This is a genomic window from Burkholderia sp. MSMB1072 (assembly GCF_001524725.1).
In the GTDB taxonomy this organism is placed as follows: domain Bacteria; phylum Pseudomonadota; class Gammaproteobacteria; order Burkholderiales; family Burkholderiaceae; genus Burkholderia.
The window spans coordinates 572965-629438 of sequence record NZ_LOYC01000009.1; the positions used below are offsets into that span (position 1 = coordinate 572965).

At 68.0% G+C, this 56474-nt stretch carries 55 protein-coding genes and 1 pseudogene (2 of these 56 only partly in view); 22 read left to right on the forward strand and 34 right to left on the reverse strand.

The window, feature by feature from the left end:
• Nucleotides 1-778: the final stretch of an ATP-binding domain-containing protein gene (locus tag WS89_RS04570; protein ID WP_059789643.1), read on the forward strand. Its footprint begins 890 nt before the window's first position; only the last 778 of its 1668 coding nucleotides appear in the window; its start codon lies beyond the left edge, outside the window; its stop codon occupies nt 776-778.
• A 48-nt stretch (nt 779-826) separates the two neighbouring features.
• On the opposite strand, the gene WS89_RS04575 is transcribed toward WS89_RS04570, so the two are convergent.
• Nucleotides 827-2386, reverse strand: a complete 1560-nt coding sequence (locus WS89_RS04575) for a methyl-accepting chemotaxis protein (protein ID WP_059789644.1) — start codon at nt 2384-2386, stop codon at nt 827-829.
• A gap of 229 nt (nt 2387-2615) precedes the next feature.
• On the opposite strand from WS89_RS04575, the gene WS89_RS04580 reads away from it, so the two are divergent.
• Nucleotides 2616-4130, forward strand: coding sequence for an MDR family MFS transporter (locus WS89_RS04580; protein ID WP_059789739.1), 1515 nt, complete (start codon nt 2616-2618; stop codon nt 4128-4130).
• A 58-nt stretch (nt 4131-4188) separates the two neighbouring features.
• Here WS89_RS04580 and WS89_RS04585 read toward each other — a convergent pair whose 3' ends face one another.
• A complete protein-coding gene (locus tag WS89_RS04585) occupies nt 4189-5187 on the reverse strand; it encodes a quinone oxidoreductase family protein (protein ID WP_059789645.1) in 999 nt (332 codons plus the stop codon).
• 131 nt (nt 5188-5318) lie between these two features.
• Between WS89_RS04585 and WS89_RS04590 the strand changes: the two genes are divergently transcribed.
• The 5 genes from WS89_RS04590 (at nt 5319) to WS89_RS04610 (ending at nt 8767) form a co-directional block, all read left to right on the forward strand.
• Entirely contained in the window at nt 5319-6191 is an 873-nt protein-coding gene (locus WS89_RS04590) for a LysR family transcriptional regulator (RefSeq protein WP_059500365.1), read from the forward strand.
• Nucleotides 6192-6271: 80 nt separating this feature from the next.
• Complete coding sequence (locus tag WS89_RS04595; RefSeq protein WP_059500261.1) at nt 6272-6832, forward strand: GNAT family N-acetyltransferase; 561 nt, start codon at nt 6272-6274, stop codon at nt 6830-6832.
• Between the two features lie 9 nt (nt 6833-6841).
• Nucleotides 6842-7681, forward strand: coding sequence for a MerR family transcriptional regulator (locus WS89_RS04600; RefSeq protein WP_059500260.1), 840 nt, complete (start codon nt 6842-6844; stop codon nt 7679-7681).
• 379 nt (nt 7682-8060) lie between these two features.
• Nucleotides 8061-8264, forward strand: a complete 204-nt coding sequence (locus WS89_RS04605) for a cold-shock protein (RefSeq protein ID WP_011549079.1) — start codon at nt 8061-8063, stop codon at nt 8262-8264.
• Nucleotides 8265-8542: 278 nt separating this feature from the next.
• On the forward strand, nt 8543-8767 hold the full coding sequence (locus WS89_RS04610; RefSeq protein WP_059500259.1) for a hypothetical protein: 225 nt from the start codon (nt 8543-8545) through the stop codon (nt 8765-8767).
• 213 nt (nt 8768-8980) lie between these two features.
• Here the strand turns inward: WS89_RS04610 and speB are convergent, their stop codons facing one another.
• Nucleotides 8981-9943 carry an agmatinase gene (gene speB, locus WS89_RS04615; RefSeq protein ID WP_059789646.1) on the reverse strand — a complete coding sequence of 321 codons (963 nt, stop codon included), beginning with the start codon at nt 9941-9943 and terminating at the stop codon, nt 8981-8983.
• Nucleotides 9944-10303: 360 nt separating this feature from the next.
• Between speB and WS89_RS04620 the strand changes: the two genes are divergently transcribed.
• From WS89_RS04620 to WS89_RS04640, 5 genes and pseudogenes are all read left to right on the forward strand, one after another.
• Nucleotides 10304-10975, forward strand: coding sequence for a lysoplasmalogenase (locus WS89_RS04620; RefSeq protein ID WP_059789740.1), 672 nt, complete (start codon nt 10304-10306; stop codon nt 10973-10975).
• Nucleotides 10976-11221: 246 nt separating this feature from the next.
• Entirely contained in the window at nt 11222-12805 is a 1584-nt protein-coding gene (locus WS89_RS04625; protein ID WP_059789647.1) for a flavin-containing monooxygenase, read from the forward strand.
• A 21-nt stretch (nt 12806-12826) separates the two neighbouring features.
• Nucleotides 12827-13753 carry an SDR family NAD(P)-dependent oxidoreductase gene (locus tag WS89_RS04630; RefSeq protein ID WP_059789648.1) on the forward strand — a complete coding sequence of 309 codons (927 nt, stop codon included), beginning with the start codon at nt 12827-12829 and terminating at the stop codon, nt 13751-13753.
• A complete protein-coding gene (locus WS89_RS04635) occupies nt 13750-14655 on the forward strand; it encodes a metal-dependent hydrolase (RefSeq protein WP_059500256.1) in 906 nt (301 codons plus the stop codon). The genes WS89_RS04630 and WS89_RS04635 overlap by 4 nt, the downstream gene beginning before the upstream one ends.
• A 4-nt stretch (nt 14656-14659) precedes the next feature.
• Nucleotides 14660-15573 (forward strand): annotated as a pseudogene (locus tag WS89_RS04640) (alpha/beta fold hydrolase).
• Here the strand turns inward: WS89_RS04640 and WS89_RS04645 are convergent.
• Complete coding sequence (locus WS89_RS04645; protein ID WP_059789649.1) at nt 15525-16088, reverse strand: putative glycolipid-binding domain-containing protein; 564 nt, start codon at nt 16086-16088, stop codon at nt 15525-15527. The pseudogene WS89_RS04640 and the gene WS89_RS04645 overlap by 49 nt on opposite strands.
• Before the next feature lie 123 nt (nt 16089-16211).
• On the opposite strand from WS89_RS04645, the gene WS89_RS04650 reads away from it, so the two are divergent.
• The 5 genes from WS89_RS04650 (at nt 16212) to WS89_RS04670 (ending at nt 23751) form a co-directional block, all read left to right on the forward strand.
• On the forward strand, nt 16212-17102 hold the full coding sequence (locus WS89_RS04650; protein ID WP_059789650.1) for an urea transporter: 891 nt from the start codon (nt 16212-16214) through the stop codon (nt 17100-17102).
• Nucleotides 17080-17853, forward strand: coding sequence for a class II aldolase/adducin family protein (locus WS89_RS04655; RefSeq protein ID WP_059500252.1), 774 nt, complete (start codon nt 17080-17082; stop codon nt 17851-17853). The genes WS89_RS04650 and WS89_RS04655 overlap by 23 nt, the downstream gene beginning before the upstream one ends.
• Nucleotides 17854-17918: 65 nt before the next feature.
• A complete protein-coding gene (locus tag WS89_RS04660; protein ID WP_059789651.1) occupies nt 17919-18107 on the forward strand; it encodes a 4-oxalocrotonate tautomerase in 189 nt (62 codons plus the stop codon).
• 430 nt (nt 18108-18537) lie between these two features.
• A complete protein-coding gene (locus tag WS89_RS04665; RefSeq protein WP_059500250.1) occupies nt 18538-18759 on the forward strand; it encodes a hypothetical protein in 222 nt (73 codons plus the stop codon).
• A 150-nt stretch (nt 18760-18909) separates the two neighbouring features.
• Complete coding sequence (locus WS89_RS04670; RefSeq protein ID WP_059500249.1) at nt 18910-23751, forward strand: NAD-glutamate dehydrogenase; 4842 nt, start codon at nt 18910-18912, stop codon at nt 23749-23751.
• 25 nt (nt 23752-23776) lie between these two features.
• Here the strand turns inward: WS89_RS04670 and WS89_RS04675 are convergent, their stop codons facing one another.
• From WS89_RS04675 to WS89_RS04700, 6 genes are all read right to left on the reverse strand, one after another.
• Nucleotides 23777-24637 (reverse strand): class I SAM-dependent methyltransferase, encoded by an 861-nt coding sequence (locus WS89_RS04675; RefSeq protein ID WP_059789741.1) that lies wholly within the window; start codon nt 24635-24637, stop codon nt 23777-23779.
• A 10-nt stretch (nt 24638-24647) separates the two neighbouring features.
• Nucleotides 24648-24998 (reverse strand): VOC family protein, encoded by a 351-nt coding sequence (locus WS89_RS04680; protein ID WP_059789652.1) that lies wholly within the window; start codon nt 24996-24998, stop codon nt 24648-24650.
• A 1-nt stretch (nt 24999) separates the two neighbouring features.
• Nucleotides 25000-25176, reverse strand: a complete 177-nt coding sequence (locus WS89_RS04685; RefSeq protein WP_059500247.1) for a ribbon-helix-helix domain-containing protein — start codon at nt 25174-25176, stop codon at nt 25000-25002.
• Between the two features lie 99 nt (nt 25177-25275).
• A complete protein-coding gene (locus tag WS89_RS04690; RefSeq protein ID WP_059789653.1) occupies nt 25276-26103 on the reverse strand; it encodes an arylamine N-acetyltransferase family protein in 828 nt (275 codons plus the stop codon).
• A 127-nt stretch (nt 26104-26230) separates the two neighbouring features.
• Entirely contained in the window at nt 26231-26917 is a 687-nt protein-coding gene (locus tag WS89_RS04695) for a hypothetical protein (protein WP_059500245.1), read from the reverse strand.
• Between the two features lie 344 nt (nt 26918-27261).
• The gene (locus WS89_RS04700; protein WP_059789654.1) at nt 27262-28746 is read right to left on the reverse strand and encodes an amidase; all 1485 of its coding nucleotides are present in this window, start codon (nt 28744-28746) and stop codon (nt 27262-27264) included.
• 342 nt (nt 28747-29088) lie between these two features.
• Here WS89_RS04700 and WS89_RS04705 point away from each other — a divergent pair, with 342 nt between their 5' ends.
• From WS89_RS04705 to WS89_RS04715, 3 genes are all read left to right on the forward strand, one after another.
• A complete protein-coding gene (locus tag WS89_RS04705; RefSeq protein WP_059789655.1) occupies nt 29089-29523 on the forward strand; it encodes a universal stress protein in 435 nt (144 codons plus the stop codon).
• Between the two features lie 477 nt (nt 29524-30000).
• Nucleotides 30001-30249 (forward strand): hypothetical protein, encoded by a 249-nt coding sequence (locus tag WS89_RS04710; RefSeq protein WP_059789656.1) that lies wholly within the window; start codon nt 30001-30003, stop codon nt 30247-30249.
• A gap of 126 nt (nt 30250-30375) precedes the next feature.
• On the forward strand, nt 30376-30849 hold the full coding sequence (locus WS89_RS04715) for a nuclear transport factor 2 family protein (protein ID WP_059789657.1): 474 nt from the start codon (nt 30376-30378) through the stop codon (nt 30847-30849).
• 22 nt (nt 30850-30871) lie between these two features.
• Here WS89_RS04715 and WS89_RS04720 read toward each other — a convergent pair whose 3' ends face one another.
• A complete protein-coding gene (locus WS89_RS04720; protein WP_257128118.1) occupies nt 30872-31669 on the reverse strand; it encodes a BPL-N domain-containing protein in 798 nt (265 codons plus the stop codon).
• 386 nt (nt 31670-32055) lie between these two features.
• Between WS89_RS04720 and acnB the strand changes: the two genes are divergently transcribed.
• Nucleotides 32056-34641, forward strand: a complete 2586-nt coding sequence (acnB, locus tag WS89_RS04725; protein ID WP_059500240.1) for a bifunctional aconitate hydratase 2/2-methylisocitrate dehydratase — start codon at nt 32056-32058, stop codon at nt 34639-34641.
• Between the two features lie 161 nt (nt 34642-34802).
• Here acnB and WS89_RS04730 read toward each other — a convergent pair whose 3' ends face one another.
• The 16 genes from WS89_RS04730 to WS89_RS04805 form a co-directional block, all read right to left on the reverse strand.
• A complete protein-coding gene (locus WS89_RS04730; RefSeq protein WP_059789659.1) occupies nt 34803-35216 on the reverse strand; it encodes a PPC domain-containing DNA-binding protein in 414 nt (137 codons plus the stop codon).
• 73 nt (nt 35217-35289) lie between these two features.
• Nucleotides 35290-35841 (reverse strand): GNAT family N-acetyltransferase, encoded by a 552-nt coding sequence (locus WS89_RS04735; RefSeq protein WP_059789660.1) that lies wholly within the window; start codon nt 35839-35841, stop codon nt 35290-35292.
• A 170-nt stretch (nt 35842-36011) separates the two neighbouring features.
• Nucleotides 36012-37412 carry an MFS transporter gene (locus tag WS89_RS04740; RefSeq protein WP_059500237.1) on the reverse strand — a complete coding sequence of 467 codons (1401 nt, stop codon included), beginning with the start codon at nt 37410-37412 and terminating at the stop codon, nt 36012-36014.
• 37 nt (nt 37413-37449) lie between these two features.
• Nucleotides 37450-38694, reverse strand: a complete 1245-nt coding sequence (locus WS89_RS04745; protein ID WP_059789742.1) for an NAD(P)/FAD-dependent oxidoreductase — start codon at nt 38692-38694, stop codon at nt 37450-37452.
• Entirely contained in the window at nt 38694-39653 is a 960-nt protein-coding gene (locus tag WS89_RS04750) for a VOC family protein (RefSeq protein WP_059789661.1), read from the reverse strand. The genes WS89_RS04745 and WS89_RS04750 overlap by 1 nt, the downstream gene beginning before the upstream one ends.
• 18 nt (nt 39654-39671) lie before the next feature.
• A complete protein-coding gene (locus WS89_RS04755) occupies nt 39672-41162 on the reverse strand; it encodes an aldehyde dehydrogenase (RefSeq protein ID WP_059789662.1) in 1491 nt (496 codons plus the stop codon).
• 72 nt (nt 41163-41234) lie between these two features.
• The gene (locus tag WS89_RS04760; RefSeq protein ID WP_059789663.1) at nt 41235-42062 is read right to left on the reverse strand and encodes an aspartate dehydrogenase; all 828 of its coding nucleotides are present in this window, start codon (nt 42060-42062) and stop codon (nt 41235-41237) included.
• Nucleotides 42055-43722, reverse strand: coding sequence for a thiamine pyrophosphate-binding protein (locus WS89_RS04765; protein WP_059789664.1), 1668 nt, complete (start codon nt 43720-43722; stop codon nt 42055-42057). Before WS89_RS04765 ends, WS89_RS04760 begins: the two co-directional genes overlap by 8 nt.
• Nucleotides 43715-44512, reverse strand: coding sequence for an SDR family oxidoreductase (locus tag WS89_RS04770; RefSeq protein ID WP_059789665.1), 798 nt, complete (start codon nt 44510-44512; stop codon nt 43715-43717). Before WS89_RS04770 ends, WS89_RS04765 begins: the two co-directional genes overlap by 8 nt.
• A complete protein-coding gene (locus WS89_RS04775) occupies nt 44509-45366 on the reverse strand; it encodes an IclR family transcriptional regulator (RefSeq protein WP_059500231.1) in 858 nt (285 codons plus the stop codon). The genes WS89_RS04770 and WS89_RS04775 overlap by 4 nt, the downstream gene beginning before the upstream one ends.
• A gap of 100 nt (nt 45367-45466) precedes the next feature.
• Entirely contained in the window at nt 45467-46363 is an 897-nt protein-coding gene (locus tag WS89_RS04780) for an alpha/beta fold hydrolase (protein ID WP_059789666.1), read from the reverse strand.
• Nucleotides 46364-46381: 18 nt separating this feature from the next.
• Nucleotides 46382-46909, reverse strand: a complete 528-nt coding sequence (locus WS89_RS04785; RefSeq protein WP_034204576.1) for a cupin domain-containing protein — start codon at nt 46907-46909, stop codon at nt 46382-46384.
• Between the two features lie 34 nt (nt 46910-46943).
• Nucleotides 46944-47714: an SDR family oxidoreductase gene (locus WS89_RS04790; protein WP_059789667.1), complete on the reverse strand. Its 771-nt coding sequence runs from the start codon at nt 47712-47714 to the stop codon at nt 46944-46946.
• Nucleotides 47707-48777, reverse strand: coding sequence for an aromatic ring-hydroxylating dioxygenase subunit alpha (locus tag WS89_RS04795; protein WP_059500228.1), 1071 nt, complete (start codon nt 48775-48777; stop codon nt 47707-47709). Before WS89_RS04795 ends, WS89_RS04790 begins: the two co-directional genes overlap by 8 nt.
• Before the next feature lie 54 nt (nt 48778-48831).
• Nucleotides 48832-49143: a recombinase-like helix-turn-helix domain-containing protein gene (locus WS89_RS04800; RefSeq protein ID WP_059500227.1), complete on the reverse strand. Its 312-nt coding sequence runs from the start codon at nt 49141-49143 to the stop codon at nt 48832-48834.
• Nucleotide 49144: 1 nt separating this feature from the next.
• On the reverse strand, nt 49145-49462 hold the full coding sequence (locus WS89_RS04805) for a non-heme iron oxygenase ferredoxin subunit (protein ID WP_006489883.1): 318 nt from the start codon (nt 49460-49462) through the stop codon (nt 49145-49147).
• Between the two features lie 435 nt (nt 49463-49897).
• On the opposite strand from WS89_RS04805, the gene WS89_RS04810 reads away from it, so the two are divergent.
• Nucleotides 49898-50977 (forward strand): porin, encoded by a 1080-nt coding sequence (locus WS89_RS04810; protein ID WP_059789668.1) that lies wholly within the window; start codon nt 49898-49900, stop codon nt 50975-50977.
• Between the two features lie 123 nt (nt 50978-51100).
• Here WS89_RS04810 and WS89_RS04815 read toward each other — a convergent pair whose 3' ends face one another.
• The 7 genes from WS89_RS04815 to WS89_RS04845 form a co-directional block, all read right to left on the reverse strand.
• Entirely contained in the window at nt 51101-51994 is an 894-nt protein-coding gene (locus WS89_RS04815; protein ID WP_027780959.1) for an IclR family transcriptional regulator, read from the reverse strand.
• 296 nt (nt 51995-52290) lie between these two features.
• The gene (gene tecA / locus WS89_RS04820; RefSeq protein WP_059500225.1) at nt 52291-52770 is read right to left on the reverse strand and encodes a type 6 secretion system effector deamidase TecA; all 480 of its coding nucleotides are present in this window, start codon (nt 52768-52770) and stop codon (nt 52291-52293) included.
• Nucleotides 52771-52869: 99 nt separating this feature from the next.
• Nucleotides 52870-53355: a hypothetical protein gene (locus WS89_RS04825; protein ID WP_059789669.1), complete on the reverse strand. Its 486-nt coding sequence runs from the start codon at nt 53353-53355 to the stop codon at nt 52870-52872.
• The gene (locus WS89_RS04830) at nt 53352-54794 is read right to left on the reverse strand and encodes a Do family serine endopeptidase (protein ID WP_059789743.1); all 1443 of its coding nucleotides are present in this window, start codon (nt 54792-54794) and stop codon (nt 53352-53354) included. The genes WS89_RS04825 and WS89_RS04830 overlap by 4 nt, the downstream gene beginning before the upstream one ends.
• 103 nt (nt 54795-54897) lie before the next feature.
• Nucleotides 54898-55260 carry a hypothetical protein gene (locus WS89_RS04835; protein ID WP_059789744.1) on the reverse strand — a complete coding sequence of 121 codons (363 nt, stop codon included), beginning with the start codon at nt 55258-55260 and terminating at the stop codon, nt 54898-54900.
• Nucleotides 55261-55300: 40 nt separating this feature from the next.
• Nucleotides 55301-56158 carry a hypothetical protein gene (locus tag WS89_RS04840; RefSeq protein WP_059789670.1) on the reverse strand — a complete coding sequence of 286 codons (858 nt, stop codon included), beginning with the start codon at nt 56156-56158 and terminating at the stop codon, nt 55301-55303.
• A gap of 8 nt (nt 56159-56166) precedes the next feature.
• Nucleotides 56167-56474 carry the end of a peptidylprolyl isomerase gene (locus WS89_RS04845; protein ID WP_059789671.1) on the reverse strand. 583 nt of this gene lie beyond the right edge of the window, so only the last 308 of its 891 coding nucleotides appear in the window; the start codon falls outside the window, past its right edge; it ends in the stop codon at nt 56167-56169.

The window sequence follows — 56474 nt, forward strand, 5'->3', positions numbered from 1 at the left end:
CGAATTCGAACGGCTCGAGGCGCGCTTCGCGCAAACGCCGATTCCCGAACGCTGGCGCTTCGACGTGCTGGTCGTCGACGAAGGGCAGGATTTCCACGCGCCGTGGGCGGCCGCGCTGGAGCGCCTGCTCGCGCCGGACGGCGCATGGTGGTGGCTGGAAGACCCGCTGCAGAACCTGTACATGCGCGAACCCGTCGCGCTGCCCGGCTGGGTCACGCTGAAGGCGCTCACGAATTACCGCAGCCCGCGCGACCTGCTCGAATTCGTGCGCGACGTCGTCGGCCGGGCCGAGCCGCTCGCGGCCGAACTGCGCTCGGGCAGCCCGTTCGACGGCTCCGATCCGTCGGTGTCGGCATACGGGGAAGATGGCGCGTCGGGCGACGCGTTGGCCCAAGCCTGCATCGACGCGACCAAGCGTGCGATCACGCAGGCATTGTCGCTCGGCTTTCGCAAGCAGGACATCGCGGTGCTGTCGTACCGCGGCCGCGAAGGCTCGGTGCTGGCATCCCTCGACCAGCTCGGCCCGCACCGGATCAAGCGCTTCACCGGCAAGTACGACCTGTTCGGCAACCCCGAGTATCGCGACGGCGACGTGCTGCTCGATTCGATCTACCGCTTCAAGGGCCAATCGGCGCCGTGCGTGATCCTGACCGAAGTCGATTTCGACACGCTCGACGCGCGCGCCGCGCGCAAGCTGTTCGTCGGCGCGACGCGCGCGACGATGAAGCTGCTGATCGTCGCGTCGTCGCGCGCGGCCGCGCAACTCGCGGCCGGTTGACGCGGCGGGCGGTGCGCCTGCCCGCCGCCGCGCCGCCGTCAGTTCGAGTCAAGCCACCCGAAACGCCCCCACCGCGCGACGCAGCCCATCCGCCTGCTCCTCGAGCGACGCGGCAGCCGCGGCCGCCTGCTCGACCAGCGCCGCGTTCTGCTGCGACACCTGATCCATCTGCGACACTGCGCGGTTCACCTGCTCGATCCCGTCGCGCTGCTCGCTCGATGCGGCCGCGATCTCCGTCATGATGCCCGTCACGCGCCCGATTGCCTGCTGGATGTCCTGCATCGTCGCGCCGGCCGTACCGACGAGCCGCGAGCCGGTCGCGACACGCTCGACCGATTCGCTGATCAGCGTGCGGATTTCCTTCGCCGCGGACGCCGAGCGTTGCGCCAGCGTGCGCACCTCGCCCGCGACCACCGCGAAGCCGCGGCCCTGCTCGCCCGCACGCGCGGCTTCGACCGCCGCATTCAGCGCGAGGATGTTGGTCTGGAACGCGATGCCTTCGATCGTGCCGATGATGTCGGCGACCTTCTGCGAGCTCCGGTCGATCTCGTTCATCGTGCCGATCACCTCGCCGACGACCGTCGCGCCGCGCGTCGCGATCTCGCTCGCGCTGTCCGCGCAGGCCTGCGCCTCGAGCGCGTGATCGGCGTTCTGCTTCACGGTCGCCGTCAATTGCTCCATGCTCGCGGCCGTCTCCTGCAGCGCCGACGCCTGTTCCTCGGTGCGCTGCGACAGATCGGTGTTGCCGGCCGCGATCTGGTGCGTCGCCGTCGAAATCGCCTCGGAACCCTGGCTCACCTGGCGCACCGTATCCGCGAGGCTGCGCTGCATGCCGGTCACGCCCTTGACCAGTTCGGCCATCTCGTCGCGCGACGACCAGTGCACTTCCGACGTCAGGTCGCCGTCCGACAGCCGGCGGAAATGCGACAGCAGGCGATTCACCGGCTGCGTGATCGCGAAATGCAGGCCGACCGCGCAACCGAGGCACGCGGCCAGGCCGAATGCGATGCCCGCGATCGCGCCCATGCGCATCCAGCCGTAATAGGTCTGCGCGGTGTCGTACACGTCCTTGCCGCGCGCGGCCTGGTATGCATCGAGCGCGTCGGTCGCCTGCGTGAGCGCGACCGACAGGGGCGGCGCGACCGTCATCAGCAACCGGTCGGCTTCGTCGCGCCGCCCTTCGCGAATCGCCTCGATCATCGGCTTCAGCGCCTGTCCGATCAGCGCCTGGCGCGCGGCATCGAGGCGGCTCGCCAGCGGGCCTTCGTCGTCGCCGTGCGGCATCGCCGCGTAGTTGCGCCACGCCGTGTCCGCCTTCGCGAGATAGCCCTCGGCCTTCTTCACGAGATCGGGCACCTCCGGCGCTTCCGGATGCAGCAGTGCACGGTCGAGCGTCGTACGCACGATCGTCAGGTTCAGGCTCGCCGCGGCCAGCGCGGTCTTCGCCGCCAGTTGCCGCGTATAGGCCTCGTCGAGGGCGCGGTTCGAGCTCTGCATGCCCGCGAGGCCGATCAGCCCCGACACGACGAGCAGCGCGGCGACGAGGCCGAGCGTGGAGAAAATCCGCGTACGGATCGAGAAACGGGAAAACAGGGCGTTCAGGTTCATGACGGCACGTGAGCGATGAAAAGCGCCGCGGCAATCGGTCCGCGGCAAGCTGTATTACGGTTTGCCTGCAAAAAACTTGAGTCCGTCCCTGCTTCGCGGCTGACCGCGATCAATTTTTCGGGCGGCAATTTCCTGTTACGACTGCAACATATCGAGTCCGGGCAGAAATTGACTAGGCAATCATCCATGACTATATTCGACTCAATTCCCTGCCATGGCAGATATTTCGATGACACCCCATACGCTCCTCACTTCCCCGTCCGCGGACGCGGCCCGCCGCAATGCGCCGACCGGGCTGATCGTCGCCGCGCTGCTGCTCGTGATGCTGCTGTCCGCGCTCGACCAGACGATCGTGTCGACCGCGCTGCCGACGATCGTCGGCGAACTCGGCGGGCTCGACCAGTTGTCGTGGGTCGTCACCGCGTACCTGCTGTCGTCGACCGTGGTGCTGCCGCTGTACGGCAAGCTCGGCGACCTGTACGGCCGCAAGATCGTGCTGCAGGTCGCGATCGTGCTGTTCCTCGCCGGCTCCGCGCTGTGCGGCATCGCGCAGGACATGACGCAACTGATCGTGCTGCGCGCGCTGCAGGGGCTCGGCGGCGGCGGCCTGATGGTCGTCACGATGGCCGCGATCGGCGATCTGGTCCCGCCCGATCGCCGGGCGCGCTACCAGGGGATGTTCGGCGGCGTCTACGGCCTCGCGACGATCGTCGGCCCGCTGCTCGGCGGCTTCCTGGTCGAGCATCTTTCATGGCGCTGGATCTTCACGATCAACCTGCCGCTCGGTGCGCTCGCGCTCGCGGTGATCGGCATGGCGTTCCGGCCGCACACCGCGCACGTGAAGCACCGGATCGACTACATGGGCGCCGCGTTCCTCGCGACCGCCCTGACCTGCGTGATCCTGTTCACGAGCGAAGGCGGCTCGCTGCTGCCATGGACGTCGCCCCAGCTGTGGATGACGCTCGCGCTCGGTCTCGTCGCGATCGGCGGCTTCATTTACGAGGAGCGCATCGCGGCCGAGCCGATCATGCCGCTCGACCTGTTCCGCCATCGCACCTTCGTGCTGGTCAGCCTGATCGGCTTCGTGGTCGGCATTGCGTTGTTCGGCTCGGTCACGTTCATCCCGCTCTACCTGCAGGTCGTGAAGGGCTCGACGCCGTCGCAGGCCGGCATGCAACTGCTGCCGATGATGGGCGGGATGCTCGTGACGTCGATCGTCAGCGGGCGGCTGATCTCGCGGTTCGGCTCGTACCGGCTGTTCCCGATCGGGGGGACGCTGATGGGCGGCGTCGCGATGGCGTTGCTGTCGACGCTGGCGCTCGATACGCCGCTGCACACGATGTACGCGTACATGGCGCTGCTCGGGATCGGGCTCGGGATGGTGATGCCCGTGCTGACGCTCGCCGTGCAGAACACGGTCGAATTCCGGCACATGGGTGTGGCGACGTCGGGCGCGACGCTGTTCCGCTCGATCGGCGGCTCGCTCGGCGTCGCCGCATTCGGCGCGCTGTTTTCGCACGGGCTGCAGTCGCGGATGATGCACGCGCTGCCGGCCGGTACCGAGCTGCCGCCCGCGCTCGGCCCGGCCGCCGTGCACCAGTTGCCGGATGCCGTGCGCGACGCGTACCTGCACGCGTTCGCCGGTTCGCTGCACGTCGTCTATCTGTCGGCCGCGGCGGTGATCGCGATCGCGTTCGTGCTCGCGTGGTTCGTCGAGGATGCGCCGCTGCGCAAGCACAACTGAGCGCCCGGCGTCTCGCGACGCGATCGTCGAGCCGCGTCTCGAACCGCCACACCCGCCGTCACGCCAGCAGCACGACCCCGCCCGTCGTCGCACGCGACTCCAGCAACCGGTGCGCGTCGGCCGCCTGTTCGAGCGGCAGCCGCGCGCCGATCTCGACGTGCATGCCGCCCGCCAGCCGGTCGAGCGTCGCACGCGCGGCGTCCCGATACGCGCCGACGTCGCGCGCGATGAAACCGAGCACGCTCGGCCGCGCAAGCGCGATCGAACGGGCCGGGCCCAATTCGTCGAGATCGAACGTCTGCCGCGCGCCGATCGCGGCCACCTGCCCGATGCTCGCGACCATGCCGAACGGACGAATCGCCCCGAGCGTGCGGGTCAGCACGTCGCCGCCGATGCCGTCGATCGCGTAGTCGACGCCCGCGCCGCCGCCGAACGTGCGCGCGGCCGCGACGAAATCCTCCTCGCGATAATCGACCACCACTTCCGCGCCGTGCGCGCGCACGAGCGCGGCTTTCGCGGCCGATCCGACCGTGCCGATCACCCGCGCGCCGAGCGCACGCGCCCACTGCGTCGCGAGCAGCCCGACGCCGCCGGCCGCCGCATGCACGAGCACCGTGTCGCCGGCGCCGACCTGCCGGACACGATGCAGCAGCATGTAGACGGTGATGCCCTTCAGCAGCCCGGCGGCAACGGCTTCGTCGCTCAGCCCGTCGGGAATCGGCAGCACGCGCTCGGCCGGCATCGTGCGCAGGCTCGCATAGCTGCCGGTCGGCAGGCCGGCATACGCGACGCGCTGCCCGGGCGCGAGATCCGTCACGCCCGGCCCGACCGCGTCGATCATGCCGGCCGCCTCGACGCCGAGCGCGTCCGGCAGCGCGGGCAACGCGTGCGCGCCCGTCCGGAAATAGATGTCGACGAAATTCACGCCGATCGCGGTCTGGCGAATCCGCACTTCTCCGGCCCCGGGCGGCCCGACGGGCGCATCGACGCGGCGCAGCACGCCGGCGTCGCCGTAACGGTCGATCCCGATCCGGATGGCATGGGCGGTTTGGGTCATGGCGTTCCTCGCTATCGAATGAAGTGACACGATCATCCCATCGTGCATAATCGAACGGAATTCACGTTCAACGCCCATTTACTGTGCAAAATTCGACCGATCGAGATTCTGTGGCCGCGTCCATGCTGCCGATGAGCTGGGATGACATTCGCTACTTCCTGGCGGTGATGCGCGGCGGCAGCCTGTCGGCCGCCGCCCGGGCGCTGCAGGTCCAGCATTCGACAGTCGCGCGGCGGATCGACGCGCTGGAGTCGGCGCTCGGGATCCGGCTGTTCGACCGGCTGCCGCGCGGCTGGCCGCCGACCGACGAAGGGCTGCACGTCGCCGAGCATGCCGCGCGCCTCGAAGCCGACGCGCATGCGTTCGCGCGCGCGGCGCAGGGCGCGGCCGCGCTCGACGGCGTGGTGCGCGTATCGGCGTCGCCGGTATTCGCCAGCCATTTCCTCGCGCCGCGTCTGGCCCGCGCACAGCGCGCATGGCCGGCGTTGCGGATCGACCTGATGGGCGAGATGCATGCGGCGAACCTGTACACACGCGAAGCCGATCTCGCGGTGCGGCTGTCGCGGCCGAGCGAACCGGGGCTCGCCGCGCGCCGGCTCGGCACGATGCGCTTCGCGCTGTGCGCGGCCCGGGAATGGGCGGACGCGCCGCCCGATAGCTGGCCGTTCGTCGGCTACGACGATGCGCTCGCGCAAACGCCGCAGCAGCAATGGCTCGAACGCTTCGCAGCCGGGCGTCGTTTTGCGTTCATCGCCAACGACCTGGCCGCACAGCATCGCGCCTGCGCAGCCGGGGCCGGCGTCGCGCTGCTGCCGCGGTTTCTCGTCGACGATCCGGCCGCGCACGCCGGCGCGCCGCTCGTCGAGCTGACGGCCGCGCCGCGCTGCGACATCGAGCGCGAGATCTGGCTCGTCGTTCACCCGGACGTGCGCCGGTCGCCCCGCGTGCAGCGCGTCGCCGACGCGATCGCCGATGCGGTTCACGCGGCGGACGGCAGGCTGTAAGCCGCCGAAACCGCAAACGGCTTTGCCACATTCGCCGGCGGCCGGCATAGTAGCGTTTTGATTTCATTCGCCCTAACGCCATGCCTGCCGCTCCCGCCTGCGTCGTTCGCGACGCGACCGACGCCGATCTCGATGCGATCCACGCGATCTATGCACACCACGTTCACCACAGCGTCGCGTCGTTCGAGGAAACGCCGCCGGACCTCGCCGAACTGCGCGCACGCCGCGACGCGGTGCTGCGCCACGGGTTGCCGTATCTCGTCGCCGAATGCGACGGCCGCGTGGCCGGCTACGCCTACGCAACGCCGTACCGCACGCGCAGCGCGTACCGCTTCACGGTCGAGGATTCGATCTACATCGACGATGCGCAGCGTGGGCGCGGCATCGGCCGCGCGTTGCTCGCGGCGCTGATCGAGCACTGCGAACGCGGCCCGTGGCGACAGATGATCGCGGTGATCGCCGACGGCGGCACCGGCGGCTCGACGTCGCTGCATCGCGCGTTCGGCTTCGAGCCGGCCGGCCTGCTGAAAGCGGTCGGTTTCAAGCACGGCCGCTGGATCGACACGGCGCTGCTGCAGCGCCCGCTCGGCGACGGCGCGAACACGCGCCCCGCCTCGCCCGAGCCTGGCGCGGCGCGCTAGAATGGCCGCATGCCAAAACAGACTCATTCCACGCCCGACGAGGCCGCGCCGGATTCCCGCAACGAGTACACGGTCGACGAACTCGCGCGCGTGTCCGATACCACCGTGCGCAACGTCCGCGCCTATCAGGATCGCGGGCTGCTCGCGCCGCCGGAGAAACGCGGGCGCGTCGGCATCTACGACGACACGCACGTCGCGCGCCTGAAGCTGATCAACCATCTGCTCGCGCGCGGCTATACGCTGTCGAACATCCAGGACCTGATCAAGGCGATCGACGAAGGCCACGACCTGCGCTCGATCCTCGGCCTCGAAAACGCGATCGGCGGCCGCTGGTCGCACGAGCTGCCGAAAACCTATTCGCTCGCCGCGCTCGCGCAGATGTTCGGCCCGCAGGCAACCACGCAACTGTCGCGCGTGACCGAGCTCGGGCTGTTGGAACGGCGCGGCCTGTCGTTCGTCGCGAAAAGCCCCGCGCTGCTCGAGGCGGCGGCCGCGATGACGAAGGAAGGGATTCCGCCGCGCGAGCTGCTCGACGTGATCAGCCTCGCGCGCCCGCATTTCGACGCGATCGCGCGGTTGCTCGTCGATCTCGTCGTGAAACGGCTCGACCGCTACGACGCCGGCACGCTGCCGCCGGCCACCGACGTGCCGGCACTGGTCGACGCGATCTGGCGCCTGCGCCCGCTCGCGGCCGTGTTCGTCGAGGCCGAGACGAACCGCGCGCTCGAAACGGCCGCCAGCGCGTATCTCGGCGGGCGGGTCGCGACGATCCTCGACAAGAAGCTCAGCGACGAAGCGGCACGGCAGGCCGGTACGAGCGAGACGCAAGGCGACGGCGACGACGCATAGGGCCGCCGTCTTGCGTCGGCTCGTCGCTGACAACGCGCGCGTATCCGGTTCGCGGAAAGACCGGCGGCCGTTGCAGGCGGGAACCGCCGTTCTCATGGATCGGCGAAAGGCCGGCAGCGCCGTTCGGCCCTCGTTCCCGCCGGACGGCACCGCATCGCTCTGCCTACGGTAACCCGCCGCGCCGCAACACAGTTACAAGTTATCGGTTGACGCTAACCCGCCCGGCGGTTACTGTATGCGTCGAAGTCCAAGAAGTCCGATTGCTGTTCATCAATTGCTCGCTCTCCCCCCAGCGGTATTCGTTGTCCTCTCCCTCCTTGACGCTTCAGGCGCTCTCCAACAGAGCAACTCTCCGTATATTTTTTCTCAAGGAATCTTCATGGATACCGGTATCGTCAAGTGGTTCAACGACAGCAAAGGCTTTGGCTTCATCACGCCGGACAAAGGCGGCGACGACCTGTTCGCTCACTTCTCCGAAATCCGCGCCGACGGCTTCAAGACGCTGGCCGAGAATCAAAAAGTGAGCTTCGAAACGAAGCAAGGCCCGAAGGGTCTGCAAGCGGCCAACATCAAGCCGCTGTAAAGTTTGAAGGGCCCGGCCTCCCGCGATGGGCGCCGGGTCGCAGCGACATCCCCACGGAGCTTCGTCTCCCAAAGTTGGCGCGATCGGCTCGATCTGCATCTGTTCGGTTAGCAGCTCGCCCAGCGCCACACGTCTCGTTGCACTTCATCCCCCCTCCGGCCGCAACGCCTTATTTTCACTTTCCGACTGCGTCAGATTCCGCTCGCAATGGCGTTGAATCGGCGTACCCGTGCGTATGGCGCACGGCACGCGCGCACTCGGCCATCATTAAAATTAAAATGGACAACCAACGAATTCAACAGTACAACGGCTATGCCGTCCAACCCTCGGCGCATCGCCTGCCCGACGGGTGTTTTTCATCCAACCTGCTGCTTGAACGTACCGACAGCACGCACGACGAAGGCCGCTACCAGTTCTATTCGCTCGATTACTTCGCGAGCGAAGCGCAGGCGCTGGCGCATTCGGCACGCTGGGCACGCAACTGGGTCGATACGCGCGGCTGACGGCAGCGCCCCCAGTACCGGTGCTCATCGCGCATGAGCCGTGGGTGCGGTCGATTCGAACCTCCGGATCGTCCCTCCGACGTCGTCGTCATCGCTGCGTCCTCTGCGCGCGGACGTCGACGACGTACTCGCGACATCAGTGCAGACGACCATCAAAAAACCGGCGGGCAATCTGCCCGCCGGCCTGCTGCATCACCCGTCCGTTCACCGACTTCACCGCCCCGCCACCTTCTTCTGCCGCCACAGACACAGCAGATCGCAAGCCACGTGCGCGGCCGCGATCGCCGTGATGTCCGCGTGATCGTACGCAGGCGCCACCTCCACCACATCCGCCCCGACCAGATTCACCGCCCCGAGCCCCCGCACGATCGCCAGCGCCTGCGCCGACGACAATCCGCCCGCGACCGGCGTCCCCGTTCCCGGCGCGAAGGCGGGATCGAGGCAATCGATATCGAACGTCAGATACGCAGGCCGCGCACCGACGATCTCGACGATCCGCTCGACCGCCGCCCGCGCACCATGGTCATGCACCCACGCGGCATCGAGCCGCTCGATCCCGAGAAAGTCCTCGTTCCACGTGCGGATACCGACCTGCACCGACGTCGCGGGATCGATGAGCCCTTCCTTCACCGCCTTGTAGAACATCGTCCCGTGATTGAGGCTGTCCGGATCGTCATCGGCCCACGTATCGCAGTGCGCGTCGAAATGGATCAGCGACAGCGGCTTGCCGTAGCGCTCCGCGTGCGCGACCAGCAGCGGATACGTGATGTAGTGGTCGCCGCCGAGCGTCAGCATCTTCGCGCCCGAGTGCAGGATCGTGCGCGCATGCTCGACGATCGCGGGCTTGATCGACAGCGGGTTGTGCGCATCGAACCAGCAGTCGCCGTAGTCGACGGCCGCGAGGTCGTCGAACGGATCGAAGCCCCACGGATACGGATGGATCTCCGCGAGCTGCACGCTCGCCGCACGGATCGCGGCCGGCCCGAGCCGCGCACCGGAACGATAGGTCGTCGCGAGATCGAGCGGCACGCCGGAGATCGCGACGTCGATACCGTCGAGCGTGCGCGAGTAATTGCGGCGCATGAACGACAGCACGCCCGCATAGGTGTTTTCGATCGAGGAGCCGTACGGCGTCGTGCGACGGATCGCGCCGTCGCCGTGAAGAAGATCGGTCATGGTCGAGTTCGGGTTCGTGGTGGCCGGGCCGCCCCGCTTCGAGCGAGCGCTCGGGCCGGGCACGGCGTGGATACGTCATGCCTGCACCGGCTCGCGCATCCAGTCGCGAGGCGAGGCGGGACATCGACAGCGACAACGGCAATACCGCGGCGATCATAGCAAGCCGATCCGCCGCCGTTGCCCCGGTTCAGCCGGGGCAACGCGCGGAAAAATCCGCTGGCGGCGTCGCGGCCCGTCGCCGTCGTTTCCTAGAAGGATTCGCCGGTTTTCGCGCCCCCGTTCTTCCGGATAATGGCCGGCAGCCGCGCCATCGACCGCGCGCCGTCCGCCGCGGACGACAACGAACCGGAGACCCCCGCCTTGATCGCCACGCTTCCCGCCGCCTACCGCCGGCTCTGGCCGCTCGCCATCGCCGCGGCGCTGCTGTACGGGCTGTCGCTCGCCGCCGCGCCCTATCCGGGCCAGGCCGCCGCGAAAGCCGCGATGGGCATCCTGCTGCTCGCGGCGGGCAGCACCTGCGGCGCACCGCGCGAACGAACGTGGCTGTGCGCGGCGCTCGCGACCGCCGTGCTCGGCGACGTGCTGCTCGCGCTGCCCGACTGGCCGCTGTCGTTCGTCTTCGGCCTCGGCGCGTTCCTGCTCACGCATCTGTGTTATTGCGCGATCTTCTTCCGGTGGCGCGCGCGACCGCACGGCTGGCGCATCGTTGCGCTCGTCGGGCTGTGGATCGCCGCGCCGGCGTTTTACGTGGCGTTCCTCCCCCATCTCGGCGAGCTGCTGGCGCCGGTCGCCGTCTACATGCTCGTGCTGTGCTCGATGGCGAGCTTCGCGCTCGCCGCCCGCACGCACGGCCCGCTGGTCGCAATCGGCAGCCTGGTCTTCGTCGGCTCCGACACGCTGATCGGCGTCGGTCGGTTCCTCGGCGGTTTTCCGGGTATCGACTATTTCATCTGGGGCCTCTATGCGCTCGCGCAGGTCACGATCGTGGCCGGGGTTTTCCATGAGACGGCCAACCGGTCGATCCGTCCCTGATACCGTTTCAAACAGGCCGCCGCGTGCCGGCGGCCCCGCTTCTTCCGTGTCTCGCCCTGTCGACGGCCTTTTCCGCTCATCCCGCATCGCGGAAACCGGACCGTTCCAAACCCCGCTCAGCCTTTTCCCGCCTGGTTTTCGGCCCTTAGAGCGCCGCTTCTAGCCTCTTGCGGTTTCCGGGTTCACGCACTATCGTTACATCAACCAATGTAACATTAAAAAATGAGCCAAATCGGAGACACCCGGATGAATGCTCGCACGTTGCCTTTCGGTCCACCCGGCCATGACGGCCTGGACGAAACCATCGACATCGCCATCATCGGCACCGGCTTTGCCGGCCTCGGGATGGCGATCCGCCTGAAACAAACGGGCGTGACCGACTTCGTCGTCCTCGAGAAAGCCGCGTCGGTCGGCGGCACATGGCGCGACAATCATTACCCCGGGTGTGCATGCGACGTGCAATCGCACGTCTATTCGTTCTCGTTCGCGCCGAACCCGCGCTGGACGCGCATGTTCGCGCCGCAGCCGGAGATCCGCGCGTATCTGGAAGACTGCGTGCAGCGCTTCGGCGTCGGCCCGCACCTGCGGATGAATCACGAACTGCAGCGCGCCGAATACGACGAAGCCGCGCAACGCTGGCGCCTCACGTTCGCGAACGGCAAGCGACTATCCGCGCGCGTGCTGGTGTCGGGAATGGGCGGCCTGTCGCGCGCCGCGCTGCCGGCGATTCCCGGGGTCGAAACCTTCCAGGGCCACGCATTCCATTCGCAGCAGTGGGATCACGATTACGCGCTCGAAGGCAAGCGCGTCGCGGTGATCGGCACCGGCGCGAGCGCGATCCAGTTCGTGCCGCAGATCGCGCCGCGCGTGAAGTCGCTCGCGCTGTTCCAGCGCACGCCGCCGTGGATCATGCCGAAGCCCGACCGCAACCTGACCGGCTTCGAGAAATGGCTGTTCCGCACGCTTCCGTTCACGCAGAAGGTCGTGCGCAGCGGCATCTACTGGATGCTCGAATCGCGCGTGCTCGGCTTCGCGATCCATCCGTCGCTGATGAAGAACGTGCAGAAGCTCGCGCTGCGCCACATCCGCAAACAGATCCCCGACCCGGCGCTGCGCAGGACGGTCACGCCGAACTACACGCTCGGCTGCAAGCGCGTGCTGATCTCGAACGACTACTACCCGGCGCTGTCGCGCAAGAACGTCGACGTGATCACGACCGGCATCGATCGCATCGAAGCCGACGCGGTCGTGACGACCGACGGCAAGCGTCATGAAGTCGACTGCCTGATCTACGGCACCGGCTTCCAGGTGGCCGACCCGTATCCGCGCGGGGCGATCATCGGCCGCGGCGGCCTCGACATCGTCGACGCGTGGCGCGACGGCGCGCATGCGTATCTCGGCACGACGCTGCCGGGCTATCCGAACTTCTTCATGATCGTCGGCCCGAACACGGGCCTCGGCCACAACTCGATGGTGTTCATGATCGAGTCGCAGATCGAGTACATCCTCGGCGCGCTGCAGGCGATGCACCGCGAACGCGCGGATGCGATCGAGGTGCGCCCGCTCGTCGAGGCGCAGTTCAACCGCGACCTGCAGGGCAAGCTGAAAAAGGCGATCTGGTCGACGGGCGGCTGCAAGAGCTGGTACCTCGACCCGCGCACCGGCAAGAACACGACGCTGTGGCCGGGCTTCACGTGGCGCTTCCGGCAGGCGACCGCGCACTTCTCGATCGCCGATTACCACACGTATCGCGCGCCGCAGCACGACACGACCGCGCGGCCCGTCGCCGCGCCGGCCGCTTCCGCTTCCACGTCCGCCGAAGCGGCCTGAGCCAGACAAGGAGCCATCGACATGAAAGATTTTGCCAACAAGGTCGCCGCGATCACGGGCGCCGGCTCGGGCATGGGTCGCGCGCTCGCGATCCAGCTCGCGCAGGCCGGCTGCCACGTGTCGCTCGCCGACAAGAACGGCGTCGGCCTCGCCGAGACCGAACGGATCGTCCGCGCGATCGCACCGAACGTGCGCGTGTCGACACGCGTGCTCGACGTCGGCGATCGCGACGCGATGTTCGCGTGGGCCGACGACACCGCGAAGGAGCACGGCAAGGTCAACCTGATCTTCAACAATGCGGGCGTCGCGCTGTCGAGCACGATCGAAGGCATGGAATACGGCGATCTCGAGTGGATCGTGAACATCAACTTCTGGGGCGTCGTGCACGGCACGAAGGCGTTCCTGCCGCACCTGAAGGCATCGGGCGACGGCCACGTGATCAACACGTCGAGCATCTTCGGGATCTTCGCGCAGCCGGGCATGAGCGGCTACAACGCGACCAAGTTCGCGGTGCGCGGCTTCACCGAATCGCTGCGCCAGGAGCTCGACATGATGAAGTGCGGCGTGTCGGCCACCTGCGTGCATCCGGGCGGCATCCGCACGAACATCGCGCAGTCGAGCCGCGTCGCGAAGAACATGGTCGGCTTCATCGTCGAGAGCGAACAGCAAGGCAAGGACAGCTTCGAGAAGTTCTTCATCACGACCGCCGACGACGCCGCGCGCACGATCCTCGCCGGCGTGCGCAAGAACAAGCGCCGCGTGCTGATCGGCCGCGACGCGAAGGGCGCCGACTGGATGGCACGCATCCTGCCGGCCGCCTACCAGGCGCTCGTCGTGCTCGCGACGCGCCGCGAGGCCGCGAAGGCCCGGCGCCATGCCGCGCGCGGCACGCCGACGCCGGTGCACGCCACCTACAACAATGCAGGCAACCAGGGAGAACAATCATGACGACACCGAACATGATGCCCGTGCGGCGCGACATCCGTTTCGCGCTGCCGCCCGAACGCGCGAAGGACTGGCATGTGCAGGGCGTGCCGGTCACGCACTTCATGAACGCACTGTCGCTGCTGTTCCCGGCCGGCGAACGCTTCTTCATGGATTCAGTGCGCCACTACCGCGACCGGATCGAGGATCCCGAGCTGAAGAAGCAGGTGCTCGGCTTCATCGGCCAGGAAGCGATGCACACGCGCGAGCACATCGAGTACAACGACCTGCTGCAGGCGTCCGGCCTGCCCGCGCACAAGCTCGACAAGCGCCTGTGGACGATCCTCGGCTGGTTCAAGAAGGTGCTGCCGCACTCGATGCAGCTGGCGATCACGATCGCGCTCGAGCACTACACGGCGATCCTCGCGAACCAGTTGCTGTCGGGCCACGAGCACCGGATCGACGGCTCGGTCGAAGGCTACCGGCAGATGTGGATGTGGCACGCGATGGAGGAAACCGAGCACAAGGCGGTGTCCTACGACGTGTGGCGCACCGTGATGAAGCCGGGCCTCGGCAGCTACCTGCTGCGCACCGGCACGATGCTGACGACGACCGTGTTCTTCTGGGCCATCGTGTTCGACTTCCACGTGCGGCTGATGCGCGCCCACCGTCGCGAACACGGCAAGTTCGGCGGTATGTGGCGCCTCGTGAAGTATCTGTACAGCCCGAAAAACGGCGTGTTCCCGAGCATCGCGCGCGAATGGCTCGACTACTTCCGCCCGGGCTTCCACCCGTGGGATCACGATAACCATCAGTACTTGCAGGAGCTCGACGCGCTGCTCGAGAACATCGACGCGACCAACGCGCGCTATGCGGCGCAAGCCGCCCCGCGCCGCGTGCCGCTGCATTCGGTGGCGCAGGCATGACGCCATGGCGCGCGCTCCCGAGATGCTGACCGTCCAGTCGGGCGACGTGAAGCTCGCCGTCTACGCAAGCGGCTCGCGTCGCGCGCCGCCGCTGATCCTCGTGCACGGCTATCCCGACTCGGCGGCCGTGTGGGCGCCGATCCGCGCGCGGCTCGCAAACGCTACCGCGTGATCGCATACGACGTGCGCGGCGCCGGTGCATCGGATGCGCCGCGCCGCCGTGCCGACTACACGCTCGAACGGCTCGCCGGCGACCTGAAGGCGGTGGCCGATGCGACCTGCGGCGGCCGGCCGTTCCACCTGGTCGGCCACGACTGGGGCTCGATCCAGTGCTGGGAAGCCGTGACCGATCCGGCGTTCCGCGGCCGCATCGCGTCGTACACGTCGATCTCGGGCCCGTGCCTCGATCACGTGTTCCGCGCGAAGATGCGCATCAAGCAGAGCCTGAAGTCTTGGTACATCGCGTTCTTCCACCTGCCGCTCGTGCCGTCGCTGGTGTGGCGGCTCGGCGGTGCCGCGCTGTGGCCGCGCTGGCTCCAGCTCACCGAACGCGTGCGCGCCGAGCGCGATCCCGCGCAACTGAAGAACGCGCTGAACGGGATGCAGATGTACCGCGCAAATTTCCTCGCACGAGCCCGCAGGCCGCGCGAACGGTACGCGCAGGCGCCGGTGCAGATCCTGGTTCCAGTGCGCGACCGCTACGTGACGCCCGAGATGTCGGTCGACCTCGATCGCTGGCTCGGCGACCACGTGCGCGAGGAAATCGACGGCACGCACTGGATCGTGCTGCGTCACCCGGACATGATCGCGTCGCGGATCGACCGCTTCGCATCCGCGCAGGAGCGGCCGGCGGCGACGCACGCCGCGGTTCAGCGTGCCGTCGGCGGCGCCGGCAGGCGTCTGAACAGCGTCTCGTAATCGACGACGAGCCCGTCGTCGTCGATGTCCATTTCCGCGGTGAAATTCCGGAAGATCCCTTCGTAGCGGTAGCGGCGGCCCGGTTCGATGCACGCATAAGCCTGCTTGACCGGCTTGACGGTCAGGTCCGGCGTCGAGATGTAGGCGACGTCGATCGGCCGTCGCTCGCCGCGCGCGAGCCCGAGGCGGCCGATCGGCAGCGAATTCGTGAACGGCGTCGCCGCGATGTCGATGTCGATGCAACCCTCCAGTTCCGGCAGTGCGCGGCCTGAACCGTCGCGCCAATGCCCGGCCCCGTCGCCGCGCAATTCGAGCGTGCCGCCGCCCATTACCTTGAGCACTGCGTAAGTCACGCGCCATTGCGCATCGCACTCGACGCGATACGCAAGCCCATACGCACGACCGTACCGCTGGCCGACCACCGCGCTTTCGACGACGAGCGCGCCGCCGCTCCGGTCGAACGTCAGATGTTCGACCCCGTCGCCTTCGAGCGACGCCCACCGGACTTCACGCATCGTTCCGCCTCCCGGTTTCCCATTGCAGGGCATCGTCGCACAAATCCCGACTATCCAGAATTCCCTATTCCGGTGCATGGGATTGTGTCCTATGCTCGCGGCTCATCCTGTTCCGCCGTCATCATGCCTACCGCCCGCCCTGCCTCGCCGCCGATCGACCTGCGCATTCTGCTGCGCGGCATCGGGCAGGTCGTGCTGCAGGCGAACGCGCTGACCGGCACGCTGCTGCTCGCCGCGCTCGCGCTGACCGACCTGCGGCTCGCGTGCGCGGCGCTGGTCGGCACGGCCGCCGCCAGCATGACGGCCGTGCTGACGGGCGCCGAGCGCCGCGACGTCGAACAGGGGCTGCACGGCTTCAACGGCGCGCTGGCCGCGCTGATCGCCGTGCTGTTCGCGCCCCATCAACTCGCCGCCGTCGCGCTGGCGCCGCTGGTGGCGATCGGCGCGGCGCTCGTGCAACGCGCGATGCGGGGATCGCTCGCCCGCTGGCGCCAGTGCCCGTATTCGAGCCCGTGCCTGGCCGTCACCGTGCTGTGGTTCCCGTTTATCGCACTGCAACAGGCGGACGGCGTAACCGCCGGCCCGCTGCTGACGCCGGCTTGCGCCACCGACGCGCTGCTGTCCGGTATCGCCCAGACCACCTTCGCGCAGGGCGCATGGGCCGGCTCGCTGGTCGTCGCCGGCCTCGCCGTCGCATCCCGCCGCGCGGCCGCGTTCGCGCTTGGCGGCGCGGCCGTCTCGACCGTGCTGCTGGTCGCACTCGGCGCAAGCGGCACGTCGTTCGCCGGCGGCCTGCTCGGCTTCAACGGCGCGCTCGCCGCCCTTGCGCTGATGTCGCGCGGGCCGCGTGCGGCGTTCGCGGCCGCCGCACTCGCCGCGCTGATTCAATGGCTCGCGATGCGCGCGGGCATCCCGGTGTTCACGGCCCCGTTCGCGCTCGCGTCGTGGGCAACCGTAGCCGTCGCGCGCCGCCTCACCCTCGGAGAACCCGATGTCGTTCGCACACCGTCCTGATGCCGTGAAGCCCGGCGGCCCGATCTCGGACGCCGAGCGCCGATTGCGCGTCGACCTCGCCGCCGCATACCGGCTCGTCGCACTGAACGGCTGGGACGACCTGATCTACACGCATCTGTCCGCGACCGTGCCCGGAGAGCCCGGCCACTTCCTGATCAACCCGTTCGGCCTCACGTTCGACGAGGTTCGCGCATCGAACCTCGTGAAGATCGATCTGGCCGGCCAGCGGATCGGCGACGGCGAGCACGCCGTCAACGTGACCGGCTTCGCGCTGCATGCGGCCGTGCACGCCGCGCGCGCCGACGCCGTCTGCGTGATGCACCTGCACAATACGGCCGGCATCGCCGTGTCGATCCAGCGCGACGGGCTGCTGCCGGCGTCGCAGCACGCGTTACGCTTTCATGGCGATCTCGCGTACCACGACTACGAAGCGCTCGCGTTCTCGCCGGCCGAAGGCATGCGGCTGACCGCGAGTCTCGGCGCGAAATCCGCGATGCTGCTGCGCAACCACGGCACGCTGACGGTCGGCCGCACCGTCGCCGAAGCCTATGTGCTGATGGATACGCTGATCAAGGCGTGCGACATCCAGGTGCGCGCGCAGGCCGGCGGCGGGCCGCTCGTGCTGCCGGAGCCGGCCGTCGCCGAGCGCACCGCAGAACAACTGCGCGACGGCGGCGCGATCGAAGGCGAACTGGAATGGCCGGCGCTGCTGCGCCGGCTCGACCGGATCGATCCGTCGTATCGCGACTGACGCCGCCTCCACACCCGACCGAATCGTTCGTCGTCAATCGTTCAATCCCAACCGGAGCATCTGTCATGCCGACTTTCAATATCCAGCTCTTCGAAGGCCGCACCGTCGAGCAAAAGCGCGCATTCGTCGAAGCAATCACGCGCGTCACGTGCGAAGCGCTCGGCTGCACGCCGGGCTCGGTCGATATCATCCTGACCGACGTGAAGAAGGAGAACTGGGCGACGGCCGGGAAGCTGTGGAGTGACGAGCGCTGAAACCGCGTCACACCGAAACGGCGCGCTTCCGAAACACGGGAGCGCGCCGTCATCGTCCGATCACGACGCGGTTCCGATCCGACCGCCCCTCAATCGATATCCCGCAGCGTCTTCAAATATCCGATCGCATCAGCTATCTCGAAATATCGCCGTTGACAACGATTCTCGCTACCACCAACTTTCGGGAACATCGCGGCGTCCAGCGAGCATTCCGATCCCACTGCGAAGTGAATCAAAGGCTTTCCGCAGATTTTTGCGAAAATACCTTCGCATAACGAATCATTGCTTCTGCCTTGGCACGCGAAACAGCGTCGTTGTTTTCGCCGGCAACCCGACCATCGGCAACGCACTTGGGCCCCTACCGCAGCCCCGAATGCGGAGAGAAATACGCGAGCAAATACTCGCCAATGACCGTACCGACAGGCAATACATGATCTCGGACCAACACGTCGCACGTGCGCTGAACGATCTGATCCTGCAAATGGGCGCCGATCTGGACCGCTCCTTGCTAACAGTGAAAGCGTCGTGTCCCGACGCCGAGTTCGTGATCTATCGCAAATTCGTTTCGTCGCTGTTGACCACGATGCTGGTCGACTTCATGAGTCCGCTCCATGCACGGCACCCCGACCTGAAGCCTCCCGAACTCTCGTGATCCCGGCCCGCGCCGCCCGTCACGGGCGGTGCGGGCGGCTTTCGCGGCGCGGGCCCTCGCCCATTGTGCGCCCGCACATCGCTTTGTCACGCAATCGGCGCATAATGCCGGACAGACGCAGCAGCCAATGGCCACCCGACGGAGACCGCCATGGAAGCGAAGAACGAGGAAGTCGTCGCACACCTGCTCTCCGACGTCGTCGAATTCGCGCGCGCTCGGCTGCCCGAAGCCACGTTCCGGATCGTCGAACCCTTCCTGCGTCACTACTACGATTTCGTCGACGCCGACGATCTGCAGAACCGCAGCATCGCCGACCTGTACGGCGCCGCGATGGCGCACTGGCAAACCGCCCAGAAATTCGTGCCCGGCAGCGAACGCCTGCGCGTGTACAACCCGATCCTCGAACAGCACGGCTGGCATTCCGACCACACGGTGATCGAGATCGTCAACGACGACATGCCGTTCCTGGTCGACTCGGTGACGATGGCCGTCAACCGTCTCGGGCTCGCGCTGCACTCGGCGCTGCACCCGGTGTTCCGCATCTGGCGCGGTGCCGGCGGCGGCATCGAGCGTGTCGACGCGGGCGGCGCGACGTCCGCCGACGGCCAGTCGCAACTCGCGTCGTTCATCCATTTCGAAGTCGACCGCTGCGGCGACGCCGCGTTGCTCGACACGCTGCGCGAGGACATCGCGCGCGTGCTCGGCGACGTGCGCGCGTCGGTCGAGGACTGGCCGAAGATCGTCGACATCGCCCGCGCGACGATCAAGGAGATGAAGGCGCGCGAATCGACCGCGGAGGACATCGAGGCGCGCGCGTTCCTCGAATGGATGGCCGCCGATCACTTCACGTTCCTCGGTCAGCGCGACTACGCGCTCGTATCGGACGGCACGGGCTTCGGCCTGCGCGGCATCGAGGGCTCGGGCTTCGGCATCCTGCGCGAATCGCTGCGCACGTCCGATGCGCCCGACGTGACGCCGCTGCCGCAGGCCGCCGCCGACATCATCACCGGCGCATGGCCGATCTTCCTGACCAAGGCGAATTCGCGCGCGACCGTGCACCGCCCCGGCTATCTCGACTACGTCGGCGTGAAGCTCGTCGGCGCCGACGGCAAGGTCACCGGCGAGCGCCGCTTCATCGGGCTCTACACGTCGACCGCGTACATGGTGTCGAGCGCCGAGATCCCGATCGTGCGCCGCAAATGCGCGAACATCGTGCGGCGCGCGGGCTTCTTGCCGAAGGGGCATCTCGGCAAGTCGCTGGTGACGGTGCTCGAAACCTATCCGCGCGACGAACTGTTCCAGGCCGACGAAGACCAGCTCTACGACATCGCGCTCGGCATCCTGCGCCTGCAGGAACACCAGCGCACGCGCCTGTTCGTGCGCCGCGACCGCTTCGACCGCTTCGTGTCGTGCCTCGTGTTCGTGCCGCGCGACAAGTACAACACCGACCTGCGCCGCCGCATCGCGAAGCTGCTCGTCGATGCGTACAACGGCGTGAACGTCGAATTCACGCCGCTGCTGTCGGAATCGGCGATCGCACGGATTCATTTCGTCGTGCATGCCGAACCGGGCACGATGCCCGACGTCGACACGCGCGAACTCGAAACGCGGCTCGTGCAGGTCACGCGCCGCTGGCAGGACGACCTCGCCGACGCGCTGCTCGACGCATTCGGCGAAGAGCAAGGCAACCGTCTGCTGCAGCGCTACGCGGAATCGTTCCCGGCCGGCTATCGCGACGACTATCCGGCGCGTACGGCCGTGCGCGACATCGAGCTGATCGAGCGCGTGAAGGATTCGGGCCAGCTCGCGATGAACCTGTACCGGCCGATCGAGGCCGAGCCGCGCGCGTTCCGCTTCAAGGTCTATCGCGCGGGCGACCCGATCGCGCTGTCGCGCAGCCTGCCGATGCTCGAACACCTCGGCGTGCGCGTCGACGAGGAGCGGCCGTACCGGATCCAGACGCAGGACGGCACGCATGCGTGGGTACACGATTTCGGGCTGGAGCTCGCCGACGATACCGAATTCGACATCGAGCGCGTGAAAGGCCTGTTCGAGGATGCATTCGACCGGATCTGGAGCGGCCGGATCGAGAACGACGACTTCAACCGCCTCGTGCTGCGCGCACACCTGAGCGCACGGGAAGTGACGATCCTGCGCGCATATGCGAAATACCTGCGGCAGGTCGGCTCGACCTTCAGCGATGCCTATATCGAACGCGCGCTGACCGGCAATCCGGCGATCGCGCGGCAACTCGTCGAGCTGTTCCTGCTGCGCTTCGACCCGCACATCGGCAACACGCGCGACGTGCAGGCCGAACGGCTGCTGAAGGCGATCGAAGGCGCGCTCGACCAGGTGCCGAACCTCGACGAAGACCGCATCCTGCGCCAGTTCCTCGGCGTGATCAACGCGACCGAGCGCACGAACTACTTCCTCGCCGACGCGAACGGCGAATCGAAGCCGTACCTGTCGTTCAAGTTCGATCCGGCGAAGGTGCCCGGGCTGCCCGAACCGAAGCCGATGTTCGAGATCTGGGTGTATTCGCCGCGTGTCGAGGGCGTGCACCTGCGCGGCGGCCGCGTCGCGCGCGGCGGCCTGCGCTGGTCGGATCGCCGCGAGGATTTCCGCACCGAGGTGCTCGGGCTGATGAAGGCGCAGATGGTGAAGAACGTCGTGATCGTGCCGGTCGGCTCGAAAGGCGGCTTCGTCGTGAAGAACCCGCCGCCGCCGAGCGATCGCGAAGCATGGATGCGCGAAGGCATCGCGTGCTACCAGACGTTCCTGCGCGGGCTGCTCGACCTGACCGACAACCTCGCCGGCAACGCGATCGTGCCGCCGCCCGACGTCGTGCGTCACGACCCCGACGATCCGTACCTGGTCGTCGCCGCCGACAAGGGCACGGCCACCTTCTCCGACTATGCGAACGCGATCTCGCACGAATACGGCTTCTGGCTCGACGACGCGTTCGCATCCGGCGGCTCGGTCGGCTACGACCACAAGAAGATGGCGATCACCGCGCGCGGCGCGTGGGAATCGGTGAAGCGGCACTTCCGCGAGATGGGCGTCGACACGCAGACCACCGACTTCACCGTGGTCGGCATCGGCGACATGTCGGGCGACGTGTTCGGCAACGGGATGCTGCTGTCGCCGCATATCCGGCTCGTCGCCGCGTTCGATCACCGGCACGTGTTCCTCGACCCGAACCCCGACCCGGCGACGAGCTTCGCGGAGCGCCAGCGTATGTTCGCGCTCGAGCGCTCGAGCTGGGCCGACTACGACACGGCCGCGATTTCGCCGGGCGGCGGCGTGTATCCGCGCACCGCGAAGACGATCCCGCTGTCGCCGGCCGTGCAGGCCGTGCTCGGCATCGACGCGCACGCACTGCCGCCGACCGAGCTGATCCGCGCGATCCTCCAGGCGCCGGTCGACCTGCTGTACAACGGCGGCATCGGCACCTACGTGAAGGCGACGCGCGAAACTCATGCGCAGGTCGGCGACCGCGCGAACGACGCGGTGCGCGTGAACGGCGCGGACCTGCGCTGCAAGGTCGTCGGCGAAGGCGGCAATCTCGGCTGCACGCAGTTCGGCCGCATCGAGTTCGCGCAGCGCGGCGGCCGCATCAACACCGATGCGATCGACAACTCGGCCGGCGTCGATTGTTCGGATCACGAAGTCAACATCAAGATCCTGCTCGGGCTCGTCGTCTCCGACGGCGAGATGACCGAGAAGCAGCGCAACGCGCTGCTCGCCGAGATGACCGACGAAGTCGGGCTGCTCGTGCTGCGCGACAACTACTACCAGACGCAGGCGCTGTCGATCGCGGGCCGCCATGCGGTCGAACTGCTCGACGCCGAGGCGCGCCTGATGCGCTGGCTCGAACGCGCGGGCCGCCTGAACCGCGTGATCGAATTCCTGCCGACCGACGACGAAGTCGCCGAGCGGCAGGCCGCGAAGCTCGGCCTCACGTCGCCGGAGCGCGCGGTACTGCTCGCGTACAGCAAGATGTGGCTCTACGACGCGCTGCTCGAATCCGACGTGCCGGAGGATCCGCTGGTGGCCGCGATGCTCGTCGACTACTTCCCGAAGCCGCTGCAACAGCGCTTCAGCGAGCCGATGCGCCGCCATCCGCTGCGCCGTGAAATTCTCGCGACGCACCTGACCAACGCGCTCGTGAACCGCGTCGGCTGCGCATTCGTGCACCGGCTGATGGAGGAGACCGACGCGAAGCCCGGCGACATCGTACGCGCGTGCATCATGGCGCGCGACGTGTTCGACCTCGATGCGGTATGGCGCGACATCGACGCGCTCGACAACCGCGTCGCCGACGACGTGCAGGCGCGCATGTTCGTCGACGTCGCGCGGCTGCTGGAGCGCGCGGCGCTGTGGTTCCTGCGGCATCTGCAGTCGGGTGCGGTGGCCGACGGCGGCGTCGCCGGATTGATCGCGCGCTGCCGCGACGCGGTGCAGCGCATCGCGCCGCAACTGCCGTCGCTGCTGCCGGCCGACGATCTCGATGCGCTGTCCGAGCGGCAACGCGTGCTGGTCGACGCCGGCGTCGACGCCGCGCTCGCCGGGCGCGTCGCGAGCGGCGACATCTCGGCCGCGCTGCTCGACATCGCCGAAGTGGCGGCGACCTGCCATCGCAGCCTCGAACTGGTCGCGGGCGTCTACTTCTCGCTCGGCACGCTGCTCAACTACGGGTGGATCGGCGAACGCGCGGCCACGCTGCCGACGCCGACGCACTGGGACATGCTGGCGCGCGCGGCCGCGCTCGCGGAAGTCGCGCGGCTCAAGCGCACGCTTGCCACCAGCGCGCTGGCGGAATCGCCCGATTCGACCACGCCGGACACGATCGTCGGCGCGTGGCGCGCGCGCCGCGAGACCGCGCTCGCGCGCTACGAGCACCTGCTCGCCGATCTGCGCGCGTCGGGCGGCGCGAGCCTCGCGGTGCTGCTCGTGGTCGTGCGGGAGATGGCCGTGCTCGAACGGGCGTGAAGCTCACACGCGCGGCACGCCGCGGTCACACCGTCGCGACGAGCAGTTCCTCCGCGCGATTCGGCGGGCACAACCCGTCGGTACGATCGGCGAAATAGCGGCGCGTGAGGTCCGCCGCCGACACGTGCTCGGCCCGCGTGAAGCCGGCTTGCGTCGCGAGCGCGCAAATCTGCGCCGGCGTGAAGAAACTGATGAACGGCGTGCCGCTCTCGCGCGCGCCCTTGGCGGCCATTTCGAGGCCCGGGCGCACGTCGGGATCGGCATGCTCGAGCGGCAGCAGGAAGGTCATCGCGAACGTCGAGCCCGGCGCGAGCGACGCCACCTCGCGCAACGCCGCCACGTTCGCTTCGTGCGTCAGGTACATGCTCACGCCGGTGGACACCACGACTGCCGGTTTGTCCGCATCGAAGCCCGCCCGCACGAGCGCGTCGTGCCACGATTGCTTCGCTTCGAAATCGACCGGCACGAAGCGCAGCCAGTCCGGCACGCCGAAGCCGAGTTCGATCAGGCGGCGGCGTTTCCACGCCTGAGGCGCGGGCGGATCGACCTCGAAGACGGTCAGTCGCGATGCCATCTCGGGCCGGCGCTGCACGAAACTGTCGAGGCCCGCGCCCAGGATCACGTACTGGTTCACGCCCCGCGCGGCCTCGTCGACGACGAGATCCTCGATGAAGCGCGCCCGCGCGACGATCGACGCGCGAAACGGCCGCGTGAAGCGCTGATCCATGTCGCCACGCCGCTGCCAGCCGGGCGGCGGCGCGAGCAGACGCAGGCCGACTTCATCGGCGAGCACGTGCGGCGGCTCATCGAGTTCGACGTGAAGCGCGCGCCACAGCGCGACGCGCTCGGCGGTGCTGTCGGGCCCATCCTGATGGCGGTCGGTCATCGTCATCACCTCATGCACCGGACTTGCCCGGCGCCTGCAGGCGCCACACGCGCCCGTCCGGATCGCGCACGGTCATGTCGCGCGTGCCCCAGTGCGTATCCTCGAACGGCGTGACCACGTCGACGATCGGTTGCGGCCGCACGGCCTGCTCGTCGGGCACCTTCAGCACGACCTGCATGTCGGGCTTCTCGCTCGCCGGCACCTCGGCGATGAACAGGAACGGGCCGTCGCCGCACCTGAGCTGGCCCGAGTGATGATCGGTTTCGAATTCCAGCGTGAAGCCCAGCGCCTGGAAAAACTTCGCCGACTTGCCCCAGTTGTGCGTCGTCAGGTACACGGCTTCGATTCGCTCGGATGACATGTCACTCCTCCTTGTCGGATGGGCCGGCCCCCGGTTGCGGAGCGGCCAGATACGCGCGCAATGCGTCGGCCACCAGCGCGGACAGCGACTGCTCCGTCTCGATGGCGCGATGCTTGACCTGCCGGATCAGGCTCAGCGGCAGGTACACGTTGAATTGCTTCACTTCTTCGTCGGTCATGGTTACTAGTATGCTAGCAAACTAGCAAAAGTCAACCGAAGACGATGGCGGGACGGTCACGGCCCGCGTGCGAGCCGCCGGCGATGTCGTGTATCCGTGTTACGTCGCGCGCGCCGCGAGCCGCGCGAACAGCGCGTCGAGATCGAATCCCGCCGTATCGATGCCGATCGTGTCGCGCAGGCACGCCGCCCAGTCGGCCGCATCGTCGAACGTGACCGTGCGCCCGGCTCCCGCCGCGTCGCGCAGCGTCAGCACGGTGTTGAGCAACGCCGCGCGGCCATCCGGCAGCACACGGCACGCGATCAGGTCGTTCACGAAGATCGATTCGGGATACGTCGACGTAAACCAGTTCGCGGCTTCGTAATCGATCCACTCGGCCGGCTTCAGCGAGAAGCGGTAGGTCGTCTGCCAGCCGTCGGGGATCTCGAACTGCATGTCGAATTCGCCATCGACCGGTGCATCGATCACGCGAAACGCGCCGTGCGGCGTCAGTTGCCGCTCGCCCGGCACGAAGCGCAGCGGCGCGGTCAGCGTCGCGCTGCCGAAGCCGATGTCCGCGAGCCACGCCGCGCCGTCGAGATCGATGCGCAGCAGCATGTGCGTCTGCGCGGTGACGATCTCGGGCGGCCGCATCCAGCGCACGCGCGCGATCAGCGGCGTCACGCGAAAGCCGATCGTCGTGAGCGCGGTGTAGAACAGCTTGTTGAGTTCGAAGCAGTAGCCGCCGCGGCGGCGTTCGATCACCTTGTTAACGAGCGCGGGCAGGTCGAGCGCGACCCGCGCGCCGGTCAGCGGATTGAGGTTTTCGAACGGGATTGCCTGCGGATGCAGCAGATGCAGCCGGCGCAGCACGTCCAGCGTCGGTTCGGCCGGGCCGTCGTAGCCGATGCGGGAGAAATAGCGCGAGAGGTCGAACGAGTCAGTCATGAACCGGCACCGATGGGAGGAACACGCCACGATAGCATCGCGCGAAATCCCCATGTTGTGCGGGGCCATGGCGCGTCACCGGCGCGCACGATGCCGGCCACAGCATCGCGCACGCCACCGCGCGGCGTTACGGCAGCAGCTTCAGCGCGGACGACGCGACCGACGGCACCGAAATGCCCTGGCTCGTCGCGAACTGCACGGCCTGGCCGAGCGTCGCGGCAAGCGACTGCAACTGGCCCGGCGCGCTTTGCGCGATATACGTCGCGGCCTGCATGTTCTGCGGATTCAGGCCAGATTGCAGCAACGACGCGGCGCTCGTCGAGCCGAGATTGCCGAGCCCCGACTGCAGTTGCGAATACTGCGTGAGGCCCTGCCCCAGCGACGCGAGGCCGTTGCTGAACGCCTGCTTGTCGATCGGGCCGTGCGTGGCGCCCCCGCTCGCGAATGCCTGGCCGAGCGCCTGCGACACCGATTGTTGCGCGCCGCCCATCTGCGACAGCGTGGCCGGCGACAGCGCATCGCCGCCGGACAACTGGCTCGCGGCCTGCTGCGCTTGCCCGGCCGCCCCCGTCAGCCCCATCGCCGACGCGAGCGACGACTGGCCGTTCAGCACCTGCTGGTTCGCACCGACATAGGCCTGCAGCAACTGCGCGACACCGCCCTGCGCAGGCGCCGCCTGCTGCTGCCCGCCGCCGAACAGCGACGCGCCGATCGACTGCAGGTCGAGCTGCGCGTGCGCGGCGCCGCTCACCAGGATGCCGAACGCGATGCCTGCCGAGGCCAGATGCCGGCCCGTCGCGCGAATGTGCTTCATGTGTTTCCCTCGTGCCCGAATGGTCGAGGCGATATTGTCGAAGCGCGTCGCGCGCCGCCGCAACGACTGAAACACATCGAAACGAAATCGGGCCGCGCCGCCGCTTGCAATCCGGCGGCCGACGGGCCCCGTCGCGCAGATTCCCGTGCGGTTGCCGCGCGATGTCGCGCACGTACCGCGATTCTTTCTCCGGTTGCATCAATGGATGCCGGCTCCGGCCTGCGGCGGCGACGCGACGCAATGCATCCGCCACGCGCTTCGCGTCGAGCGATGGACAACGAAACGGGCAGTCCGTCGCCGCCCGTTTCGTCGCCCGGCTTACCGGCTGCCTGCCGGCCGCGGTATTACGCTGCCATCCACGCCGGCACTCGCCGGGCCACCCAGCCGGCCGCCTGCTCGTAGCCGCGCGCAAGCTGCAGCACGGCGAGATCGGCGCGCGGACGACCGATCAGTTGCATCCCCATCGGCAAGCCGGCGTCGTTGAAACCGACCGGCACGTTGATCACCGGGCAGCCGGCCAGCGTCCACGGCACGACCGTTTCCATCCAGCGGTGATAGGTGTCCATCGCGCGGCCCGCGATCTCCTTCGGCCAGCGCTGGTCGACGTCGAACGGGAACACCTGCGCGGTCGGCGCCGCGATGAAGTCGTAACGGTCGAAGAAGCTCAGCGCCGCCTGATGCCAAGCGGTCCGTTCGACGCTCGCGTCGAACACCGCCGCGCCCTGCATCGCGAGCAGCCCCTCGACCTCGTAGATCGCCTCGGGCTTCAGCAGCGCGCGCCGCGCCGGGTCGCGATAGTGCGCGAGCAGCCCGCCGCCCGACAACAGGTGCCGGTGCGCGAGCCACAGGCGCCAGATCCGGTCGGGCGCGAACGCCGGCAGCGCCGCATCGACGTCGCAGCCGATCTCGCGCAGCGTCGCCAGCCCGCGCTCGCACTGCGCGAGCACGCCGGCCTCGGTCGCGAGATAGCCGTTCCAGTCGCCGACCCACGCGACGCGCTTGCCGCGCAGGTCCGCGTCGAGCGGCTGCGCGAACACCGCCGGATCTTCCGCGAGCGACAACGGATCGTTGCGGTCGTAGCCGGCCTGGATCGCGAGCAGTTGCGCGACGTCGCCGACCGTGCGGCCCATCGGCCCTTCGGTGCCGAGCTGCTGCATGAACACGTCGACGCCCGGCCAGCGCGGCACGCGGCCCTGCGACGGACGGAAGCCGTAGATGTTGCAGAACGCGGCCGGATTACGCAGCGAACCGCCGAAATCGCTGCCGTCCGCCACCGGCAGCATCCGCGACGCGAGCGCCGCCGCCGTGCCGCCGCTGCTGCCGCCCGCGCTCTTCGTCAGGTCGTACGGGTTGCGCGTCGCGCCGTAGACCTCGTTGAACGTGTGCGAACCGAGCCCGAACTCGGGCGTATTGGTCTTGCCGATGAAGATCGCGCCGGCCGCGCGCATCCGCGCGACGCCGACGGAGTCGGCCTGCGGCACGTTCTCGCGGAAGATCGGCGAGCCGTAAGTCGTGCGCAGCCCCTTCGTCATCGCCAGATCCTTCGGCGCCTGCGGCATCCCGTGCAGCCAGCCGCGGTACTCGCCGCGCGCCAGCTCCGCATCCTTTTCCGCGGCTTCCGCCAGCAGCGCATCGCGCTCGCGCAGCGCGACGATCGCGTTGACCGCGCCATTCACGCGCTCGATGTGATCGAGATACGCACGCATCGTCTCGACGCACGAAACCGCCTTGCCGTGGATCGCCGACGCAAGCTCGCCGGCCGACAGGCGCACGATCGGATCGACGGAAATGGAAGCGGGAGCGAGAAACTGCGGGGCGCCGTGCGGCATGCGGGTCTCCTGGGATGCGGTATCGGATGGCGCGCCGCCGGGCGGCGGCCGACGCTCTACTCTACGCGACGCGCCCCGGGCGACCTCCGATATTTTGCGGCGCAATTCATTGCGGATCCGACTGAATCGCGCTCGCGGCGAGAGTCCGCACCGACCGGCCGGGGCCGGCGCTACCGCTCGCTGCCGTTTATGCGCATAAACTTAAATTTCTTATATTTTTAATCGGTGCGTCACGGGGCTGCGTGCGTTAACGACATTTTTATGCGGCGGGCCGATCTCTTTAGATCGTTTCGTCCGGCCGCCCGCTACGCTGGAAGCACTTCGTTTCGGGGTTCATCATCCATGCTCAAGCTGCTGGTTCCGGTCGGCCATTCGCCGCGCTCGCTTCAGGCCGTCCGGCACGCGACTTTTCTGTATCGCGAGCGCTGCGCGTCGGAGGTCGTGTTGGTCAACGTGCAGGCACCGCTCGAATCGACGCGGCTCGAGGCCTATCACCCGCTGTCGCGGTTGCGCGCGATCGAGACACGATTCGCGACCGACGATCTCGCGATGGCCGAGCAGCTCCTGCGCGATGCGGACGTGAAATACAGCGTCGTGATGAAGGTCGGGCCGGTGGCCGATACGATTGCGGCCACGGCAGCCGAAACCGGGTGCGACGAGATCGTCGTGGCCGTGCCGGGACGCGATCCGCTGCATGCGTTGATGTCGGTGTTTCGGCGCAGCGTGATGGCCCGGCTGTTGCGGATTTCGAATGTGCCGGTAACGGCGGTGCAATGACGGGGACGGCGCGTCACGCGTGCGCACCGTGCGCACGCGGTCGCGCGGCGCTCACTCGATGACCTTGCGCCAGAACACGAAATAGGCGGCTGCCGAAGACGCCAGCAGCAGGATGGCCCACATCGGAGCAAGACTGATCAGGACGGACGAGACGTTCAACATTTGGATTCCTCACTATTTCGACAGCGATCTTCAACACCTGCCTGCTTGCCGGACCCGATGCGTCGAACCTGCATCGCGTTCCGTCAAATCATGCATTCATGCTATCGCTTTGAACGGCCGTGCGACCGCCGCCGCCGGCCCGCACCCTGACATTCGTCAAACTCGCGTGCATTGCCCGGCCATCGCACGGCGACGGAAAAACAGGACAGGATCGTCCTGCCTCGCCACCGCTTTCAGCAGACGTTTACCGGGGGGAAGCCCCAAGTGCTTCGTCGAACGTGTCCGCGTTACGCTTGAGCAACGAGGAGACGAACCATGAGACGAGCCGTACATATCGCCGTTTTCGCCCTGCTGGCCTATCTCATCGGCGATCGCGCGATCCTGCACGCGCAGGGCCGCGACGCCAGCCCGCTCGCGTGCGAGCAAGGCGCCGCGCAGGTGAGGGCCGATGCGCTCGGTCGCGGCTTCGGCGAAACCGCCGCCGGCAGCCAGAGCGAGGCCTTCATGTCGAGCTGCCTGGTGACGGGACGGAGCGATCAGGCCGTCGCGATGGCCGCCCGCTGACGCGTATCATCCGGCAGCGAGCCGGCTACGCCCGAAGTCGCGAGCACGGGCGTCGGTTCACGCTGCCTGCCCCACTGTCCCGATACGAACGCTACCGTCCACCCTCCCTGCCCCGTTAGCCCCGACATGACCGATCCGAACACCGCGTTGATCCAGCGCTTCTACACGGCCTTCCAGCAGCGCGACATCGACGCGATGCTCGCGTGCTATGCCGACGACGTCGTATTCAGCGATCCCGCATTCGGCGAACTGCGCGGCGAACTCGCACACGACATGTGGCGGATGCTGGTCGCGCGGGCGCAGGAATTCTCGCTGACGTTCGGCGAAGTTGCCGCGGACGACCAGACCGGGCACGCGAAGTGGAGCGCGCACTACCGGTTCGCCGCGACCGGACGGAGAGTGGTCAACCGGATCGATGCGCGATTCCGGTTTCGCGACGGACGCATCGTCGAGCATCGCGACCATTTCGACCTGTGGCGCTGGGCGCGTCAGGCGCTCGGGACGAAAGGCGCCCTGCTCGGCTGGACGCCTTTCATGCAGCGCGCGATCCGCGCGCAGGCACGGAAAAATCTCGACGCGTATCGCGCGAAACGGAAATGAGCCGCGCGCCGCGGCCGCTCTGCTACGGCGTCATCGTCGCGTTGATCAGGTCGTAGGCCATGTCCGGCACCACGCCGTCCGGGTTCTCGAGGCCGTTCCGGCGATACCAGCTTTCATCGGCCTCCGGATGCGGGCCGGCAAGGCCGACGCGTCCTTTGCCGTAGCGGTACGTGGCGGCCGCGATGTCCTTGTTCGGGTAGATCGCCAGCACGATCCCGCCGGAGCCGATCGGCGCGACCGGGAGCGTCGCGCCGTCCTGATAGTAGATCCAGCGCTTCTTCCCGCGCCAGACGACCGGCGTCACCGTGTCGGCGATGCCGTGAAGCGCCGAGCCCGGCCTGTCGACCTCGGAGACGATATCGCCGGCAACCAGCCCGAAACCCTGCTCGCCGGCCAAATAGGCACCCATGCACAGTCCGAGATATCGGCCGCCGTTCGCTACGTAATGCCGCACGGCCCTGATTGCAGGCCGGCCGATGCTGGCTGCCGCGCCGGCGATATCCTGCCCGCCGCCGGGCTGCACGTAGAGCGCCGCACCGGCCAGCGCGGCGGGCGTGATCTTGAGCTTTTCCGCCGGCCCCACGTAGATTACGCGGAACCGGTAGTCCGATTCCCGCAGGCGCCTGGCGATGGTTTCGGGGCACCCGTCGCACGCGGCAGGCCCGCGATAGACCAGCGCGACCGGCTGGCTCGCGGCGTCGCGCGCCGCATTGCGCGCTTCGTCGGCGGGCGTCGCCGCGTGAGCGGCCGGCGACGCGACAAGCGCCACCATCAGGAAAATCGCGTCTCTGGAGCGCATGTCGTGGATCGCCGGAGTCAAGGAAATCGCTACCGCCCGGGCCGAATCGACAGGCGCGCGACTGCTTGCGCCTCCCGTTCCGAAACCCGATTGCACGTTGCGTAACGCAAGCGTAGCGGCCCGAACGCGCCCGGTGTGTACCGTTTCCTGCGGGCTTGTGCAGATATGTGCGACATCGGGAATCCGAACCGACACCCTGTGCTCGCCCGCCCGGGCGCGCCCGGCAAGGCCGCGTCCCGCCACGCAACCACGCTTGCCGCGTTTCGCGCCGTCAACTCTTATATAAGACATAAGACATTTGACGTTGCACCCCGTTGAGATTAGAATTCCGCTCAAAGCAGTGCCTGGAATCGCCCCGGAGTGCCGGCAAGGCCTTCCCCTCAAACGCAATATCAGCAGGTCTCCCCATGCTTGAAAACTTTCGTGCTCACGTGGCCGCCCGCGCCGCGCTCGGTATTCCTCCCCTGCCGCTGACGGCTCAGCAGACCGCCGAACTGGTTGAATTGCTGACGAACCCGCCCGCCGGCGAAGAGCAGACGCTGCTCGAGCTGATCACCCATCGCGTGCCCGCGGGCGTCGACGAAGCCGCCCGCGTGAAGGCCGGCTTCCTGGCCGCCGTGGCCAAGGGCGAGACCGCCTGCCCGCTGATCTCGCGTGCGCGCGCCACCGAGCTGCTCGGCACGATGCTCGGCGGCTACAACATCCAGCCGCTGATCGAACTGCTGTCCGACGAAGCCGTCGCCGCAGTGGCCGCCGACGCGCTGAAGAAAACCCTGCTGATGTTCGACCAGTTCCATGACGTGAAGGAACTCGCCGACAAGGGCAACGCGCACGCGAAGTCCGTGCTGCAAAGCTGGGCGGATGCCGAATGGTTCACGAGCCGCCCGGAAGTGCCGGAAAGCCTGACCATCACCGTATTCAAGGTCACGGGCGAAACCAACACCGACGACCTGTCGCCGGCGCCGGACGCCACCACCCGCCCGGACATCCCGATGCACGCGCTGGCGATGCTGAAGAACGCGCGCCCGGGCATCACGCCGGAAGAAGACGGCAAGCGCGGGCCGGTCAAGTTCATCGAATCGCTGAAGGAAAAGGGCCACCTGGTCGCCTACGTCGGCGACGTGGTCGGCACCGGCTCCTCGCGCAAGTCGGCCACCAACTCGGTGCTGTGGTTCACCGGCGAAGACATCCCGTTCGTCCCGAACAAGCGCTTCGGCGGCGTATGCCTCGGCGGCAAGATCGCCCCGATCTTCTACAACACGATGGAAGACGCCGGCGCGCTGCCGATCGAGCTCGACGTGTCGCAAATGAACATGGGCGACGTGGTCGAACTGCGCCCGTACGAAGGCAAGGCGCTGAAGGACGGCAAGGTCATCGCCGAATTCCAGGTGAAGTCCGACGTGCTGTTCGACGAAGTGCGCGCCGGCGGCCGCATTCCGCTGATCATCGGCCGCGGCCTGACCGCGAAGGCGCGCGAAGCGCTGGGCCTGCCGCCGTCGACGCTGTTCCGCCTGCCGCACCAGCCGGCCGACAGCGGCAAGGGCTTCTCGCTCGCGCAGAAGATGGTCGGCCGCGCATGCGGCCTGCCCGAAGGCCAGGGCGTGCGCCCGGGCACGTACTGCGAACCGAAGATGACCTCGGTAGGCTCGCAGGACACCACGGGCCCGATGACCCGCGACGAACTGAAGGACCTCGCGTGCCTCGGCTTCTCGGCCGATCTCGTGATGCAGTCGTTCTGCCATACCGCCGCGTATCCGAAGCCGGTCGACGTGAAGACGCACCAGACGCTGCCGAACTTCATCAGCACGCGCGGCGGCATCGCGCTGCGCCCGGGCGACGGCGTGATCCACTCGTGGCTGAACCGCATGCTGCTGCCCGACACCGTCGGCACCGGCGGCGATTCGCACACGCGCTTCCCGATCGGCATCAGCTTCCCGGCTGGCTCGGGCCTCGTCGCGTTCGCGGCCGCCACCGGCACGATGCCGCTGGACATGCCGGAATCGGTGCTGGTCCGCTTCAAGGGCAAGATGCAGCCGGGCGTCACGCTGCGCGACCTCGTCAACGCGATTCCGCTGTACGCGATCAAGCAAGGCATGCTGACGGTCGCCAAGCAAGGCAAGAAGAACATCTTCTCGGGCCGCATCCTCGAAATCGAAGGCCTGCCCGACCTGAAGGTCGAGCAAGCGTTCGAGCTGTCGGATGCGTCCGCCGAGCGTTCGGCCGCCGGCTGCACGGTGCGCCTGAACAAGGAACCGATCATCGAGTACCTGAACAGCAACATCACGCTGCTCAAGTGGATGATCGCGCAGGGCTACCAGGATCCGCGCAGCCTGCAGCGCCGCATTGCAGCGATGGAACAGTGGCTGGCCGACCCGCAACTGCTCGCGCCGGATGCCGACGCCGAATACGCGGCCGTCATCGAGATCGACCTCGCCGACATCCACGAGCCGATCGTCGCGTGCCCGAACGACCCGGACGACGTGAAGACGCTGTCCGACGTCGCAGGCGCGAAGATCGACGAAGTGTTCATCGGCTCGTGCATGACCAACATCGGTCACTTCCGTGCCGCGTCGAAGCTGCTGGAAGGCAAGCGCGACATTCCGGTCAAGCTGTGGGTCGCGCCGCCGACCAAGATGGACCAGAAGCAGCTGACGGAAGAAGGTCACTACGGCGTGTTCGGCACGGCTGGCGCACGCACCGAAATGCCGGGCTGCTCGCTGTGCATGGGTAACCAGGCACAGGTGCGCGAAGGCGCGACGGTGATGTCGACGTCGACCCGCAATTTCCCGAACCGTCTGGGCAAGAACACGAACGTGTATCTCGGCTCGGCGGAACTGGCGGCGATCTGCTCGCGTCTGGGCAAGATCCCGACCAAGGAAGAGTACATGGCCGACATGGGCGTGCTCACCGCGAACGGCGACAAGATCTACCAGTACATGAACTTCGACCAGATCGAGGACTTCAAGGAAGTGGCCGACACCGTGCAGCTGTAAGCACGCAGTCGGGCTGCGGCGGGTGGTCGACGTCGCAGCGCACCGAAAGGCGCCGCGGGCCGACAGGCCGCGGCGCTTTTTTTCATGGAGTGCGTCTTGCGGAATGAGCGGTAACGGGACGCGCTTCGATGACCGGCGATTCTAGCGCCGCGTCGCGACACTCATGCGGCGCCGCCGCCCGGCTCGCGACGAATCGCCAGTTCGTTGAAGCCGGTGCCCGCATCGGGCTCGCGCGAGAAACGATGCGCGGGCAGCAGCGCGAGCAGGATCTCGGCTGTCGTGCGCACCACGCAGCCGGGCGCAACATGGCCGCCCGTCACGCGGCCGTCCGCGTCCGAGACCGACATATGCAGATGCGCGCCGTCCGGCGACACCGAGCCGGCCAGCGTCAGGATTTCGAGGTCGCCGCGCAGCTCGGCCGGCTGGTCGGCGCCGGCGAAGCGCAACTGCGCGACGCTCAGGCTGCCGATGCCCTGGATCACGAAGGCCGCGTGCGATTCCTGCCGATGCAACGCTGCTTCGATGGCGCCGCGCAGATCGTCGCCGGGGGAAAGGCGTAGAGGATGGGCTTGCATGGTCAATACCTGCGTTCGGGCCGTGGATTCGACCAAGGGTACGTTCGGGCGAGAAATCCGGCAAGCCGGCCACTTACGCACCGCGATCGCTCGCCAGCAACCCGTACAGTGCGCTGTCCGACACTTCGTCGCCGACGATCCACCGTTCGCGCAGCAGACCTTCCCGGACGAAACCCAGCCGTTCGAGCAGCCCCGCCGACGCAACGTTGCGCGGATCGATATCGGCCTCGAGCCGGTTCAGCCGCAGCGTGCCGAACGCATGATCGATCATCGCCGACGCCGCTTCGCGCATGTATCCGCCGCGCCAGAATGCGCGCCGCAGGCAAAAGCCGATCTCGGCGCGCCGGCATTGCGCGTTCGCATGGAACAGCGCGCACTCGCCGAGCGCTTCGCCGGTTTCCCGCAGTTCGAGCACGCAGACCAGGCTCTCCCCGCTCGCGGACGTCTGCACGTTGCGCGCGACGCGCGCCTCGGCCTGCTCGATCTCCGTCATCGGCAAGAACGAGAAGTAGCGCATCGCTTCCGCATCGGACCAGATCTCGAAGAAAGTCGGTGCGTCGGCGTCGCGAAGCGGCCGCAGGACGAGGCGGGAGGTATGCAGCGTGACGGGTTCGAACAAGGGCATGGCGACGGTCTGATGAAAATCGTGACCGTGAATTAGAACACGCGAGCCGTGTGGCAGCCGTGGCGCCCGTTCGCGGCGCCCGACATGAAACGACCGGATCGCCGTGAAATGAAGCGGCCCGGGCAACATCCGCCGGGCCTATGCACATCATCCGTGACTACCGGCCGCGCTTACGCTTCGAGCGCCTCCAGCACCTTCCCCTTCGTCTCGATCCCGACGAAGTGCACGGTCAGCGCCGCGATCAGCGGCACCACGCCGATCAGATAGAACGCCGGCGCGAGGTTCCCGCCGATGATCGCATGCGGCACGACCATCGGCGCGACGAACGACGCGATCTTCAGCCACGCGCTGCCGAGCCCGCAGCCCGACGCGCGGATGCTCGTCGGATACTGCTCGGGCGTATAGACGTACGCGGTAATGAACCCCGACGCCATCAGCCCGAGCGACAGCGAACAGAAGACCGCGACCACATACACCGACGACGCGTGATAGATGCCGGCGAGCGCCAGCGACAGCGCGCACAGCACGAACGACCACACGATCACCGGCTTGCGGCCGAGCTTGTCGACCAGCAGCGCGGAGGCCAGCGACCCGAGCACGCCCATCACCGAGCCGATCACCGCGAGGTTCAGCGCGAGCTGCAGCGGCGCGTGATAGAAGTTCTTGTAGATCGTCGGCAGCCACGTCGACAGCCCGTACTGGATGAACCCGCAGGTCGCCCACAACGTCGCCACCGCGAGCGTGCGCTTGCGATACGCGGCGCTGAACAGGTCGCTCATCCTGCGCTTCGGATGCTGGCGCACCATCTCGTCGAACGCGGCCGCTTGCGTGACCGGCGGCAGCTCGCCGCGCACCGATCCTTCGAACATGCCGACCGCGCGCCCGGCCTCCGCGAGCCGCCCGCGCGACGCGAGCCAGCGCGGCGATTCCGGCACGAGGCGCGTGAGCACGAGCGACAGGATCACCGGCAGCCCGCCGACGAAGTACATGATTTCCCAGCCGAAGCGCGGCACGAGCCACGCGCCGAGCGCCATCGACACGAGCAGGCCGATCGGGAACACGATCTCGTACAGCAGCACGAAGCGGCCGCGGCCATGCGCGCGCGTGATTTCGTTGATGTACGTGGCCGCGACCGGCAACTCGCCGCCGAGCCCGAGCCCCTGCAGGATCCGCAGCAGCACGAACACCTCGAACGTAGGCGCGAAGCCGCACGCGATACTCGTGATGCCGATCACGGCCGAACTCCACGCGATGGCCTTCACGCGGCCATGCTTTTCCGCGAGCGCGGGAAAGAGGAATGCGCCGATCAGCTGGCCGATCGCGCCGGACGCGATCAGCATGCCGATCTGCGTCGGCGACAGCCCCCATTTGTGAATCAGCAGCGGCAGCGTCGCCGCGATCGTGATCACGTCGAAGCCGTCGAAGAACGTCGCGGTGCCGATCAGCACGCGTGCGCGGATCTGCATCGCGTTGGCCGGAAGCCGCTCGAGCCGCGCGATGATCGCGCCGGGCGTGGAGGCGGCAGCTTCCATCGTGGCCCTGCCGGCCACGACGTTGTCGAAAGTGCTCATGCGGGGTGTCTCCTGGGTCTCTTTCCGGTTGGGCCGGTCAGGCAAGCGCTTGGGTCGTGTCTGCCAGAGCTTCCGTATCCACTGCCCGGCCCTGGTTCATCCACTTGCGCGCGAGCTTCAGCTCGCGTGCGTTGTTCACGGCGACGACACCTCTCACATGTCCGTCGCCCACGAAAAACAGCGTCGCACGACGCGCGGCGAGATCGCCGCGCACGACGAGCTGCGCATCGGCCGGCAGATCGCCGAGGATCTGCAGGTTCACGTCGTACTGATCGGACCAGAACCACGGAATCTCCGCGTACGGTGCGCGCACGCCGAGCACGGCTTTCGCGGCCGCGATCGCCTGGTTCTGCGCGTTCGCCCACGATTCCAGCCGCACGCGCCGCTTCAGCCAGCCGTTGTGATGGTTCGCGACGTCGCCGCACGCGAAGATCGCGGGGTCGCTGGTCGCGCCGTATTCGTCGACGACGATGCCGTCGTCGACCGCGAGCCCCGCGTCGCTCGCCAGCGACGCATTCAGCGCGAGACCGATGCCGGCCACCGCGAAATCGGCGTCGATCGTCGTGCCGTCGGCGAGCGTCGCGCGTACCTTCGACGCGTCGTCCGGCTGCGGGTCGAGCGACGCGAGCGCCGCGCCCATGCGCACGTCGACGCCGTTCGAACGATGCAGGTCGAGCAGGAAGTCGGACACGATCTGCGGCACCGAACGCCCGCACAGCCGCGGCGCGCCTTCGACCACGACGGCGTCTACGCCGAGCTTGCGCGCGGTCGCCGCGACTTCGAGGCCGATCCAGCCGCCGCCGATCACGAGCACGCGCCGGCTCGCCCGCAGCTTCTCGCCGAGCGCGGCCGCTTCGTCGAGCGTACGCAGGTAATGCAGGTTCGGCGTGTTGACGAGCGCATCGGGCAAGCGGCGCGACGTGCCGCCGGTCGCGATCACGAGACGGTCGTATTCGATCTCGCGGCCGCTTTCGGTCTTCACCACGCGGCGCGTGCGGTCGATCGACGCCGCGCGTTCCGGCTGCCATGCCTCGACGTTCAGCGCGTCGAATTCGTCGGGACGCACGACGCGCACGGTCTCGATGTCGGCGTCGCCGGCCAGCACGGCCTTCGACAGCGGCGGGCGCTCGTACGGCAGGTGCGGCTCGTCGGCGATCATCACGAGACGGCCCGCATACCCTTGCGCGCGCAACGTCTTCAACACCCAGCCGGCGGCCTGGCCGCCGCCGATCACGACCACCGTACCCGGCGCGGGCTGCGCGGGCGTATTCGCTTCGGGCATCATTTGCGCTCCGTCATGAACTTGCCTTCCGGCGCCTTCGCGTTCTTCTGCCGGCGCGTGTTGCCGTCCAGGCCGCCGTCGACGGCCCACTCGGCGAACACGGTCGGCCCCGGTTCGAATTCGCGCGGTTGCCAGTCCGGCGTCAGCACGTCCTCGTCCGCGTAGTACTCGATCAGCGCGCCGGCCGGATTCTGGAAGTACCAGAAGTACGCGGACGACACCGGGTGACGCCCCGGGCCGAGTTGCGTTTCCCAGCCGCAGCGGTCGATGTGCATGCCGCCGCCGAATACTTCGTGGATGTCGCGCACGGTGAATGCGACGTGGTTCAGGCCGCGTTTGCCGTTCGGCAGCGCGAGCAGGAACAGGTCGTGATGGCCGCCGTGCGGCGCGCAGCGCATGAACGCGCCGCGGCCCGGATACCGGTCCGACGTCTCGAAGCCGAGCAACTCGTGATAGAACCTTTCCTGCGCGTCGAGGCAGTTCGTGAAGAACACGACATGTCCGACCTCCACCGGCTCCGCACGCGCATAGATCGGGCTCGGCTGGTCCACGCGCAGTGTCCGGCCCCAAACGTTCGACGGCGAGCCCGCGATGTCGAGTGCGCGTTTGCGCGTGACTTCGACGCGAATCGCCATCCCGTTCGGGTCGATGCAGCCGAGCGCATCGTCCTGCGCGTAATAGCCGGGCTGGCCGGCCAGCTTGGTGCGCAACGCGTCGAGTTCGCCCTGCGTCGCGACGCCCCACGTGACTTCCCGCAGCGTCGGGCCCGCTTCGAACGCGGGCGGCAGCGACGGATCGTCGGCTTTCACGACCAGCACGGTGCAGCCGTTCAGCGTCTCGAAGCGTGCACGCGTGTCGTCGTGCGCGACTTCCTTCAACCCCCAGTCGGCGAAAAAGCGCCGGCAGGTGGCGAGGTCGTCGACACCGTAGGTGATCTGCTCGATTCCCAAAATGCTCATTGCGTCATTCCCCTTCGCTCAGTTCGCCCACGGCAGCGGCGCGTCGTTCAAGCCCCAGTAGAGGCTCTTCTGCTGCATGTATTCGCGGATGCCGAGACGCCCCTTCTCGCGCCCCATCCCGCTCTCCTTCCAGCCCGAGAACGGCGTGGAGATCGAGAACAGCTTGTACGTGTTGATCCAGACGGTGCCCGTCTCCAGCGCGCGCGCGATGCGCCACGCGCGCTTGTAGTCGCGGGTCCAGATGCCCGCAGCCAGCCCGAACACGCTGTCGTTCGCCTGTGCGATCAACGACGCTTCGTCGTCGAACGGCATCGCGACCAGCACCGGCCCGAAGATTTCCTCCTGGCAGATGCGCGCGCTGTTCGGCAAGCCTTCGAGAATCGTCGGCTGATAGAAGAAGCCGTTCTCGCGCCCGTCGCCCGTCGGCCGCTCGCCGCCGCACAGCAGGCGGCCGCCTTCTTCCAGCCCGAGCGCCACGTAGCGTTCGACCGATTCGCGATGCTTCGCGGTGATCAGCGGGCCCATCTGCGTGTCGGGTCGCGTCGGGTCGCCCACGCGCAGCTTGCGTGCACCGGCCACCAGGCGCTTCATGAATTCGTCGTATATCGCGCGCTGCACGAACAGTCGCGAACCGGCGATGCACGCTTCGCCCGACGAGCTGAAGATGCCGTACAGCACGCCGTTGACCGCATGGTCGAGATCGGCGTCGTCGCATACGATCGTCGGCGACTTGCCGCCGAGTTCGAGCGACACGGGCATCAGCTTCTCGGCCGCGATGCGCGCGATACCGCGACCCACTTCGGTGCCGCCGGTAAACGACACCTTCTTCACGAGCGGATGACGCACGAGCACGTCGCCGATCACCGAGCCCTTGCCCGGCAGCACGCTCAGCACGCCCTTCGGCACGCCCGCTTCCTCGCAGATGCGCGCCAGCGCGAGCGAGACGAGCGGCGTAACCTCGGCCGGCTTGAGCACCACCGCGTTGCCGCCGGCCAGCGCCGGCGCGAGCTTCTGCGCGTCGGACGCAATCGGCGAATTCCACGGCGTGATCGCCGCGATCACGCCGATCGGCTCGTACACGCTCATCGTCAGGTAGTCGCCGCGCGACGGCGTCAGCTCCTCGTCGAGCGTTTCGAGGCAGGCCGCGAAATAGCGGAACGTGTTCGCGGCGCTGGCCACCAGCGCGCGCGTCTCGCCGATCGGCTTGCCGTTGTCGCGGCGCTGCAGGTTCGCGAGCGCCTCGTGGCGCTGCATGATGAGATCGGCGATGCGGTACAGCACCTGCGCGCGCTGGTGCGGCTTCAGCCCGGCCCAGTCGGCGCGGCGCCATGCGGCGTCGGCCGCCACGACGGCGTCGGCCGCGTCTTCCGCGTTCGCCGTCGATACTTCCATGTTCGGCGACTGGTCGGCCGGATAGATGCTCGTGTAAGGCGCACCGCGGCCGCGCCGCCACTCGCCGCCGATCAGGATGTCGCCGTCGGGTACGAGGCTCGTATCGAAAGGAGTCATGTCACAAGTCCCACAAATCTGTCTCTGCACATCCGCCCTCGCCGTGGCGCGGGCGGACGCTCGATGGTCCGGTCAGATCACGCAGCGGGCCGCGCGGTTGCGCAGCGCACGAATCGCGCTGTACGCCGTCAGCGCGGACGTCTTAGGGTTGTCGGGCAGCGGCTTGCCGCTCATTTCCAGCGACATCTCGCCGAATGCGCCGCGCGCGGTGATCCGGTGCACGTTGCGCGCGACCGCCGGATCGGCGATCAGGCGCACGTGCGTCGCGTCGAGGCCGAGGCCCGCGAGCGCGACCGTCGCCGCGACGTTCGCGTTCTTCGGGTACAGCCGCGCGGCGTCGCGCGCGGTGCCTTCGAAGATCACCTTTTCCTCGGTCATCGCGCGCAGATCGCACAGTTCCTCGGCCGGCGTGCCGAGCCAGCCGAGCGGCGGCTTACGGCCGACGTACAACACGTCGTCGAGTCCGCCCTGCTTCGCGGATGCCAGCGCGTCGATGCCGCCGATCGCGCCGGACAGCAGCGTCACCGTCGTGCCGCCTTCGTCTGCCGCTTGCGACAGCGCGTCGAGCAGCGCGAGATCGGACAGCGCGCCGATCGACGCGACCGCGCAATCGGTGCCGGCCTTCAGCAGCGGCACGACGTGGTCGACGAGCGCGCTGTGGCCCGCGCATTCGAGCGCGAACTCGGGGCGGCGGGCCAGCGCGTCGACCGACGACACGACCTCCACCGCGCCGCCGAGCGCGTCCTGCACCGCCGCGCGCTGGTGTTCCGGCACGATCACGTGCGCGACGCGCAGCGACGCATCGTGCTCGACCGCTTGGTACACGGCCGCGCCGATCGCGCCGAAGCCGATCATCGCGACGTCGACGGGGGCATGCGCCCGCTGTTGCCCGTTACGCATACTGGCGCTCCGTCGGCGCTTCCTTCTTCACCGGCGGGCCGGCGAATGCCGACGCGAACGAGCCGACCGACAGCATGTCGACCTCGACCATCACCGGCCCTTCCTTCGCGAGCCCTTCGCGCACGATCGCTTCGGCCTGGTCGAGCGACGTGATCCGGTAGTGCGTGAGGCCGAAGCTCGCGCAGAACTGCGCGAAATCGGGCTGGTGCAGTTGCACGAAGCAGCGGCGGCCGCCGTAGTGCGCGTCCTGGATGTTGCGGATCACGCCGTAGCACTGGTCGTTCATCAGCACGATCATCACGTTCGCGTTTTCCTGCACGGCCGTGACGAGCTCGCCGACGTTGACCATCAGGCCGCCGTCGCCGACGAGGCAGACCGTCTTCGCCGCCGCGCCCGCGAGCGCGGCGCCGATGCCCATCTGGATGCCCTGGCCGATGCCGCCGCCGAGCGCATGCACGCCCGAGCGCGGCTCGAAGATCTTCAGCAGGCGGTTGCCCCACGTGCTGTTCGAGATCGTCACGTCGCGCACCCAGTTGTAGTCGCGGCCGACGGCAGCCTGCAGCATGTCGACGAGCTTCTTGTACGGCCCGAGGCCCTTCGCCACGTCGGCCACTGCCGCCTCGCGGGCCGCCGCGAGATCGGCCGCGAATTGCGGGTCGACCGACAGGCGACCTTCGAGGCGATCGGCCAGCTCGGCCAGCACGCGCTTCGAATCGCCATGCACGAACAACGCGTTGCGATAGCCGCGGTTGTCGGCGAGCGCATCGGCATCGATGCGGAACAGCGGCTGCGGCAGCGCGAGCTTGTACTTCAGCGTTTCGTTGCCGCGCAGACGCGAGCCGACCACGACGAGTGCGTCGCAGGTCTTGTAGAACGCTTCGACCGACGCGTGCACGTTGAACGCGCCGAGCGTCGCCGGATGATCCTCGGGCAGCACGCCGCGCCCCTGCACGCTCGTCACGACGCCGAAGCCGAGCTTCACGAGGCGTTCGACTTCCGCACGTGCGTGACGCGCGCCGCCGCCGAGCCACAGCAGCGGGCGGCGCTTGGCCGCGAGGGCGTCGGCGAGCTTCGCGACGCGGGCTTCGTCATGCTCGCGCACCGCGACGTGCGCGGGTGCGAGATCTTCCGGCCATTCGATCTCGGCCGCCTGGATGTCGATCGGAATCTCGACGGACACGGGGCCCGTAGGCGCGGTCTGCGCGATGCGCACGGCTTCGCGGATCGTCGGCAGCACGGTTTCGACCGTGCGCACGCGGAACGCGGCCTTCGAGATCGAGTCGAGCATCGACAACTGGTCCGGCGCTTCGTGGATGTACGCGAGATCCTGGTCGAGGTACGGCGTCTCGATCTGCCCGGTCACGTGCAGCAGCGCGGTGCCGGCCGTCAGCGCCTCGACCATCGCGCCGGCCGCATTGCCCGCCGCCGTGCCCGTGCTCGTGAATGCGACGCCGAGGCCGCCCGACACGCGGGCCAGCCCGTCGGCCATGTTCAACGCCCCCGCTTCGCCGCGCGCACCGACATACCGGATGTTGCCGCGCGAGTGGATCGCGTCGAGGATCGGCATGTTGTGGATCGAGATGACACCGAATGCGGTCTTCACGCCGCACTGCTCGAGAAAGGCGGCAATCAGCTCGCCAACCGTGGTTTTTTCAGACATGGCGTGCAAAGCCTCCAGAAACGTCGATATGGCTGCCCGTCGTGTAGGACGACAGATGCGTTGCGAGATAAAAAAGTGCCCAGGCGGCCTCGTCGGGCTTGCCGAAGCGATTCAGCGGAATGTTCTTCTTGCGGGCGAGCGCGCCCGTCCAGTCCTCCCAGCTTTCGCCGGGCTGCGCCTGCGTGTCGTAGCGGCGGCGCCACTGCCCCGACTCGACGATGCCGATCAGGATCGAGTTCACGCGGATGCGCTGCGGCGCCAGCTCGGCTGCGAGCGACTTCACGAGGCTGAGCACGCCGGCACGCGCCGACGACGTCGCGACCATGTGCGGCTCCGGCTGCAACGCGAGCAGCGAATTCACGCAGGTGATCGTCGGCGCCTGCGCGTCGCGCAGCAGCGGCAGGAACGCGCGCGTCGGGCGGATGATGCTGAAGTACTTCAGTTCGAGTTCTTCGCGCCACGCGTCGTCGGTCGTGTCGGCGAAGGTCGATACGCGGCCCTGGCCGGCATTGTTGACGAGCATGTCGGCGCGGCCGAAACGCGCGGACACCGCTTGCGCGAATCCGGCCACGTCGGTTTCGTCGAGCACGTTGCAGCGCGTGGCCAGCAGTTGCGCATCGGCGTACTTGCCGCGCAGCATCGCCTCGGCGCGTGCGAGGCGGTCGCCGTCGCGGCCGCAAATCGCGACCGACGCGCCCGCCTGCAGGAACCGCTCGGCCGTCGCGAGGCCGATGCCGGACGAACCGCCCGTCACCACCGCCACCTTCCCGGTCAGATCGATCTGAATCATCGGAGTCCTAAAGCCTTGAGAAACGTGTGCTCGTCATCCGAGCGGTAATTGAGCCGACGCGACAATTCCGCCGCCGCGCGCTGCACCTTGTCGATCAGCCCGTCGGCGATCAGCGCCGCGTCGATCTCCGGACGCGGCACCGTCACCGTGATGCACGCGACGATCCGCTGCGTCTCGTTGCGCACCGGCGCCGTGACGACCGAGATCCCGCGCTCGAACGACGAATTGCTGACGCCGTAGCCGCGCAGCGCATCCTCGCGGATCACTTCGTACAATGCATCGACCGTTTCCGGCGTCGCGCTCGTCATCCGGCTCAGCGCGCCTTCCGGATACAGCGCACGCAGCTCCTTCAGCGACAGGTCGCCCATCAGCACGTGGCCATGCGTCGTCGCATGCGCGGGCAGCCGCGTGCCGACGTTCACGCGGATCGAGCTGAACACCGGCGACTGGCTCTGCGCCTTCGCGACGAACACCACGTCGCGGCCGTCGCGGATCACGATGTGCGTCGTGAAGCCGGTCGCATCGCGCAGGCTCTCGATCACCGGCAGGCCGAGATCGGTCAGCTCCAGCGAGCTCAGATATTCGAAGCCGAGCCGCAGCACGGCGACGCCGAGCCTGTAGTTGCGATCCTTGTCCGCGCGTTCGAGAAAGCCGAGCGATTCGAGCGTCTGCAGCAGACGGAACACCGTCGTGCGCGGAATGCCGAGCCGCTTCGACAACTCGGGCGCGCCGAGCACCGGCTCGCGCGGCGAGAATTCGGCGAGAATGCGCAGCCCGCGCTCGAGGCCCGGCACCACGTAGCTGGCTTCGGCCTTCGCGTTTTCGGATGCGTTTCGTTGCAGCGGTTCGCTCATGATGCCTCCCGCCGGGCCGCCCCAAGCTTAGATGGACATGCTCTCTGGGGATGGGGGGGTTGCGCCCCCCCAAGCGAACGAATGTGAGCGTGGGGGCAATTCATACCAGCCCCCGTTGCGTATCGCACTGACGGCAGAACGTATCGATCAGCGCCGAATAGGCGGCCGGCGCCTCCACATAACCCGCATGCCCGGCCTGCGGAATCAGCTGCAGCCCGACGTGCGCGGCCGCGGCGATCCGCTCGCACGCGGCGGACGGCGTGATCGCGTCGTTCGCGCCGACGGCCACGGCCGTGCGGCCGCGGAAGCCGGCGAGATCGGCCGCGAGATCGGCGTTCGCGAGCAGATGCGTGGCCTGCGCATAGCCGGCCGGCACGATGCGCGCCATGTTCCAGCGCACCCATGCCCGTGCCTCCTCGTTCGCGAAACCGGACAGCATGTTGCCGCTGCGCTGCTCGGCGAGCCCGGCCGGGCCGAGTTCCGCAAGCATCGCGAGCCGCGCGTCGCGGCGCGATTCGCGCGTTTCGGCCGGTGCGCTGCCGTAACCGCCCGCGGGCGAGATCAGCAGCAGGCCGGCAATGCGCGCGGGCATCACGCGGGCCAACCCGCCCGCGACGATCGCGCCGAGCGAATGACCGACCAGCACGCAGCGTTCGATGCCGAGTGCCTCGAGCCACGCGTTCAGCGATGCCGCGTAATCGGCGGCGGCCGGCGACGCGCCGTGCACGGGCGTCGACACGCCGTAACCGGGCGCATCCCACGCAAGCACGCGTCGTGACGCGCCGAGCGTGTCGAGCTGGCGGACCCACGACGCGGCGCCCGAGCCGATCCCGTGCAGCAGCACGACGGGCAGCGCGCGGCCCGCATGCTGCGCGCCGGCCTCGCGGTAGCCGATCGTGCCCGCCGCGCCGGCTGCGCAACGCTGTTCGGGAAACTGCCCGAGCAGCGCGGCGAACGCCGCGGTGCGGTCGCGTTCACGTTTGTCGATGACACTCATTGCTTCACCCACTCCGTCTCAACGCTTGATCTTCGCGAGCGGCGAATCGGGCGGATACGTCGGCGTGATCGGCTTCGGCGAACCGAGCATCACGCACATCAGCGCATCTTCCTCGCCGATGTTGATTTCCGTGCGATACACGCCCGGCGGCACCGAGATCAGGTCGCGCTCGCCGAGGATCGCTTCCCACGTCTCGCCGTCACGCTCGCAGATCACCTTCATCTTGCCGCGCAGCACGAAGAAGATTTCCTCGACGTCGACATGGATGTGGCTCGGCCCGATGTTGCCGGCCGGGATGACCATCGTCGAGAACGTGAAGTTGCCGGCCGGCACCGTGTTGACGTCCTTCGCGACGCCCGTGCCGCCCGTGCCGACATAGCGCATCTGCGCACGGCGGTACTTCGGGTCGTAGTCGGCCTGGAACTTCAGTGCGTCCCAGTCGTAGCGTCGCGTCGCGTAGCGCGCGACGCGCCCTTCCATCCAGTCGTTGAAGCTTGCGCCTTCCGGCTGGTCCCACGACTTGCGTTCGAGATCGGCGTCCGCCATCGTCCTCTCCTTCATTCCGAGTGAAAACTTCGATTCAATTCATTACGAAGCCGCCGTTCACCGGCAGCAGTTGCCCCGTCACGAAGCGCGCGCCGTCCGACAGCAGGAACAGCACGGGGCCCGTCACGTCGTCGGGCACCTGCGCACGTGCGAGCGCGCGGCCCTGCAGGTAGAACGCGTGGCGTTCCGCCGGCACGTACGCGGTCGCCTCGACTTCGGTCAGCCCCGGCGCGATCGCGTTGACCGTCACGCCGTGCGCGCCGAACTCGCGTGCCTGCGCGTGCGTCATCGCGATCACCGCGCCCTTGCTGGCGACGTACGCGAGCAGCTTCGGCGCCCCCCACAACGCGGTGTCCGACGCCAGGTTCACGATCGCGCCGCGCCCCGACTGCGCAAGGTGTGGCAACGCCGCATTGCTGACGAGCCACACGCCGCGCACGTTCACGTTCATCACGGCGTCCCACGTCGACACGTCCAGCTCCGTCGAGAGCTTGCCGCCCGAGTTCGTGATCGCCGCGTTGTTGATCAGCGCGTCGATACCGCCGAGCGCCGCCGCGCCCTGCGCGACGAAGGCGTCGATGCTGGCCGGGTCGGCGAGATCGAGCGCGAAGAAATGCGCGGTGTGGCCGGCCTGTGCGAGCTGCGCGGCCAGCGCGCGGCCCTCTTCCGCCAGCACGTCGCCGAACGCGACCTGCGCGCCCGCTTCGACCAGCGCCTTCACGAACGCGGCGCCGAGACCGCGCGCGCCGCCCGTGACGAGCACGCGCCGACCGGGCAGCGCCACGACCGGAGCGAACTCAGCCATTCGCCGGCTCCGAAGCGGCGTGTGCCGCGCGATGCGCGTCGAGCGCGGACAGATGCTCCTGCGCCCGCTGGCGCAGCATCCGGCGCACGCGCGTGATGCCGACGTCGTGCTGATACAGGTATTCGTGATCGCGCGCATGCGGCGCGAGGCTTTCGAGAACGTAGCGATCCTGTTCGAGCACGTCCCAGTGCAAGCCTTCGAGACGGTTGCGGTACATGAAACGCCACACGTCGCGCTGCCAGCCGCTGACCTTGCGGGTACGCCAGAAATAGACCTGGCAGTGGTCGCCGTCGACCGGCGTCGCGAAGCCGATGATCCCGAAGTTGCCGCCGGGGCCGAACTTCTGCTTGTACGGAATCGCGAGGCGCATCCACAGGCAGCCGGTTTCGCCGAGCTCGACCCAGTCGAAGTTCACGTCGCGCTGGCCGATCTTCTCGAACATCAGGCCCGTATCCGTCTTGCGCACGCGCATGTCGGCCTGCTTGTCGCCTTCGGCCATCGAGTGCGACGTCGCGTGCAGGTACGCGCCGTGCATCGGGTCCATTACGTTGTCGATCGCGTACTGGTAATTGCACTTCCAGTTCGACACGCACAGGAAATGGCCGTACTCGTCGGCCACGAGCTCTTCCGGCAGGTTCAGCGGCGCCGGCTCGCCGTGCGCTTCGTCGCCGAACCACAGGAAGATCGCGCCGGCCTTCTCCTCGACCGGATACGACTTCACGCACTTCGTGCCTTCGAGCGGACAGTTCGACACGGCCGGCACGCGGTTGACCGTGCCGCCGCCGTCGACTTCGATGCCGTGATACCAGCATGCGATGTTGCCGCCGAGGTTCCAGCCGAGCGACAGACGCGCGCCGCGGTGCGGGCAGCGATCTTCCAGCGCATGGACTTTTCCTTCGTGATCGCGCCACAGCACGATCTGCTCGGACAGGCGCGTGAGGCCGACGGGTGCGTTCGACACCTGCCAGCTCGGCGCGACGGGATACCAGTAGTTCTTGATGCCGCGGTCGAGGTAGTCGCGGACCGGGTCGCGTTGGGCTTCGTATTGTGCGGGGGACGTCATCGATGTGCTCCGGATGCGGTTGTCGTCGGGTCGGCGGTCACGCAGCGCGCGCGCTCATTCCGCCAGCGAGGCCATTTCGGCGCGGAAGCGCTCCGCGGTCCACGCAGTGCCGTCCGGCGCGCGGAAGCCGATGCGGTTCAGGCCCGCGACGACATCGTCCAGCTCGGTCGCGCCGCTCTCGAACACGCGTTCGAGCGCATCGCCGAGGTCGTTCTCGTACTGGGTCGGTTCGGCCTTGCGGTTCTGCCAGACCTGGTTCTCGACCTGGCCGGGAATCTCGATCTGCCCCTTGCCCGCGACGTTGTTCGGCTGCGGCGCCAGCCACGGCTTCAGGAAGGGATTGAAGTTGACGGTCGCTTCTTTCATGTCATTCCACCTTGATCTGGATTTCCTCGCCGGCAAGACGCACCGCGTACTGCTTCAGCGCACGTCCGCCCGGCCCCTTCAGGCATTCGCCCGTCTTGATGTCGAACACCGCCTCGTGCAGCGGGCATTCGACCGTGCCTTCGTCGACGAACCCCTGCGTCAGCAGCGCGTACGCATGCGGGCATACGTTCTCGAGCGCATACACGTCGTCGCCGACGCGGTAGATCCCGATTTCCACACCGTCGGTCCGCTTGAACTCGATCGGCGTGTCTTCCGACAGCGCGCCGGCGTGACCGGCGCAAATCCATTGCTCAGACATCTCGCACCCTTCCTTCTGATCGACTCTCGATTTGTTCCATATCAGGAACAACAGTTTATGGATGGTGATTATAGGAGCGACCTTTCGCGAGTAAAACAAAAAGCTGCATGTCCTAGGGAAAACACCGACCGGCGGGTCGACGATCGCCACGGCCTATCTCGTCAAATGTGATTTTTTGTTTGGTTGCGGGGATTTAGGTCCGTTTTTCCGGATTCTCGAACCCATGTTGCAGATCAGCGCCCACCCGATCCGGCCCGATAAATTTATTTTTGACCACCCGTCGGACACCTCTATACTTCATTCCACTAGAGGTACATTGTTCCTTATATGGAACATGAAAATGCCCGCTCGGCGATGAACATGCGCGACGGCCGGCCGTCCCTGCGCAGCCCCGTCACAACACGTTTTCATCAGGTTGGAGAGTCAGGAGACAAAATGGTCAAGCATGCGGTAGCAGCGGCAGTCATCGGAATGGGCGCCGCGTCGGGCGCGTGGGCGCAGAGCAGCGTGGTGCTGTACGGCAGCCTGGATGCGGGTGTCGCGTACGTGAACAACGTCGGCGGCCACGCAAAGTGGGCGATGATCCAGGGCAATACGCAGCCCGATCGCTGGGGCCTGAAAGGCAAGGAAGATCTCGGCGGCGGGCTGTCGGCGATCTTCCAGCTGGAGAACGGCTTCTATACGAACAACGGCCAGTTCGCGACCGCGAACACGATCTGGAACCGCGCGGCGTTCGTCGGCCTCAGCGCCGAGCGCTACGGCACGCTGACGCTCGGCCGCCAGACGCCGCTGGCGTTCGACTATCTCGATCCGCTCAGCACCGCGTACCTCGCGATGAGCTGGTACGCGTTCCACCCGGGCAACATCGACGGGCTCGCCGCGACCGGCAACGTGCCGTACAACAACGCGATCAAGTACCGTTCGCCGAGCTTCGCGGGCTTCTCGGCCGCGGCGACGCTCGCGCTCGGCAACACGACGAACTTCTCGACCGGCAAATCGATCGGCGTCGCGCTGAACTATGCGAACGGGCCGTTCAAGGCGTCGGCCGTCTACTCGAACGAGCACGATCGCTCGATCCTGATCGGCCAGACGGGCATCGCGTCGTTCCAGGGGCAGAACACCGCGAACGGCTACCTCGCGAACAAGGTCGAGAACATCGGCGCGGGCGCGTCGTACCAGATCGGCGACTTCCTCGTGCACGGCCTCTACACGCGCGTGAAGATGCAGTCGAACGGGTTTTCCGACACGTTCCAGAGCTACGACGCGGGCGTGAACTACCGCAGCAGCGCGTTCAACACGATCGCGGGCGGCGCGGCGACCACGACGCTGGCCGGCCGCCGCTGGACTCAGGTCGAACTCGGCGACATCTACGCGTTGTCGAAGCGCACGCAGTTGTATGCGAACGTGCTTTACGAACACGGTTCGGGTGGCGCAAAAGCCGCGTTCTTCACGGCCGGCGCGTCGAGCACCGCGAACCAGGTGATCGTGCTGACCGGCATCCACCACTCGTTCTGAGCGACGGCGGACGCGCTTGCCCGATGCCGGAAACGAAAAGAGCAGCCCGCGGGCTGCTCTTTTCTCGTTGGCGACGGGTTGCCGGCGATCGGCGCAGCCGCGCGATGCGGCGCGTTCGGTGGATCAGAACATCGCGACCTTGTGGCGCGCATGCGCGAACGTCGGGTCGCTTTCGAGCGGTCGATAGTTCAGCCGTTGCGACAGATCGACCGCCGCGCCGCACACGGCTTCGACGAGCCGCTCCTTCTCGCCGGCGTCGCCGATCTCCGAGCGCGGCACCGTCGCGGTGATCGCCGCGACGATGGAACCCGAGTGATCGCGCACGGGCGCGGTCACGGCCGAAATGCCGCTCTCGAACGCCGCCTCGCTGACCGCGTAGCCGAGCCGTGCGTAATGACGCACGCGTTCGTACAGTTCGTCCACGGTGCCGGGCGTGCGCTCGGTGAACTGTTCGAGTTTCTTCTCCGGATAGAGCTGCCGCAACGCGTCGCGCGTCAGGTCGCCCATCAGCACGTGGCCGTGCACGGTCGCATGCGCGGGCAGGCGCGTGCCGACGTGCACCTTCACCGAACCGAACATCGACGCATTGCTCTGCGCCTTCGCGACGAACACCACGTCACGCTGGTCGCGGATCAGCAGGTGCGTCGACAGGCCGGTGGAATCGCGCAGCCGTTCGAGCACGGGCGCACCGAGATCGGTCAGTTCGAGCGAATTCAGGTATTCGAAGCCGAGCCGCAGCACGCCGACGCCGAGCCGGAAATAACGATCGCCGTTCACGCGTTCGAGAAAACCGAGCGCTTCGAGCGTCTGCAGCAGGCGGAACGTGGTCGTGCGCGGAATGCCGATACGCTTCGACAGCTCGGGCGCGCCGAGCACCGGCTCGCGCGCGGAGAATTCGGCGAGGATACGCAGCCCACGTTCGAGGCCGGGCACCAGATACGACGACGCGCCGCCGGACGGCTCGTCGTCGCCGGGCGCTGCCGGATCGGGTGCATCGCTCATCGTTGTCTTGACCATGTGGACATGGACGGAAGGAAGTCGGTCACGAAACAGGTCATGGATCGTCGTGGATATTCAGTCATGCTACCTCAGTGCGCGCGTGGCTCACACGGTGCGCGGCGCCGCGAGGCGGCATGCGCGCCCACGCCGCCATGACGCGTCATTCAAGGTCGAGAGGATAGCAGCGTTGGACGGCGCGACGCCATGCGGATATCGCCGAACGGCGGCAAAGCGGCCGCGCGGCGCCGGCGCGCGGCCGCCAACGGGTAATGGCGGAAACGGCGGAAACGGCGTGAAATTCGAAGCCGGACAGCCTACAGGCGCGACAGATAAACGCGAATGGTCGTGCGATCGTACGTAAAGCCGCCGGCCGGATCCGGCTGCAGCACCCGTGCCAGATCGACCGGATGCAGCCATCCGGCGCCCAGCAGGCCGCCGTTGATCCCGCGGATCCGGGTGCCGCCCACGGCGATCGCGGCGTGAAAGACATTGGCGCCGCGGGCGAAGCCGATCGCTGTGCCCGCCGGAATGCTCGCGCGCCCGTCCCATTGATCGCCGGTCTCGAAGTTGAAGCGCGTCCTCCACTGCTGACCGTTCGTGTCGAGCAGCGCACCGGGCGCGATCATCGCGTCGGCGCGCAGCAGATACCGGACATACGCCGCAGCGTCGTAGCAAACGCCGCCGGACACGTACTCGTCGATGTTCGCCATCCCGAACATCAGCGCTTGCGCGTGTTTTTGCCGCTCGGCGATGCCGGATTGGGCGACATGCCCGCCTAACTGGGTCAGTTGCACGGATAGCTCCTCTCAGGAAAGCGGGGCATCATTGTCCCGCCGATGCAATATCGTCATATCTTATTACGATATCCGCCAGCGTCTACCCGGTCCGGAACGTCATGGCATGCGCGCCGCCGACGCCGGTGCGGCGGCCGCCGCGTCGGGATTGGGTGCGAGCCGCAGGCGCACGCGCAGCGGCTGCAGCATGTCGGGCGGCGGCGGCTCGCTCAGCGGGCCGGCCGTCAGCAGTTGTCGCAGCGTCGCGTCCGCATCCGGATCGCCGAGCGACGCGAACTCGACGCGCGTGACGACGCCGTTCGCGCCGATCCACGCACGCACGACGATCGCAGGCGGCGGCGCATCGGCGCGTGCGTTCAGCACCCGCGTCTCGAGATAGCGGTGGAGCCGGTCGGCCGCGTCGCCGTCCGCTTCGAGCCACGTCTGGAACTGCTGCCCGGCGAGCTGTCCGTAGCGGATCCACGCTTGCGGCACGTCGGCCGTCTGCGCGACGGCCGGGGCCGGGGCCACGCCCGCGGCCAGCACCGACGCGACGACGATCGCACCCAGCCATCCCGATGCGCCCTGCTTGCGCATTCGCTTCATCCCGCCTCCCGTTTCGACGACGAATCCGCCCGGCCGATCTCGATCGGCACATACAGCCGCGTGCCGCCACGCTGCACCAGCAGCGCGACGTTGCCGTGCGCGGCATCGATCCCGGCCATCAGCGCGCCGATGCTCGCGACCGGCACGCCATTGACCGACAGCACGGCATCGCCGGGCTGCAACCCCGCGCGCGCCGCCTGGCCGGTCGCCTGTTCGACGACGAGCGCCTGGCCGACGCCGAGCCGCTGGCGCTCCTGTTCCGTCGCGGCCCGCAGCGCGAGCCCGAACCGCGCGGGCCCCTGTTCGCCGCCGGCCGACGCCGTGCCGCTGTCGAACGCGCCGACCGTCGCGATCGCGTGCATCGCCCGGCCCGCACGCCACACGAGCAGATCCGTCTGCCGCCCCGCCCGCATGCCCGCAACCATGCCGAGCAAATCCGCCGATTCCGCGACCGGCTTGCCGTCGACCGCGAGCACGACGTCGCCCGCCTTCAGGCCCGCGCGCGCGGCCGGGCCGTCCGGCTCGACCATCGTGATCAGCGCGCCGTCCGGGCTCGCGAGACCGAACGAACGCGCGAGCGCCTGGCTCACTTCCTGCAGGGCCACGCCGAGCCGGCCGCGCGTGACCTTGCCGGTGCGCAGCAACTGATCTTTCACGTCGAGTGCGATGTCGATCGGAATCGCGAACGCGAGCCCCTGGTAGCCGCCCGTCTTCGAGAAGATCATCGAGTTGATCGCGATCACGCGGCCGCTCAGATCGAACAGCGGGCCGCCCGAATTGCCGGGATTGATCGGCACGTCGGTCTGGATGAACGGAATCGCCTGTTCGCCGGGCAGGGAGCGCGATTTCGCGCTGACGATGCCCTGCGTGACCGTATTCGCGAACCCGTACGGCGACCCGATGGCCATCACCCAGTCGCCGACCTCGGTGCGCGCCGGATCGCCGGTCGCGACGACCGGCAGGTCGTGCGCATCGATGCGGATCACCGCGACGTCGGATACGGGATCGCTGCCGATCACCCGCCCCTTGAACTGGCGCTTGTCGGTCAGCTTCACGTCGATGGCGACCGCGTCGCCGACCACGTGCCGGTTGGTCAGGATCACGCCGTCCGCGCTCACGATGAAGCCGGAGCCGAGGCTCACCTCCTCGCGGTTGCCGATCACGCGCCGCGCGAGAAACGGCGCGAGCGGATGATCGGGCGCGATGCCGGGCGGCAACTGGATCCCCATCTGCGTGACTTCGCGCGTGACGCTGATGTTGACGACCGCCGGCCCGACGCGCCGCACGAGCGCCGCGAAGTTCGGCAGCGCAACCGTGGGCGCGCCGGCCCCCTGCACCGCGCGCTCGGCGCCCGTGGCCGCGCCGCATGCGCAGGCGAGCGTCACTGCGAGCCCGGCCGCGAGCGCCGCCACGCTGCCGATGTGCTTGCCCGATTTCACGTTGCTGCTCCTCGTCGGTTCGCGCCGGTGCGCCACCGGCCCGTGCCTGTTCCCACACCGTTGGCCCACCGCACCGTTCGCGCGCCGCGGCTGCGCAAGCGCTTCACTTCGGCGGCACGGCAACCGGCGCATTCGGCCGTTGCGGCGTAACGGATTTGCCCCAGTTCGACCCGAAGCGGTTCCGCTCGGTCGACAGGTTGAACGTGCCGAGACGGTTCGACGGTTGCTTGGACAACCGCTCCGAATCCGTCTGCGACGCGCCCGCCTGCGGCTCGGCCTTCGGCTTCAGTTGTTCGCTCAGGCAGTCGTACGACAGCGCGCGCTTGCCGTCGACTTCCGCGTCGACGCACACCGGCTTCGCGGCCGAGCCGGGCTCGGCCGCCGTCGAGCGGCCGCCCTGCGCGTGCGCGCCGGCCGCCAGCAGCAGGCAGGCGATCGCCGCGACGCCGTTTCGTCGCCTCTTCATCCGCGCCTCCATCGGTAACGACGCCATCGCGCGCATGCCTTCATGCTCCCGCACCCGACCCCGGCGCGCGGGCCAGAAAGCGCCCGAACGCCGCGCGATCGGCTGCGTCGACGGCCGGTTCGCCCGCATCGACATATCGCGCCCACGCATCGCGCATGCCGTCGACCGGTTGCCATGCGTGCACCTGCGCGCCGGTCGGATACGGCGTGACGAGCGGCTCCCGGTAGTCGACGCGAAACAGCGGCGACGCGTCGTTGCCGGCCGTCCACAAATCGCCGACGTCGCGCACGCTCGCGTCGAACCAGAAGCGCACCCAGCGAACGGCCGGCGCGCGCGCATCGTCGGCCGGCGTACCGGCAGCGGGCATATGGGCACCCGGCGCAGCGGTGCCCGACACATCCGGCACGCGCAGGAAACCGGCCAGTACGAGCAGCACGGCGGCGAGATCGTCTTCGCGCAACGTCCGGTACGACCAGAGATCCGCGACATCCGCGCACGAGATCACCGCGATGAAGCGCCCGATCGTGAGTGCGGGCCACGCGCGCCGCATCAGCGCGTAATGGCGCGGCCACTGCGCAATGAAGCGGTCCCGATGACGGGCCGCGACCTGCACGTCGCGCGAGCCGCGAATCGTCGGCTCCTCCGGTTGATACTGACGTGTGGTGAGCACGCACTGCGCGGAACAGCGCGCGCTCCGGTGCCGCGCATAGCCGCCCGCGCCGGGCAGCGGCTCCAGCGCGCCGAAGCAAAGCGGGCAATGCGTCGGCCACTCGCCGGGCCGGCCCGGCCACGGGTTCGCCTTCGGCATGCGCGGACGATCGGAGGCGGCGGAGCGACGACGCGCCGGCGTACGCGCGTCGGGCGCCTCGACGCGCGGCGTCGAACGGAGCGTGGCCATGAGCGCGCCTACCGAGCCGACGCGAGCGCTTTCTTCAGCGCGTCTTCGTTGATCGGTGCGTTCGCGGCCAGCTTCGCGAGATACGCCTGTGTATTTTGCTGCGTGCGCTGGGCGCGCAGCATCGCGCGCAGTTGCTCCTTCACGTCGGCCAGCGGACGCGGCGCGGCCGCGCGTATCTCGATCAGCTTCACGACGTGAAAACCGGCCGGCGTCTGGATCGGCGCGGATACCTGGCCCGGCTTCAACGCGTCGGCTGCCTGACGGACCGCCGGCACCATCAACTGCTCGGGCACGAAACCGAGATCGCCGCCGTTCG

Coding starts and splice junctions, on each gene's coding strand:
- WS89_RS04575 (WP_059789644.1), bottom strand. CDS start 2,386: ATGAACCTGAACGCCCTGTTTTCCCGTTTCTCGATCCGTACGCGGATT.
- WS89_RS04580 (WP_059789739.1), top strand. CDS start 2,616: ATGACACCCCATACGCTCCTCACTTCCCCGTCCGCGGACGCGGCCCGC.
- WS89_RS04585 (WP_059789645.1), bottom strand. CDS start 5,187: ATGACCCAAACCGCCCATGCCATCCGGATCGGGATCGACCGTTACGGC.
- WS89_RS04590 (WP_059500365.1), top strand. CDS start 5,319: ATGAGCTGGGATGACATTCGCTACTTCCTGGCGGTGATGCGCGGCGGC.
- WS89_RS04595 (WP_059500261.1), top strand. CDS start 6,272: ATGCCTGCCGCTCCCGCCTGCGTCGTTCGCGACGCGACCGACGCCGAT.
- WS89_RS04600 (WP_059500260.1), top strand. CDS start 6,842: ATGCCAAAACAGACTCATTCCACGCCCGACGAGGCCGCGCCGGATTCC.
- WS89_RS04605 (WP_011549079.1), top strand. CDS start 8,061: ATGGATACCGGTATCGTCAAGTGGTTCAACGACAGCAAAGGCTTTGGC.
- WS89_RS04610 (WP_059500259.1), top strand. CDS start 8,543: ATGGACAACCAACGAATTCAACAGTACAACGGCTATGCCGTCCAACCC.
- speB (WP_059789646.1), bottom strand. CDS start 9,943: ATGACCGATCTTCTTCACGGCGACGGCGCGATCCGTCGCACGACGCCG.
- WS89_RS04625 (WP_059789647.1), top strand. CDS start 11,222: ATGAATGCTCGCACGTTGCCTTTCGGTCCACCCGGCCATGACGGCCTG.
- WS89_RS04630 (WP_059789648.1), top strand. CDS start 12,827: ATGAAAGATTTTGCCAACAAGGTCGCCGCGATCACGGGCGCCGGCTCG.
- WS89_RS04635 (WP_059500256.1), top strand. CDS start 13,750: ATGACGACACCGAACATGATGCCCGTGCGGCGCGACATCCGTTTCGCG.
- WS89_RS04645 (WP_059789649.1), bottom strand. CDS start 16,088: ATGCGTGAAGTCCGGTGGGCGTCGCTCGAAGGCGACGGGGTCGAACAT.
- WS89_RS04650 (WP_059789650.1), top strand. CDS start 16,212: ATGCCTACCGCCCGCCCTGCCTCGCCGCCGATCGACCTGCGCATTCTG.
- WS89_RS04655 (WP_059500252.1), top strand. CDS start 17,080: ATGTCGTTCGCACACCGTCCTGATGCCGTGAAGCCCGGCGGCCCGATC.
- WS89_RS04660 (WP_059789651.1), top strand. CDS start 17,919: ATGCCGACTTTCAATATCCAGCTCTTCGAAGGCCGCACCGTCGAGCAA.
- WS89_RS04665 (WP_059500250.1), top strand. CDS start 18,538: ATGATCTCGGACCAACACGTCGCACGTGCGCTGAACGATCTGATCCTG.
- WS89_RS04670 (WP_059500249.1), top strand. CDS start 18,910: ATGGAAGCGAAGAACGAGGAAGTCGTCGCACACCTGCTCTCCGACGTC.
- WS89_RS04675 (WP_059789741.1), bottom strand. CDS start 24,637: ATGACCGACCGCCATCAGGATGGGCCCGACAGCACCGCCGAGCGCGTC.
- WS89_RS04680 (WP_059789652.1), bottom strand. CDS start 24,998: ATGTCATCCGAGCGAATCGAAGCCGTGTACCTGACGACGCACAACTGG.
- WS89_RS04685 (WP_059500247.1), bottom strand. CDS start 25,176: ATGACCGACGAAGAAGTGAAGCAATTCAACGTGTACCTGCCGCTGAGC.
- WS89_RS04690 (WP_059789653.1), bottom strand. CDS start 26,103: ATGACTGACTCGTTCGACCTCTCGCGCTATTTCTCCCGCATCGGCTAC.
- WS89_RS04695 (WP_059500245.1), bottom strand. CDS start 26,917: ATGAAGCACATTCGCGCGACGGGCCGGCATCTGGCCTCGGCAGGCATC.
- WS89_RS04700 (WP_059789654.1), bottom strand. CDS start 28,746: ATGCCGCACGGCGCCCCGCAGTTTCTCGCTCCCGCTTCCATTTCCGTC.
- WS89_RS04705 (WP_059789655.1), top strand. CDS start 29,089: ATGCTCAAGCTGCTGGTTCCGGTCGGCCATTCGCCGCGCTCGCTTCAG.
- WS89_RS04710 (WP_059789656.1), top strand. CDS start 30,001: ATGAGACGAGCCGTACATATCGCCGTTTTCGCCCTGCTGGCCTATCTC.
- WS89_RS04715 (WP_059789657.1), top strand. CDS start 30,376: ATGACCGATCCGAACACCGCGTTGATCCAGCGCTTCTACACGGCCTTC.
- acnB (WP_059500240.1), top strand. CDS start 32,056: ATGCTTGAAAACTTTCGTGCTCACGTGGCCGCCCGCGCCGCGCTCGGT.
- WS89_RS04730 (WP_059789659.1), bottom strand. CDS start 35,216: ATGCAAGCCCATCCTCTACGCCTTTCCCCCGGCGACGATCTGCGCGGC.
- WS89_RS04735 (WP_059789660.1), bottom strand. CDS start 35,841: ATGCCCTTGTTCGAACCCGTCACGCTGCATACCTCCCGCCTCGTCCTG.
- WS89_RS04740 (WP_059500237.1), bottom strand. CDS start 37,412: ATGAGCACTTTCGACAACGTCGTGGCCGGCAGGGCCACGATGGAAGCT.
- WS89_RS04745 (WP_059789742.1), bottom strand. CDS start 38,694: ATGCCCGAAGCGAATACGCCCGCGCAGCCCGCGCCGGGTACGGTGGTC.
- WS89_RS04750 (WP_059789661.1), bottom strand. CDS start 39,653: ATGAGCATTTTGGGAATCGAGCAGATCACCTACGGTGTCGACGACCTC.
- WS89_RS04755 (WP_059789662.1), bottom strand. CDS start 41,162: ATGACTCCTTTCGATACGAGCCTCGTACCCGACGGCGACATCCTGATC.
- WS89_RS04760 (WP_059789663.1), bottom strand. CDS start 42,062: ATGCGTAACGGGCAACAGCGGGCGCATGCCCCCGTCGACGTCGCGATG.
- WS89_RS04765 (WP_059789664.1), bottom strand. CDS start 43,722: ATGTCTGAAAAAACCACGGTTGGCGAGCTGATTGCCGCCTTTCTCGAG.
- WS89_RS04770 (WP_059789665.1), bottom strand. CDS start 44,512: ATGATTCAGATCGATCTGACCGGGAAGGTGGCGGTGGTGACGGGCGGT.
- WS89_RS04775 (WP_059500231.1), bottom strand. CDS start 45,366: ATGAGCGAACCGCTGCAACGAAACGCATCCGAAAACGCGAAGGCCGAA.
- WS89_RS04780 (WP_059789666.1), bottom strand. CDS start 46,363: ATGAGTGTCATCGACAAACGTGAACGCGACCGCACCGCGGCGTTCGCC.
- WS89_RS04785 (WP_034204576.1), bottom strand. CDS start 46,909: ATGGCGGACGCCGATCTCGAACGCAAGTCGTGGGACCAGCCGGAAGGC.
- WS89_RS04790 (WP_059789667.1), bottom strand. CDS start 47,714: ATGGCTGAGTTCGCTCCGGTCGTGGCGCTGCCCGGTCGGCGCGTGCTC.
- WS89_RS04795 (WP_059500228.1), bottom strand. CDS start 48,777: ATGACGTCCCCCGCACAATACGAAGCCCAACGCGACCCGGTCCGCGAC.
- WS89_RS04800 (WP_059500227.1), bottom strand. CDS start 49,143: ATGAAAGAAGCGACCGTCAACTTCAATCCCTTCCTGAAGCCGTGGCTG.
- WS89_RS04805 (WP_006489883.1), bottom strand. CDS start 49,462: ATGTCTGAGCAATGGATTTGCGCCGGTCACGCCGGCGCGCTGTCGGAA.
- WS89_RS04810 (WP_059789668.1), top strand. CDS start 49,898: ATGGTCAAGCATGCGGTAGCAGCGGCAGTCATCGGAATGGGCGCCGCG.
- WS89_RS04815 (WP_027780959.1), bottom strand. CDS start 51,994: ATGGTCAAGACAACGATGAGCGATGCACCCGATCCGGCAGCGCCCGGC.
- WS89_RS04825 (WP_059789669.1), bottom strand. CDS start 53,355: ATGAAGCGAATGCGCAAGCAGGGCGCATCGGGATGGCTGGGTGCGATC.
- WS89_RS04835 (WP_059789744.1), bottom strand. CDS start 55,260: ATGAAGAGGCGACGAAACGGCGTCGCGGCGATCGCCTGCCTGCTGCTG.
- WS89_RS04840 (WP_059789670.1), bottom strand. CDS start 56,158: ATGGCCACGCTCCGTTCGACGCCGCGCGTCGAGGCGCCCGACGCGCGT.